General features: G+C 71.4%; 48 protein-coding genes and 1 tRNA gene (2 of these 49 running past the window's edge). 14 read left to right on the forward strand and 35 right to left on the reverse strand.

From position 1 onward, the window contains the following. Positions 1–1,929, forward strand: partial view of an RNase A-like domain-containing protein gene (locus AC4BDD_RS09635; RefSeq protein ID WP_490690570.1) — the 3' portion only. It extends 111 nt beyond the left edge of the window; 1,929 of the gene's 2,040 nt are visible here — the last part of the coding sequence; its start codon lies off the left edge, out of view; the stop codon is at positions 1,927–1,929. 146 nt (positions 1,930–2,075) lie between these two features. Beyond that, positions 2,076–2,309 carry a hypothetical protein gene (locus tag AC4BDD_RS09640; RefSeq protein WP_490690571.1) on the forward strand — a complete coding sequence of 78 codons (234 nt, stop codon included), beginning with the start codon at positions 2,076–2,078 and terminating at the stop codon, positions 2,307–2,309. A gap of 41 nt (positions 2,310–2,350) precedes the next feature. Here AC4BDD_RS09640 and AC4BDD_RS09645 read toward each other — a convergent pair whose 3' ends face one another. The 11 genes from AC4BDD_RS09645 to AC4BDD_RS09695 all read right to left on the reverse strand — a co-directional run bounded on the left by AC4BDD_RS09645 (position 2,351) and on the right by AC4BDD_RS09695 (position 14,461). Beyond that, a complete protein-coding gene (locus tag AC4BDD_RS09645; RefSeq protein ID WP_490690572.1) occupies positions 2,351–2,815 on the reverse strand; it encodes a cupin domain-containing protein in 465 nt (154 codons plus the stop codon). 117 nt (positions 2,816–2,932) lie between these two features. Continuing rightward, positions 2,933–3,670 (reverse strand): hypothetical protein, encoded by a 738-nt coding sequence (locus tag AC4BDD_RS09650; protein WP_490690573.1) that lies wholly within the window; start codon positions 3,668–3,670, stop codon positions 2,933–2,935. A 181-nt stretch (positions 3,671–3,851) separates the two neighbouring features. Continuing rightward, entirely contained in the window at positions 3,852–4,997 is a 1,146-nt protein-coding gene (locus tag AC4BDD_RS09655; RefSeq protein ID WP_490690574.1) for an ABC transporter ATP-binding protein, read from the reverse strand. Continuing rightward, positions 4,990–6,048, reverse strand: a complete 1,059-nt coding sequence (locus AC4BDD_RS09660; RefSeq protein ID WP_490690575.1) for an ABC transporter ATP-binding protein — start codon at positions 6,046–6,048, stop codon at positions 4,990–4,992. The genes AC4BDD_RS09655 and AC4BDD_RS09660 overlap by 8 nt, the downstream gene beginning before the upstream one ends. Positions 6,049–6,059: 11 nt before the next feature. Next, positions 6,060–7,001: an ABC transporter permease gene (locus tag AC4BDD_RS09665; RefSeq protein WP_490690576.1), complete on the reverse strand. Its 942-nt coding sequence runs from the start codon at positions 6,999–7,001 to the stop codon at positions 6,060–6,062. Further along, complete coding sequence (locus AC4BDD_RS09670) at positions 6,994–7,923, reverse strand: ABC transporter permease (protein ID WP_490690577.1); 930 nt, start codon at positions 7,921–7,923, stop codon at positions 6,994–6,996. Before AC4BDD_RS09670 ends, AC4BDD_RS09665 begins: the two co-directional genes overlap by 8 nt. Positions 7,924–8,044: 121 nt before the next feature. Continuing rightward, positions 8,045–9,694: a peptide ABC transporter substrate-binding protein gene (locus AC4BDD_RS09675; RefSeq protein WP_490690578.1), complete on the reverse strand. Its 1,650-nt coding sequence runs from the start codon at positions 9,692–9,694 to the stop codon at positions 8,045–8,047. A gap of 606 nt (positions 9,695–10,300) precedes the next feature. Next, the gene (typA, locus tag AC4BDD_RS09680) at positions 10,301–12,208 is read right to left on the reverse strand and encodes a translational GTPase TypA (protein WP_490690579.1); all 1,908 of its coding nucleotides are present in this window, start codon (positions 12,206–12,208) and stop codon (positions 10,301–10,303) included. 274 nt (positions 12,209–12,482) lie between these two features. Continuing rightward, positions 12,483–13,445, reverse strand: a complete 963-nt coding sequence (locus tag AC4BDD_RS09685; RefSeq protein WP_490690580.1) for a diacylglycerol/lipid kinase family protein — start codon at positions 13,443–13,445, stop codon at positions 12,483–12,485. Positions 13,446–13,489: 44 nt separating this feature from the next. Then, positions 13,490–13,579, reverse strand: a tRNA-OTHER gene (locus AC4BDD_RS09690). Positions 13,580–13,828: 249 nt separating this feature from the next. Further along, entirely contained in the window at positions 13,829–14,461 is a 633-nt protein-coding gene (locus tag AC4BDD_RS09695; protein WP_490690581.1) for a TetR/AcrR family transcriptional regulator, read from the reverse strand. A 144-nt stretch (positions 14,462–14,605) separates the two neighbouring features. Here AC4BDD_RS09695 and AC4BDD_RS09700 point away from each other — a divergent pair, with 144 nt between their 5' ends. From AC4BDD_RS09700 to AC4BDD_RS09710, 3 genes are read left to right on the forward strand one after another with little or no spacing between them, the layout of a single operon-like run. Then, positions 14,606–16,186, forward strand: a complete 1,581-nt coding sequence (locus tag AC4BDD_RS09700) for an MFS transporter (RefSeq protein ID WP_490690582.1) — start codon at positions 14,606–14,608, stop codon at positions 16,184–16,186. Continuing rightward, entirely contained in the window at positions 16,183–18,231 is a 2,049-nt protein-coding gene (locus AC4BDD_RS09705; RefSeq protein WP_490690583.1) for an MmgE/PrpD family protein, read from the forward strand. The genes AC4BDD_RS09700 and AC4BDD_RS09705 overlap by 4 nt, the downstream gene beginning before the upstream one ends. Before the next feature lie 26 nt (positions 18,232–18,257). After that, entirely contained in the window at positions 18,258–18,968 is a 711-nt protein-coding gene (locus tag AC4BDD_RS09710; protein ID WP_490690584.1) for a GDSL-type esterase/lipase family protein, read from the forward strand. Positions 18,969–19,164: 196 nt separating this feature from the next. Here the strand turns inward: AC4BDD_RS09710 and AC4BDD_RS09715 are convergent, their stop codons facing one another. The 12 genes from AC4BDD_RS09715 to AC4BDD_RS09770 form a co-directional block, all read right to left on the reverse strand. After that, positions 19,165–19,653, reverse strand: coding sequence for an SRPBCC family protein (locus AC4BDD_RS09715; RefSeq protein WP_490690585.1), 489 nt, complete (start codon positions 19,651–19,653; stop codon positions 19,165–19,167). Between the two features lie 26 nt (positions 19,654–19,679). Beyond that, positions 19,680–20,918: a beta-ketoacyl-[acyl-carrier-protein] synthase family protein gene (locus AC4BDD_RS09720; protein ID WP_490690586.1), complete on the reverse strand. Its 1,239-nt coding sequence runs from the start codon at positions 20,916–20,918 to the stop codon at positions 19,680–19,682. After that, positions 20,918–21,175, reverse strand: a complete 258-nt coding sequence (locus AC4BDD_RS09725) for an acyl carrier protein (protein ID WP_490690587.1) — start codon at positions 21,173–21,175, stop codon at positions 20,918–20,920. The genes AC4BDD_RS09720 and AC4BDD_RS09725 overlap by 1 nt, the downstream gene beginning before the upstream one ends. A gap of 76 nt (positions 21,176–21,251) precedes the next feature. Continuing rightward, the gene (locus tag AC4BDD_RS09730) at positions 21,252–22,250 is read right to left on the reverse strand and encodes a beta-ketoacyl-ACP synthase III (RefSeq protein WP_490690588.1); all 999 of its coding nucleotides are present in this window, start codon (positions 22,248–22,250) and stop codon (positions 21,252–21,254) included. Then, entirely contained in the window at positions 22,247–23,344 is a 1,098-nt protein-coding gene (locus tag AC4BDD_RS09735; protein WP_490690589.1) for a fatty acid desaturase family protein, read from the reverse strand. Before AC4BDD_RS09735 ends, AC4BDD_RS09730 begins: the two co-directional genes overlap by 4 nt. Next, entirely contained in the window at positions 23,341–24,300 is a 960-nt protein-coding gene (locus tag AC4BDD_RS09740; RefSeq protein WP_490690590.1) for a VlmB-like protein, read from the reverse strand. The genes AC4BDD_RS09735 and AC4BDD_RS09740 overlap by 4 nt, the downstream gene beginning before the upstream one ends. A 3-nt stretch (positions 24,301–24,303) precedes the next feature. Further along, positions 24,304–24,858, reverse strand: coding sequence for a flavin reductase family protein (locus AC4BDD_RS09745; protein WP_490690591.1), 555 nt, complete (start codon positions 24,856–24,858; stop codon positions 24,304–24,306). Beyond that, positions 24,855–25,349, reverse strand: coding sequence for a hypothetical protein (locus AC4BDD_RS09750; RefSeq protein ID WP_490690592.1), 495 nt, complete (start codon positions 25,347–25,349; stop codon positions 24,855–24,857). Before AC4BDD_RS09750 ends, AC4BDD_RS09745 begins: the two co-directional genes overlap by 4 nt. After that, entirely contained in the window at positions 25,349–25,861 is a 513-nt protein-coding gene (locus tag AC4BDD_RS09755) for a type II toxin-antitoxin system RatA family toxin (protein ID WP_490690593.1), read from the reverse strand. Before AC4BDD_RS09755 ends, AC4BDD_RS09750 begins: the two co-directional genes overlap by 1 nt. A gap of 3 nt (positions 25,862–25,864) precedes the next feature. Further along, on the reverse strand, positions 25,865–27,181 hold the full coding sequence (locus tag AC4BDD_RS09760) for an aspartate aminotransferase family protein (RefSeq protein ID WP_490690594.1): 1,317 nt from the start codon (positions 27,179–27,181) through the stop codon (positions 25,865–25,867). A 10-nt stretch (positions 27,182–27,191) separates the two neighbouring features. Beyond that, complete coding sequence (locus tag AC4BDD_RS09765) at positions 27,192–28,328, reverse strand: acyl-CoA dehydrogenase family protein (RefSeq protein ID WP_490690595.1); 1,137 nt, start codon at positions 28,326–28,328, stop codon at positions 27,192–27,194. Positions 28,329–28,414: 86 nt separating this feature from the next. Next, positions 28,415–30,076 (reverse strand): aldehyde dehydrogenase family protein, encoded by a 1,662-nt coding sequence (locus AC4BDD_RS09770; RefSeq protein WP_490690596.1) that lies wholly within the window; start codon positions 30,074–30,076, stop codon positions 28,415–28,417. A gap of 258 nt (positions 30,077–30,334) precedes the next feature. Here AC4BDD_RS09770 and AC4BDD_RS09775 point away from each other — a divergent pair, with 258 nt between their 5' ends. After that, positions 30,335–31,333, forward strand: coding sequence for a bifunctional lysylphosphatidylglycerol flippase/synthetase MprF (locus AC4BDD_RS09775; protein WP_490690597.1), 999 nt, complete (start codon positions 30,335–30,337; stop codon positions 31,331–31,333). A 35-nt stretch (positions 31,334–31,368) separates the two neighbouring features. Here AC4BDD_RS09775 and AC4BDD_RS09780 read toward each other — a convergent pair whose 3' ends face one another. Further along, on the reverse strand, positions 31,369–32,130 hold the full coding sequence (locus AC4BDD_RS09780; protein ID WP_490690598.1) for an AfsR/SARP family transcriptional regulator: 762 nt from the start codon (positions 32,128–32,130) through the stop codon (positions 31,369–31,371). 372 nt (positions 32,131–32,502) lie between these two features. After that, on the reverse strand, positions 32,503–34,620 hold the full coding sequence (locus tag AC4BDD_RS09785) for an ABC transporter family substrate-binding protein (RefSeq protein ID WP_490690599.1): 2,118 nt from the start codon (positions 34,618–34,620) through the stop codon (positions 32,503–32,505). A gap of 341 nt (positions 34,621–34,961) precedes the next feature. On the opposite strand from AC4BDD_RS09785, the gene AC4BDD_RS09790 reads away from it, so the two are divergent. Genes AC4BDD_RS09790 through AC4BDD_RS09805 form a run of 4 tightly spaced genes read left to right on the forward strand, consistent with a single transcriptional unit; the run spans position 34,962 to position 38,882 of the window. After that, positions 34,962–35,243 carry an Rv0250c family protein gene (locus AC4BDD_RS09790; protein WP_490690600.1) on the forward strand — a complete coding sequence of 94 codons (282 nt, stop codon included), beginning with the start codon at positions 34,962–34,964 and terminating at the stop codon, positions 35,241–35,243. 55 nt (positions 35,244–35,298) lie between these two features. Continuing rightward, the gene (gene sdhC, locus AC4BDD_RS09795; protein WP_490690601.1) at positions 35,299–36,123 is read left to right on the forward strand and encodes a succinate dehydrogenase subunit SdhC; all 825 of its coding nucleotides are present in this window, start codon (positions 35,299–35,301) and stop codon (positions 36,121–36,123) included. Positions 36,124–36,138: 15 nt separating this feature from the next. Continuing rightward, entirely contained in the window at positions 36,139–38,112 is a 1,974-nt protein-coding gene (locus AC4BDD_RS09800) for a fumarate reductase/succinate dehydrogenase flavoprotein subunit (RefSeq protein WP_490690602.1), read from the forward strand. Continuing rightward, entirely contained in the window at positions 38,109–38,882 is a 774-nt protein-coding gene (locus AC4BDD_RS09805; RefSeq protein WP_490690603.1) for a succinate dehydrogenase/fumarate reductase iron-sulfur subunit, read from the forward strand. The genes AC4BDD_RS09800 and AC4BDD_RS09805 overlap by 4 nt, the downstream gene beginning before the upstream one ends. 146 nt (positions 38,883–39,028) lie before the next feature. Here the strand turns inward: AC4BDD_RS09805 and AC4BDD_RS09810 are convergent, their stop codons facing one another. From AC4BDD_RS09810 to AC4BDD_RS09835, 6 genes are all read right to left on the reverse strand, one after another. After that, the gene (locus AC4BDD_RS09810) at positions 39,029–41,692 is read right to left on the reverse strand and encodes a SpoIIE family protein phosphatase (protein ID WP_490690604.1); all 2,664 of its coding nucleotides are present in this window, start codon (positions 41,690–41,692) and stop codon (positions 39,029–39,031) included. Positions 41,693–41,889: 197 nt separating this feature from the next. Next, positions 41,890–42,318 (reverse strand): ATP-binding protein, encoded by a 429-nt coding sequence (locus AC4BDD_RS09815; protein WP_490690605.1) that lies wholly within the window; start codon positions 42,316–42,318, stop codon positions 41,890–41,892. Between the two features lie 74 nt (positions 42,319–42,392). Continuing rightward, positions 42,393–42,902, reverse strand: a complete 510-nt coding sequence (locus AC4BDD_RS09820) for a (deoxy)nucleoside triphosphate pyrophosphohydrolase (protein ID WP_490690606.1) — start codon at positions 42,900–42,902, stop codon at positions 42,393–42,395. A 140-nt stretch (positions 42,903–43,042) separates the two neighbouring features. Further along, complete coding sequence (locus AC4BDD_RS09825; protein WP_490690607.1) at positions 43,043–43,228, reverse strand: SPOR domain-containing protein; 186 nt, start codon at positions 43,226–43,228, stop codon at positions 43,043–43,045. 169 nt (positions 43,229–43,397) lie between these two features. Next, a complete protein-coding gene (locus AC4BDD_RS09830; protein ID WP_490690608.1) occupies positions 43,398–45,047 on the reverse strand; it encodes an APC family permease in 1,650 nt (549 codons plus the stop codon). 320 nt (positions 45,048–45,367) lie between these two features. After that, positions 45,368–46,120, reverse strand: a complete 753-nt coding sequence (locus AC4BDD_RS09835) for a GntR family transcriptional regulator (protein WP_490690609.1) — start codon at positions 46,118–46,120, stop codon at positions 45,368–45,370. Positions 46,121–46,381: 261 nt separating this feature from the next. Here AC4BDD_RS09835 and AC4BDD_RS09840 point away from each other — a divergent pair, with 261 nt between their 5' ends. Beyond that, positions 46,382–47,797 carry a M1 family metallopeptidase gene (locus AC4BDD_RS09840; RefSeq protein WP_490690610.1) on the forward strand — a complete coding sequence of 472 codons (1,416 nt, stop codon included), beginning with the start codon at positions 46,382–46,384 and terminating at the stop codon, positions 47,795–47,797. 39 nt (positions 47,798–47,836) lie between these two features. On the opposite strand, the gene AC4BDD_RS09845 is transcribed toward AC4BDD_RS09840, so the two are convergent. Beyond that, positions 47,837–50,641 carry a SpoIIE family protein phosphatase gene (locus AC4BDD_RS09845; RefSeq protein ID WP_490690611.1) on the reverse strand — a complete coding sequence of 935 codons (2,805 nt, stop codon included), beginning with the start codon at positions 50,639–50,641 and terminating at the stop codon, positions 47,837–47,839. Between the two features lie 227 nt (positions 50,642–50,868). On the opposite strand from AC4BDD_RS09845, the gene AC4BDD_RS09850 reads away from it, so the two are divergent. After that, positions 50,869–51,153, forward strand: a complete 285-nt coding sequence (locus AC4BDD_RS09850) for a hypothetical protein (protein ID WP_490690612.1) — start codon at positions 50,869–50,871, stop codon at positions 51,151–51,153. A gap of 79 nt (positions 51,154–51,232) precedes the next feature. On the opposite strand, the gene ychF is transcribed toward AC4BDD_RS09850, so the two are convergent. Beyond that, complete coding sequence (gene ychF / locus AC4BDD_RS09855; RefSeq protein WP_490690613.1) at positions 51,233–52,321, reverse strand: redox-regulated ATPase YchF; 1,089 nt, start codon at positions 52,319–52,321, stop codon at positions 51,233–51,235. 294 nt (positions 52,322–52,615) lie between these two features. On the opposite strand from ychF, the gene AC4BDD_RS09860 reads away from it, so the two are divergent. Next, entirely contained in the window at positions 52,616–53,353 is a 738-nt protein-coding gene (locus tag AC4BDD_RS09860) for a DUF6542 domain-containing protein (protein ID WP_490690614.1), read from the forward strand. Here the strand turns inward: AC4BDD_RS09860 and ppgK are convergent. Beyond that, positions 53,247–54,014, reverse strand: coding sequence for a polyphosphate--glucose phosphotransferase (gene ppgK, locus AC4BDD_RS09865; protein ID WP_490690615.1), 768 nt, complete (start codon positions 54,012–54,014; stop codon positions 53,247–53,249). The genes AC4BDD_RS09860 and ppgK overlap by 107 nt on opposite strands. Before the next feature lie 469 nt (positions 54,015–54,483). Then, on the reverse strand, positions 54,484–55,497 hold the full coding sequence (locus AC4BDD_RS09870; RefSeq protein ID WP_490690616.1) for a 4-hydroxy-3-methylbut-2-enyl diphosphate reductase: 1,014 nt from the start codon (positions 55,495–55,497) through the stop codon (positions 54,484–54,486). 94 nt (positions 55,498–55,591) lie between these two features. Between AC4BDD_RS09870 and AC4BDD_RS09875 the strand changes: the two genes are divergently transcribed. After that, positions 55,592–56,824 carry the 5' portion of an APC family permease gene (locus AC4BDD_RS09875; RefSeq protein WP_490690617.1) on the forward strand. It continues 297 nt past the right edge of the window, so the window shows 1,233 of its 1,530 coding nt (coding positions 1–1,233); its start codon is at positions 55,592–55,594; the stop codon falls past the right edge of the window.

Here is a 56,824-nt window from a genome sequence, read left to right on the forward strand (position 1 = left end):
GGCGTCTACGGGTGCGGCATCGCCGCCGCGCTGCTGGAGTACGCCTACACGCGCTCGGTCGCCGACCAGCCCAGCGGCGGGGCGCTGCTCAACGCCGTGCGGACGGCGAGTTACACCGCCGACCCGGTCATCGAGGAGCTCGTCAAGATCACCCCGCTGCTGCTGGCGGCGTGGAACGTCAAGATCCGCCGCCAGTGGGGGCTCACCGACTACGTGGTGACCGGCGGGGCGATCGGCGCGGGCTTCGGGCTGCTGGAGGCGGTCGCCCGCTACGGGCTGGACGCGGACCGGGCCATGGCACACCGCTCCGGCGGCTGGATCATCCCCGACAGCCTCTACCCGCCCTATGTCCCCGGCCCCGACCAGGTCTTCTCCGCCTGGTTCCCCGCTCCGGTGAGCACCCTGGAGCTGGGCGGAGCCCACCCGGCCGCGGCCACCAGCCCCCACCTCGTCTACACCGCCGCCGCGGCGCTGGGCGTCGGCATCCTCTTCCGTACCCGCGGCTGGCTACGCGCCCTGGGCCTGCTGCCCATCGCCGCCGCCTGCACCCACCACATCCTCGCCAACTACGCCGTCCTGCACCCCAGGGACCGGGAGACGAAATCGCTGGTCGAGGACGTCGACGGCATCCTGTGGGCGGTACCGCTGGTGTGCCTGGCCGTCGCGATCACCGCCGACCTGTGGCAGCTGCGCCGGGCCAAACGCACCATCCCCGGTGTCCTGCTCTCCGCCGAGCGGGCCGGACACACCGGGCTCGCCGCGCTCGCGGGCTACGCGCTGTGGCGGCTGCCGTGGTCCACCCTGATCGCCCTCCGCTTCGCCCGGATGCGTCGCGCTCTCCTCTACGCCGCGGCCCGCCCCCACCACCCCGGCGTCGAGACGCTCCACCGCACCGTCGCCTGGACCGTCACCCAGATCGACGCCTCCGACCACCAGCACGCCTGGCGAGGGATCGGCCTGCGGACCGTGCGGCAAGCCGCCCGCGCGATGCGGGATCCGCGCCGGGCGTGGTTCGTCCTGGTCTCCCTGACGCTGTCACTCCCCGCCCTGGTCTTCCTCGGCGCCGGCTCCTTCCCCGCCGCCGCGGAGATCCGGGACCGCTTCACCACCGGCGACGGCCCGGCCGTCCTCATGGGCTTCGGCGTCGCCGGACTGGCCTGGATCGCCTGGCAGCTCACGACGCTGCTGCGCACCTGGCAGGCGACCAGCACGCTGGCCTTCGCCGACCTGCACGCCATCATCCGCTTCCGGATATGGACCGCCATCGGCGGACTGGCCACGGGTGTGGTGCTGCTGCTGCGCATGCAGCAGCAGGGGCTGGGGCCCAGCGACAAGCTGTTCCGCAACTTCCACCTGCTGGACGCGCTCAACAACTTCCTGGCGTATCTCGGCTTCGCCCTCATCCTGCTCTCCCTGCTCGCTCTCTTCCCACCCGGCGGCGCCCTCGCCCTCGCCGGCACCGGCGCGGCGGCAGGCACCATCACCGCCGAAGCGGCCCTCCACGCCGCGGCCCTCGGCACGCTCGGCGTCGTGCTGATGACCGCAGGCGGCAATGCAGGCTCAGGCGACGCCTCGTCTCGCGAGGGGAAGGAACAATCTTCGGACTCCCCGGGGGAGGAAAAGCCGGAGCTCAAGTTCGAACCGTCGCCCAAGCACGGTCAGACACAAAGAGGAAATGCCGCCCCCGAACCGGCAAATCCACAGAGCACTCTGGATGATTCGATCCCATTCAATCCCAATACCACGCGCCGAGTCGGAGTGGACTACGAGGCGGGAGAGTTCGCTGTATTCGACGAAACACACAACGGCACGGGCATATATCATGGACACGTGCGAAAATGGGACGAGTTGAGCCAACAGATGCAGAGCGCACTACGAAAATCAGGTCTTGTGACCTCCAAAGGAAAGATCAAGCCCCCGAGCCGGTGAGCCGACACCTGTCATCCTGTTGATCTGATAGCGAGGTCCCACCCATGCAATACCAATCTCCTCGACCGCTCTCTGTGGCAGAGGCTGAAGACGCCTTTCGTTCCGGGCAAGAAGAAAGAATTACGGAGTCCCTGATATCGGCTGCCTTGTACATCACCGACAGGCACTGGGTGGAGCACTGGCTCATCTACTTCGCTTCCCACCCGGCGCCTGACGTGAGACGTGCGGCCGCCCTATCGCTGGGTCACCTTGCCCGGCTGCATCGCGAAGTCAACCCGCAGGCGGTAGCTGCTGTGAGGAACCTGCTGGAGGACAGGCTGCTCTCCGGTGCCGCAGCTGACGCGCTCGAGGATGTCGAAATATTCACCGGCAGGACCTGACTCGCCTGCGCCCCCAGGGGGCGGCAGTGTTCCACGCTCAGCTATCCCTCGTACGAGGTGGTGTGGAAGCGACCGCGGAACTCGGCCAGCAGCTCGTCGGTGACTTCCGCTCCGGCCGCGACGGCCGCGTGCACCTCGCGGAAGTAGCCCTCGTATCCGGCAGGGGTGTAGAGGCACAGCGCGCGGACGGGCTCGGTGCCCGCGTTGCGGAATCCGTGCGGCGTTCCGCGCACCGCCGCCAGCAGGTCCCCCGGCCCCGCCACGACCTCGCCGTCCCCGTTGTGCAGGGTCAGCTCGCCCTCCAGGACGTAGAAGTACTCGTCGTGCTGATGGTGCACGTGCGGCCGGGCGCCGATGATGCCCGGTTCCAGGGTGAACTCCTCGAAGGCGAAGCGGCCTTCGGTGTGCTCGGCGGTCAGCCGGAAGAAGTGGGCGACTCCGGCGACGTCTATCAACTCACCGTCCTCGGAGCGGCGCAGCACGGCGCGGGGCGGTTGCTCACTCATTTTTGGGTCCCTTTCAGAGCAGCGGATACAGGATGCGGCTGCGGCGACGAAGCCCGGCTCCGCCGTATCCGGCTTCCTCGGCGCGGGGCTCTTCGCCGAACCGGCGTCGGCGGGGCGTCAGGAGCCGATGACTTCCTTGCGGAACTCGTCCATCGGCATGGTGTCGGTCGGCACCTTGACGGTGACCTTCTTGCCGAAGGAGTCGTAGGTGGTGGTGCTGGTGCGGCCGTCGCGGGTGGATCGCTGCTGGAGGAGGTGTGGCGCGCCGTTCTCGATGAGGTAGAGGTCCTCCGCGCCGGCCTCCGACACCGACAGGGCCGTGGTGTCCTTGCCGGCCACCTTGCGCGGCTCCTCGGTGGTCGCCAGCTTGGCCGTCTCCGCTATCTGGTAGAACACGTCGCAGCCCTGGCCGGTATCGCTGGTCACCCAGACATCGGCCAGTCGGTCCGGCACGGTGATCACGATGCCGCCCTGCTGGTTGACGGTGTCGGCCACCATCGCGGCGCTCATGTAGCTCGTGCCGTTCTTGCAGTAGATGTCGCCGGAGGACTTCTTGCCGGTCATCTTGATGCGCATGCCGTGCTTGGGGTCCGACCACATCTCCTGCTTGCCGCCACCCAGGGCGGTGGTCGTTCCGGAGGCGTGGAACGAGGTGCTCGCCATGGCCTTGTTGACGGCCTTGATCCGCTGGGTCAGCGGGCTGTCCGTCTCCTCGGGGGTGGATGGGGTGTGGGAGGAGGTCGCCTCGGGGTTCGGGTCGTCAGCGGAGTCGGAATCGTTTCCGCAGGCGGTCGCGGAGACCGCGAGGACCGAGGTGAGCAGGAGCGAGGAGAGAGTAAGTCCCTTACGGCGCATGGGACCACGTTAATGATCCACCGCTGACACGCGCCGCGTCTCGGGCGATCTTGTTCCCGTCTTGGCACAGACGTTCCCCTGTTGATGCGGAAGTGGCCGGTGGTACGGCGACGGCGCCCGGGATCGTGGAAATACCCACGGTCCCGGGCGCCGTCGCCGGGTCAACCCTCAGCGGGAGCGACTACGCGTGGACGACGTCCTTCTCCTCCGCGAAGTGGCACGCCGACTCGTGCGCGGCCGGGGTGTCCTTGCCCTTGAAGCGCTCGGGCACCGCCAGCAGCGGGATCTCCTTGGCGCACTTCTCCTCCGCCTTCCAGCAGCGGGTGCGGAAGCGGCAGCCGGAGGGCGGGTTGGCCGGGGAGGGCACGTCACCGGTGAGGATGATGCGCTCGCGACCCTCGCGCGACTCCGGGTCCGGGACCGGGACGGCCGACAGCAGCGCCTGGGTGTAGGGGTGCGTCGGGTGGTCGTAGATCTCGGTGTCGGTACCGATCTCGGCCATCTTGCCCAGGTACATCACGCCGACCCGGTCGGAGATGTGCCGGACGATGGACAGGTCGTGGGCGATGAAGAGGTAGGAGAGGTTGAACTCGTCCTGGAGCTTCTCCATCAGGTTGATGACCTGCGCCTGGACGGAGACGTCCAGGGCCGAGACCGGCTCGTCGCAGATGATGATCTCCGGGTTGAGCGCCAGGCCGCGGGCGATGCCGATGCGCTGCCGCTGACCGCCGGAGAACTGGTGCGGGTACCGGTTGATGTACTCGGGGTTGAGGCCGACCACGTCCAGCAGTTCCTGGACGCGGCGGACCCGGTCGCCCTTCGGCGCCACCTCGGGGTGGATGTCGAAGGGCTCCCCGATGATGTCGCCGACCGTCATGCGGGGGTTGAGCGAGGTGTAGGGGTCCTGGAACACCATCTGGATGTTCCGGCGGACCGCCTTCAGCGCGCGCCCGGACAGCTTGGTGATGTCCTGGCCCTTGTAGAAGACCTCACCGGCGGTGGCCTTCTCCAGGGTCATCAGCAGCTTGGCGACGGTGGACTTGCCACAGCCGGACTCGCCGACGATGCCCAGGGTCTCGCCCTGGTAGAGGTCGAAGGAGACTCCGTCGACCGCCTTGACCGCGCCGACCTGCTTCTTGAACAGGATGCCCTGGGTCAGCGGGAAGTGCTTGACCAGGTTGCGGACCTGGAGGATCGGCTCGCCCCGCTCGACCGGCGCCTCGATGGCGGCGACCGCCTCCTCGACGGTGGCGGCGTCCACCTCCTCGACCTCGGTCGTGTTCGGGGTGGCGTCCACGGCCTCTTCGTTCTTCTTGAGCTCAGCCATGGATCGTCTCCTTCCAGAAGTGGCACGCGCTGCCGCGTCCATCCAGCTCAGTGCCGTCCTGCTCGGTGACCGAGTGCAGGACCGGGATCTCCTCGCGGCAGAGGTCCGTCGCCTTGGGGCAGCGCGGGTTGAAGGCGCAGCCCGTCGGGATCCTGAGCAGGTTGGGCGGCAGGCCCTTGATCGCGAACAGCTCCTGGCCCTTCTGGTCCAGGCGCGGGATGGAGTCGAGCAGGCCGCGGGTGTAGGGGTGCGCGGGCCGCTTGTACAGCTCGTGCACCGGCGCGGTCTCCACGATCCGGCCCGCGTACATGACCGCGATCTTGTCCGCAACGTCGGCGACCACGCCGAGGTCGTGGGTGATCAGGATCAGGCCCATGTTGAACTCGCGCTGGAGCTCCGCGAGCAGGTCCATGACCTGGGCCTGGACGGTCACATCCAGCGCGGTGGTCGGCTCGTCCGCGATGATCAGGTCCGGCTCCAGCGCCAGCGCCATGGCGATCATGATGCGCTGACGCATACCGCCGGAGAACTGGTGCGGGTAGTCGTTGACCCGCTCCCTGGCGGCCGGGATGCGCACCCGGTCCATCAGCTCGATGGCCTTGAGCTTGGCTTCCTTGCGGGAAAGGCCCTGGTGGACGCGGAACATCTCGCCGAGCTGGTAGCCGACGGTGAGCACCGGGTTCAGCGAGGAGAGCGCGTCCTGGAAGATCATGGCGATCCTCCGGCCGCGGATCTTCCGCCGCTCCTCCTTGCTCATCTTGAGCATGTCCTGGCCGCGGAAGAAGATCTCGCCCTGCGGGATCTTGCCGGGCGGCATGTCGAGGATGCCCATGATGGCCTGCGCGGTCACCGACTTGCCGGACCCGGACTCGCCGAGGACGGCGAGCGTCTCGCCCGCGTTGACGGTGTAGTTCACGCCGTTGACGGCCTTGGCCACGCCGTCCCGGGTGTGGAACTCCACGTGCAGGTCGCGGACTTCCAGCAGCGGGGCGCCGTTGTCCTCGCCGTCGCGCGGCGCCGGGACCTTGGCAGTCTTCTCGATGGTGGTCACGTACGCCTCCCTCAGCGCAGCTTGGGGTCGAGGGCGTCGCGCACCGCGTCGCCGAGCATGATGAAGGACAGCACCGTGAGGCTCAGCGCACCGGCCGGCCACATCAGCATGTGCGGGGCGTTGCGGTACTGCCGGGCGGCGTCGGAGATGTCCTGGCCCCAGGAGACCGTCGGCGGCTTGAGGCCGACGCCCAGGTAGGACAGGGTCGCCTCGATGGAGATGTAGGTGCCGAGCGCGATGGTGCACACGACGATCACCGGGGCGACGGCGTTGGGCAGGATGTGCCGGAGCAGGATGCGGCCGGTGCCGGCGCCCAGGGCGCGGGCGGCCTGCACGTAGTCCTGTTCCTTGACGGTGATCACCGAGCCGCGCGCGATACGGGCGATCTGCGGCCAGCTGAGGGTGATCATGAAGCCGACGACGGTCCAGATGTTGCCGCCCTTGATGACGGACAGGCAGACCAGGCCGCCGAGCAGCAGCGGGATGCCGAAGAAGATGTCGGTGAGCCGGGAGAGGATCGAGTCCCACCAGCCGCCGAAGTAGCCGGCCAGGCCGCCCAGGATGCCGCCGAGCAGCGCCACACCCAGGGTCACACAGATGCCGACGGTGATGGAGGCGCGGGCGCCGTAGATGGTGCGGGCGTAGACATCGCAGCCCTGCGTGTCGAAGCCGAAGGGGTGCCCGGAGGTGCTGCCCTCACGCGCGTGGGTGAGCTCGCACACCCGCGGGTCGGTGGAGGTGAACAGCCCAGGCCACAGCGAGACCGTGACCAGCAGCAGGATGAGCAGCGAGGAGATGATGAAGACCGGGTTGCGGCGCAGCTCGCGCCAGGCGTCGCCCCACAGGCTGCGCGGCTTGTCGCGCTTGTCGGCCGTGGCCGCCGCCTGGGTCTTGCTCACGGAGCCGGTGGGCTCCACCGTCGCTGTGGACGTCTTCTCGATCTGGTCAGGCATAGCGGATCCTCGGGTCGAGCACGGCGTAGAGGAGGTCGACGAGCAGGTTCACCAGCAGGAAGACCAGCACCAGGATGGTGACGAAGCCGACGACGGTCGGCGAGTTCTTCCGCACGACACCCTGGAGCAGCTGGAAGCCGACGCCGTGGATGTTGAAGATGCCCTCCGTGACGATGGCGCCACCCATCAGGGCGCCGACGTCGGTCCCGATGAAGGTCACCACGGGGATCAGCGAGTTGCGCAGCAGATGGATGCCGACGACCCGGCGGCGCGGCAGGCCCTTGGCGATCGCGGTGCGCACGTAGTCCGCGCGCAGGTTCTCGGCGATCGAGGTCCGGGTGAGCCGCGTGACGTAGGCGAGCGAGAGGCCGGCCAGCACGAAGCCGGGCAAGAGCATCTCTTCCCAGGCCGGGTCGAGCGCGTTGGTGACCGAGGGGTTGACCCAGCCCCACTTCACGGCGATGAAGTACTGCCCGACGTAGCCGATGACGAAGACCGGGATCGAGATGACGAGCAGGGTGAAGACCAGCACCAGCGAGTCGATGATGCCGCCGCGGCGCAGGCCGGAGAGCAGTCCGAGGCCGATGCCGAGGACGATCTCGATGACGATGGCGACGGTGGTGAGCTGGAGGGTGACCGGGAACGCGTCGCCCATCATCTCGGTGACTTCCTGACCGGTGAACGCCTGGCCGAAGTCGCCCTGGAAGATGTCGCTCATGTAGATCCAGTACTGCTCGACCAGCGGCTTGTCGAGGTTCAGTTCCGAGCGGATGCGTGCCAGGGTCGCCGGGTCCGGCGTTCTGTCGCCGAACATCTGGGCAACGGGGTCGCCCAGCGCGTAGACCATCGCGAAGATGATAAAGGTCGTCCCGAGGAAGACCGGGATCATCTGGAGCAGTCGTCGGATGACGTAGCGCCCCATGGAAACTCCTTCAAGATTCCGAAGCACAGCAGCCGGGGTCGTTTTGTGGCTCCCCCGGCTGCTGCCTCCTGCTGGGCATGACGACGGGCCTTCCCAAGTGTCAGGAAGGCCCGCCCGTCACTTACTTGACCGTGATGTCCTTGTAGACCGGGACGCTGAAGGCGTCCAGGGCCACGTTGTCAACACGGGTGGAGTAGGCGCCGCTGCCGTTCTGGTACCACAGCGGGATGCCCGGGGCGTCCTTGACGAGCTGCTTCTCGGCGTCCTGGTAGAGCTTGATCGCCTTGTCGGTGTCCGGCTCGGCGTTCGCCTGGTCGATCAGGTCGTCGAACTTCTTGTTGCTGTACTCACCGTCGTTGGAGCTGGCGCCGGTCTTGAACAGCGGGGTCAGGAAGTTGTCGATGAGCGGGTAGTCCATCTGCCAGCCGGCGCGGAACGGACCCTTCATCTCACGCTTGGTGATCTGGTTACGGAAGTCGCCGAAGGTGCCGACCGGGTTGATGCGGCAGGCGTCCTTGTCACCCAGCACCTTGTTGATGCTGTTGCAGACGGCCGTGATCCAGTCCTTGTGCGAACCGGTGTCGACGTTGGAGGAGAGGACCATCGTGCCGCCGGGGATGCCGCCGGCCTCCTCGATGAGCTTCTTGGCCTTCTCCGGGTTGTACTCGCACAGCTCTCCGCAGACGTCCTTGGAGTAGCCGCCCGGGGCGCCGAGCACCGGGGAGGTGTAGTCGGCGGCGGGGGTGCGGGTCTTGTTGAAGATCTTCTCGGTGATCTCCTGGCGGTTGATCGCCATGGAGATGCCCTGACGGAGCTTGGCCCCGTCCTTGCCGTCCCAGCCCTTGGCGTAGAGCGGGAAGGTGATGGTCTGGATGATGCCGGCCGGCTGGTTGATGTAGCGGTCCGGGAAGTCCGCCTCGACGTTGGCGAGCTGACCGGCCGGAACGTCGTCGATCACGTCCAGGGTGTTGGACATGACGTCGTTGTAGGCGGTCGTGTAGTCCGTGTAGACCTTGAGGTAGACGCCCTTGTTCTTCGGCTTCTCATCCCCGGCGTACGACTCGTTCACCGAGAGGTTCATCCCGGTGCCCTTCTTGTACGAGTCGATCTTGTACGGGCCGTTGCCGATCGGCTTCTTCAGCCACTCGTCGTGGTTCTTGAAGAAGGACTCCGGCAGCGGCGAGTAGGCCTTGTAGCCCAGGCGCTTGGGCCAGGTGGAGAACTTCTCCTTCAGCTTCACGGTGAAGGTGTGCTCGTCCACGACCTTGAGACCGGACATGGTCTTGGCCTTGGCCTTGGCGCCTTCCTTCTCCGGGTGGACCTCGTCGTAGCCCTCGATGTCGGAGAAGAAGTAGGAGTTCAGCTGCGCGTTGTCGATGAGCGCGCCGTAGTTCCAGGCGTCGACGAACGACTTGGCGGTGACGGGGGTGCCGTCGCTGAACTTCCAGCCCTTCTTGAGCTTGAAGGTGAAGGTCTGCTGGTCCTTGGTGTCGATCGACTCGGCCATGGCCTGCTTGGCCTCACCGGTCTTCGGGTCGTACTCCATCAGACCGCGGAAGATCATGTCGAGGACCTTGCCGCCCTGCACCTCATTGGTGTTGGACGGCTCCAGCGGGTTCTGCGGGTCGGCCCAGGAAGCGCTGATCACGCCTTCGCCGGAGCCGCCGTCCTTCCCGCTGCTGTCCTTGTCATCATCGCCGCCGCAGGCGGTCGCGGCCATCGCCACGACCGCGGCCATCGCGACCCACTTGGCGCTCTTGGCACCGCGCATGGGTTTGCCTCCTCAGGAGTCACTGTCACTACGAGAGAGGGCACCGGAAGCACGCTGACACCCCTGACAGCGACGAGACCTGGCACCCCCACGTGCGCTCGTAGGCCAGCGCTCCCCACAGCGCGTGACCCATTGACCCGAGCTCAATGGACCCCATGATTGAGCACCCCAGCCGCGTAAACCACACTTAAAGGGTCTCGCTTTGGTCACATCATCTACGCGCGGAGCGCCGAAATCCGGACAAAGCTGCCACAGACAGACACACGCGAAACGGACTGTTAACGCATCATCCGGATCTTCGTTACCGATATCCGGACGGCCGTTGGTGGTAAACGCGTTGACTGACAGGTTTATGTCATGGCAGGAGCCGGGGCGATCGAGCGGATCCCAGAGCTCCGCCAACTCCCCCTGTGGTAGCCGTCCGTGAGCAATCTACTCGACCGGCGGTCAAGGAAGGGAAAAGCGGGGGAAAGCGGAGAGAGGGAGAAAAGAAAACGGCACGGCGCCCCACCGATCGGTGGGGCGCCGTGCCGTGAATGCCGGGCTGTGAATGCCGTGCCGTGAATCCGCTCAGGGCCGGCCGTCAGCCGTGGCGTCGGCTCCGCGTCAGCCGTGCTTGGCGCGGGAGGCGGTGCGGCCGCGCTCCTTCTGGTCCAGGACGACCTTGCGGATGCGGATCGCCTCCGGGGTCACCTCGACGCACTCGTCGTCGCGGCAGAACTCAAGGGACTGCTCCAGCGACAGCTTGCGCGGCGGGACGATCGCCTCGAAGGAGTCGGCGGAGGAGGAGCGCATGTTGGTGAGCTTCTTCTCCTTGGTGATGTTCACGTCCATGTCGTCGGCGCGCGAGTTCTCGCCGACGATCATGCCCTCGTACACCTCGGTGCCGGGGTCGGTGAACAGCACGCCGCGCTCCTGGAGGTTGGTCATCGCGAAGGCGGTGACGGCACCGGCTCGGTCGGCGACCAGCGAGCCGTTGTTACGGGTCTGCAGCGTGCCGAACCACGGCTCGTGGCCCTCGTGGATGGAGTGGCCGATACCCGTACCGCGGGTCTGGGTCAGGAACTCCGTACGGAAGCCGATGAGGCCACGCGACGGCACCACGAACTCCATGCGCACCCAGCCGGAGCCGTGGTTGGACATGTTGTCCATACGGCCCTTGCGGACACCCATGAGCTGCGTGACCGCGCCCATGTGCTCCTCGGGGACGTCGATGGTCATGCGCTCGACCGGCTCGTAGACCTTGCCGTCGACGTTCTTGGTGACGACCTGCGGCTTGCCGATGGTCAGCTCGAAGCCCTCGCGGCGCATCTGCTCGACCAGGATGGCCAGCGCCAGCTCACCGCGGCCCTGCACCTCCCAGGCGTCGGGGCGCTCGGTGTCCAGGACGCGGAGCGAGACGTTGCCGATCAGCTCGCGGTCCAGACGGTCCTTGACCTGGCGGGCGGTGACCTTGCGGTCCTTGACCGCGGCCTTGGCGGAGGCGCCCTTGCCGGTACCGCCGCGGCCGACCAGCGGGGAGGTGTTGGTGCCGATGACCATGGAGATCGCGGGCTCGTCGACCGTGATCAGCGGCAGCGCGACCGGGTTCTCCGGGTCGGCCAGGGTCTCGCCGATCATGATGTCCGGGATACCGGCGACCGCGCAGATGTCACCGGGGCCGGCCACCTCGGCCGGCTTGCGGGTGAGCGCCTCGGTCATCATCAGCTCGGTGATGCGGACGTTGGAGATCGAGCCGTCACGCTTGATCCAGGCCACGGTCTGGCCCTTGCGCAGCTCGCCCTGCTCGACACGGAGCAGCGCGATACGGCCGAGGAAGTTGTCCGCGTCGAGGTTGGTGACGTGGGCCTGGAGCGGCGCGTCCTCCTCGTACGACGGGGCCGGGACGTGCTCCAGGATGGTGGAGAAGAACGGCTCCAGGCTGGTGGAGTCGGCCGGGACGGTGCCGTCCTCCGGCTTGGTCAGCGAGGCGATGCCGTCACGGCCGCAGGCGTAGACGATCGGGAACTCGATCTGGTCCTCGTCGGCGTCCAGGTCCAGGAAGAGGTCGTACGTCTCGTTGACGACCTCGTCGATGCGGGAGTCCGGGCGGTCGGTCTTGTTGATGCACAGGATGACCGGCATCCGGGCCTGCAGGGCCTTGCGGAGCACGAAGCGGGTCTGCGGCAGCGGGCCCTCGGAGGCATCGACGAGCAGGACGACCGCGTCCACCATCGACAGACCGCGCTCGACCTCGCCGCCGAAGTCGGCGTGGCCGGGGGTGTCGATGATGTTGATCGTGATCGGGGCCCCGCCGTCCTTGGGGTGATACTTCACCGCCGTGTTCTTGGCGAGGATCGTGATGCCCTTCTCACGCTCCAGGTCGTTCGAGTCCATGACGCGGTCGTCGACGGAGTCGAGCTGGTGCGCGGCGAAGGCACCCGCCTGCTTGAGCATGGCGTCGACGATGGTCGTCTTGCCGTGGTCGACGTGGGCGACGATGGCGACATTGCGGATGTCGTGGCGCGTGGGCATACGTGCGGCGCTTCTCCCGGAATCGTGGATGGCGGCGCGCCCGGTCCGGTACGCGCGCCTGCCGGGCAGATCACGCCACGGCCTCACCCCATGGTACGTGTCCGCCGCACGAGTGGCCGAACCGATGGCTGTGAGGTGCCTGACCTACCGCTGCCTCGCGAGCCGGGAATAGTGGGCGGAACGTCGCCGGTCGGTCGCGGTGGGTGACCGGTGGCCCGGGGTGTCCGGTGGGCTGCGCGACGCCGCGCGGACCCCTCGGGCACCCTTCCGCCGGTCAGGCCGGGGTGAGCACGCGCAGGGAGCGCGGGACGACGTCCAGGGTGAACCGGTCGCGGCCGGTGCCGCGCACGTCGCCGTCGTACTCGAAGACCAGCGGCAGGCCGTCGGTGCGTTCGATCACCACCTGGCGGCCGCGGGCGTCCACCACCCCCTCGCGGCCCAGGTGCTCACCGTCGCGGGCGAGGCCGGGCAGCTCCCGCAGCGAGAGAGCGGTGCCGACGGCGCAGACGTCGAGCAGTCCGTCGTCCAGGACCGAGTTCGGCAGCAGCTTGAACCGCCCGCCCCGGTGCCGGCCGCCGCCGACGGTCACGAAGACGGTGTCGCCGGTGTGGACGGTCCGGCCGTCCACGACGACCCGGCCGGGGTAAGGGCGGAAGGTGCGCAGGGTCTCGGCGACCGCGATGTCGTAGCGGTCGCGGCCGGACTCGGTGACCTGGCGGGCGGTGATGAGCGCTTGGGCCACCAGGCCGGAGGAGGCGCCCAGCAGGACCAGGTCGCCGGTCTCGGCCACCCGGGCCAGGTCGATGGAGCGGGTCCGGGGCGCGGTGGCGGCCGCCTCCAGCGCGGACTGCCAGGGGCGGTCGGACCAGATCTCCCGGTAGAAGGAGTTGCCGGTGCCGGACGGCAGGACGAGCAGCGCGGGCAGCCGGTCGGGCGCCTCGGCCCGTCCCGGGCTGAGCGCGCTTCCGGTCGCGCCCCGGGGCAGCTGGCCGAGCAGGCCGGTCATGACCTCGTGGGCGGTGCCGTCGCCGCCGATGGAGACCACGGTGCCGGGGCCGCCGGGCGCGGCCGCCTTGGCGGCGAGCTCGCGGGCGTGCCCGGGCCCTTCGGTCAGCGCGGGCTCCACGGTGGCGCCCGCCGCGGACATCCGCCGCACGACGGTGTCCACCATGGCCCGGGAGAACGTCCCCGAGGCCGGGTTGGCGACCACCAGGACCGCGTCCGCGACGGCACTCATACGCAAAAGCCCCCCGGCTCGGTTCACTACGGCGGTGACGGTGGTGGCGGAGAGGGCAGGATTCGAACCTGCGAGGGCTTGCACCCGATCCGGGTCACCCCGGAACCCCGTTGGGCCGCTTCGGGTACCTCTCCCGTGCACGCGCGGCGGCCCTTGAAGCGATGTCCCCGCCGCCGGCGTGCAACCAAGATGCTTCCGGACCGGCCTGACATCCCGCTGAGACGGGCGTTTCAGCCGGCTGACAGGTGCCCGCCGCACGTTGGGGGATGTCCGACGGGTCTCCGCGGCGCCCCATCGGACACCCCTGGCTGCCGCGGGCCGCAGGGGCGGATGAGCGGCGAAGGGGGTCGGGGTTCGTGGGTGGTGCGGCGAGCGGGGCGGGGCTACTGGGTGTCGGGGTCGCCCAGGGCGCGGTGCGCCAGCTCCAGGACGGCCGCGGTGACCGCTTCCCGGTCGATGTGCGTGTTCCGGCTGATCAGGTCGTCCAGCAGACCGTCCGCCGCGTGGAAGACCATGCGGCAGGCGAGCGTGGTGTCCGCTGCCCGGAAGGCGCCGACCAGGGTGCCACGGGCGACGAAGTCGCACATCAGGTCCACCACGCGCCGGTTGGAGTCGCGGCACAGCTCCAGCGCCTTGGCGTTCGCCGACTGGTAGACGACGCGGTGGAGGGCGGCGTTGTCCACCGCGTGCTCGATCAGGGTGCGGATGAGCCGGTCCAGCGTCGGCCACCAGGCGCCGCCCTCGTCGAGCACGGTCCGGGTGCGCTCCAGGAACCGCTCGACGTACTCCTCCCACATGGCCCCGAGCAGATGGTCCTTGGAGTCGAAGTAGAGGTAGAAGGTGCCCTTGGCCACGTCGGCGGCCTCGGCCAGCTCCGCGACGGTGGCGGCGGCGAACCCCTTCTCCCGGAAGACCTCGGCGGCGCCGGCGATCAGCGCGGCGCGGCGGTCCTCGGGGCTGAGGGTCACGCGCTTGCGGCGTGGTCGCCGCTGGGCAGGGGGTGATGTGGTCGCCATCGGCTCGCCTCCGCTCGGTGTGTCCTGTCCCAATCTACCCCGACGCTGACTGACCGTCGGTCATTGACTGACTGACCGTCGGTCATTAGTGTCCGAGGCGCGCGCCCCAACGGAGTTGACGACCCTTCATGTGAGGAATCCGCGATGACCGAGACGACCGGGCCCGGCACCAGGAAGGGGCTGCTGCTCGCCTTCCTCTGCTTCGGCGTGTTCATGGTCTACCTCGACGCCACGATCGTGAACGTGGCGCTGCCGGAGATACAGGACGACCTGTCCGCGGACATCACCCAGCTCCAGTGGATCATCGACGCGTACACCCTGGCCTTCGCCTGCCTGCTGCTGACCTCCGGCACGGCCGGGGACATCCTGGGCCGCAAGCGGCTCTTCCTCGGCGGGCTGATCGGATTCACCGCCTCCTCGGTGATCTGCGCGCTCTCCGACTCCATCGGGCTGCTGCTGGCCGGCCGGATCCTCCAGGGCGTCAGCGGCTCGATCATGATCCCGGTGTCGCTGGCACTGGTCTCCGCCGCCTACACCGAGCCCGCCGCGCGCGCCAAGGCGATCGGCGTCTGGGCGGGCATCGGCGGGCTCGCGCTGTCCAGCGGACCGGTGGTGGGCGGCCTGCTGGTCGAGCACATCGGCTGGCAGTCCATCTTCTGGGTCAACGTGCCCATCGGGGTCCTGGCCGCCGCCGTGCTGGCCCGCCTGCTGACCGAGAACCGCGCCCCGCGCGCCCGGCGGCTGGACCCGGTCGGCCAGCTGCTGTTCATCGTCACCGTCGCCGCCCTGGCGTACGGGCTGATCGAGGGCAACACCGAGGGCTGGACCTCCGCGCTCATCCTCGGCTCGTTCGCCGCCTCCGCGGTGACCCTGCTGCTCTTCGTCGTCTGGGAGCTGCGGCAGCCGGACCCGATGCTGCCGCTGAAGCTGTTCCGCAGCCCGATCGTCGTGGTCGCGGGGACGGTCAACTTCCTCAGCCTCTTCGGCCTGTTCGCGGCGATCTTCCAGCTGACGCTGTACCTGCAGAGCATCAACCAGCTGAGCAGCGTGGAGACCGGCGTGCGGTTCCTGGCGCTGACCGTGCCGATCATGATCGCCTCGTTCGCCGCCAGCGTCGTGGCCGAGAAGTACGGGGCCCGGGTGCCGATCGTCATCGGCTCGCTGCTCTCCGCGGGCGGACTCTTCGGGCTCACCGCGCTGGAGGTCGGCACCGGCTTCGGCGGCTACTGGTGGTCGCTGGCCCTGCTCGGCGCCGGGGTCTCCTTCACCGGCGCCCCCGCGACCGTGGCGCTGCTGGAATCGGTGCCGGCCGAGCAGGCGGGCACGGCGTCCGGGATCTCCAACACCTTCCGCCAGGTCGGCGCGGTCTTCGGGGTCGCCCTCGCCGGCGCGCTGCTCCTGCGCCACCTGCGCGGCAACCTCTCCGGCGCGCTGGCCGAACTGCCGCGGCAGACAGCGCTCCCGGAGCAGACCCTCGACCGGCTCCACGACGGCGACTTCTCCGCGATCGGGGCGCTGCCACCGGACCTGCGGCGGCAGGTCATGGACGCGGCCGGGCCGGTCTACGTGGACGGCATGGGGCTGGTGATGGAGGTCGCCGCCGTCGGCACCCTCATCGGCGGCCTGTGCGCCCTGCTCTTCCTCACCGGGCGGCGGCCCGCGCCCGCACCGACCACGGCGAGCGGGGAACCCGCGCCGGTCGCGGCGGGGCGGCGGTCCCGGTGAGCGGCACAGCGGCGGGCGGCGACGGCACCACCCCGCCGGGGACGGGCGGCACCCTCATCGGGCGGCTCGCCGCCTGGGGCAGCCGGCTGGAGCTGAAGGACGCCCCCGGGCGGGTGGTCGGCCACCTCAAGAGCCAGATCCTCAGCCAGCTCGGGGCCGCCCGCGCCGGGTACGCGCACCCGCTCGGCGCCAAGATCCTCCAGGCGTACGGCGGCCCGCTCCAGGACGATCCGCAGCGCGCCGCCCACTCCCTGGCCATGGCCACCATCTGCCTGGACTTCGACGACACCGCCTACGCCGGGCACCTCTCCCACTCCTGCGTCAACGTCCCCCTCGTCCACTCCCGGCCGCTCGGCCTCGACGGCAGGCGGCTGCTCACCTCGGTGCTGGCCGCCAACGAGTGCGCGGCCCGGATCACCGCCGCCGCCACCCTGGGCCCGTTCCGCGGCCAGACCGCCGGGCACACCCACCTGGCCGGGGCGGTCGCGGCACGGCTGCGCGCCGAGCGCGCCCCGGCGAGGACCTGGGCAGACGCGCTGGGCCTGGCCTTCTCGGTACCCACCTGGACGCTGTCCCGCGGCTTCTTCTCCACCGACGCCAAGCTGCTGGCCGCCGCCGTCCCGGTGCGGATCGCGCTCGGGGCCTGCGACGGCGCCCGCGCCGGGCTGGCCGGGCCGGAGGACGTGCTGGAGCATCCGCACGGCTTCCTCCAGCGGTTCGCCGACCTCCCCCTGCCCGAGGAGGCGGTCAGCGGGCTCGGCAGTCTCTGGCACACCGAGACCTTCTCGTACAAGGTCCACCCGGGCAGCGCCTACACCAGCGCCGCCGTCGACTGCGCGGTCGACCTCCACCACCGGCTCGCCGGTGTGGCGGCCGCGGACATCACCGAGGTCGTGGTGGAGGGCTCCCTGTTCACCAGCGGCCTGGACCGCATCGCCCGGCGGCAGCACATCGGCCCCGGATCGAGCGTGGCGGCACTGAACTTCTCCGTCCCGTACAACGTGGCCACCGCGCTGCTCACCGGGACCCTGGTGCCGGCCGACCTGGCACCCCCGGCGGTCGGCCGGCCGGAGCGCTGGGACCTGGCCGCCAGGGTCCGCACCGAACACGACCCGGCGTTCAGCCGGGACGCCCTGCTGGCCACCGCCCCGCTGGGGCAGGCGCTGCGCCGGGCGGGGCCACGGGCCCAGGCGTGGGTCGCCGCCGCGGACGAGGCGGCCGCCCAGGCGCTGCCGCCGTCCTGGTCCGCGCCGGAGACGGACTTCCGCCGGGCGACGAAGAACCTCGGGGCCCGGGTGACCGTACGGCTCCGGGACGGCCGGGTGCTGCGCGCCGAGCGCCGTCACGCGGTCGGCGCGGCAAGCGCGGCGGACGGCGCCGATCACGCGACCCTGGCACGGCGCAAGTTCCTGCGCTGCGGCGGGGATCCGGAGGCGGCCGACATGGTCGCCGAGCTGGAGCACCTGCGGCCCGGCGAGGTCGAGCGGCTGGTGTCCCTGGCGCTGGCCGGCACCGACGAGCGCGCGGGCGGCGCGCGCCCCCAACCGACCCGGAAAGGCTCGTTCATGGACCCAGCCGCACTGGAGAAGGCGTACGCCGACCTGGACACCGCAGCCACCGCCGCGATCGGCGCCGAGGGGCGGGAGCCGGCGGCCTCCGATGAGCCCGGGGTGGACTGGATACTGGCTCATATCGCGCTCAGCGACCGGCTGCTGGCCGACACCGCCCGCCAGGTGATCGCCGACGCCGAGCCGTCCCTGGACAACTCCCCCGCCATGGCACCGGCCGCGATCGAGGAGCTGACCGGGTCGGCCGACCGGGCCCTCCTCGTCGAGCTGGTCCGCCGCAATGCCGCGGAGCTGGTCGGGCTGGTGGCGCAGACCCCCGGCGAGAGCGGGGCGACCCGGGTCGCGGTGCGGCTGGTGGACGGCCAGGGCCAGGAGGTGTTCGCCGGCCCGGTCCCGTGGGGAGAGATCCTGCGGCTCCGCGCCGAGGAGCAACTCCCCGGCCATGCCGGAAGACTGAGACGCCTGACGCAGGGGTGAGGACAGCGGAAGCCGGGGGGCGGCAGATGGCACAGCGGCGGACGGCGGACGGCACCGACGAGGGAAGCGATCCACGCTGCCTGCGGCCGGGCGAGGCGGCCAGGCTGCTGGCCGGTGCCCCCTGGCGCCGGATCGTGCTGCTCGGGGACAGCGGGGCCAAGCCCGCCCCGACAGCAGTGGTCCCCGGCTACGGCCCGGCTCCGTGGACGGACCGGGTCGCCGCCGCCCTGCGCGAGGCCCGGCCGGATGTCGCCTGCCTTAGCCTGCGCGGCCGGCGGGACCTGCTGATCTCCCAGGTGCGCTCCCAGCAGCTGGCGTCCGCCCTGGCCTTCCAGGGTGACCTGGCGCTCGTCGCCTGCGGCGGTCCCGACCTGCGGTCCCGGTCCTTCGACGCGGACGCCACCGAGCTCGAACTCAGCCGCGTCCTGGCCTCACTGCGGGCCGGCACCTACCGCCACGCGGCGGTGATCAGCCCCTTCGACCTGTCCGCACCGGGCCAGCTGCCCGTGGACCGGCTGGCCTCGATCCGTACCGACCAGCGGCTGCTGGGCGAGCGGGTGCAGTCGGTGGCACTGCGCCACGGCTGCCTCCACATCGACCTGGCGGAGGAGGGCCGGGGCGCGTCCGGACTGTGGGGGCCGCAGCCCGGCCGACTGAGCAGCCGCGGACACGCGGTCGCCGCGGCCGCGACCGTTCGTGCCCTGGGCGCCCACTGGGGCCGGGGCGCCGGGCGGTGAGGTCGCTTGGTGAGGTCGCTTGGTGAGGTCGCTTGGGCGGGCGGCCGTCGGGGGGTCGGTGCCACCGGGGCGTCTCCTCGCGCGGTGAAGACCACTGGTCGATCGTTGGGTGCGGCTTCGATTACTTCACCGCGCTGGGGGAGCGCCCCGGTGTCCCCTTCCGCCGGTTCTTCCCCTCACCACCGTGGCGGTGAGGTCAGCCCTCCACGGCCTGCTTGAGCCGGAACAGCGTCGCCCGCATCCCCGCCCGATTGGCCCGGTGCCGGACCGCCGGGGCCGTGCCCGTGAACAGCCGGCCGAGCGCATCGACGACCTTGCCGGTGCGGCCGGTGCGCAGGTCCTCCCAGTACTCCACCACCCGCGTGGCGCCGTCCTCCTCGGCGAACCGGTAGCCCCACAGGGCCACCGGCATCCCGAAGGTGGTGACGCGGAAGGCGAAGTCCCGGCCGGGCTCGGCGCGCAGCACCCGGCACTCGGTGAACCACACCCAGGGGCCCTTGCGGTTGAAGCCGATGAACCGGGTGCCGCGGGTCACCTGCCCGCGCCTGCCCAGCACCCGCACCGCCCGGCACTCCGGGCTCCACCGGCCCATCCGGCGTACGTCGCTGATGGTCCGGTAGACCCGCTCCGGGGAGGCGTGGACGACGATGCTCTCCTCGACCTGCCACTCACGTGCGACCGACACTTGGCTGGCTCCTGACGGCTGGGTGCTCACGCTCTGCTGAACACGAGGACGGCGTTCTGGCCGCCGAACCCGAAGGAGTTGCTGACGGCGACCTCCACGGGCGCGTCCCGGCCCCGCTTGGCGACCACGTCCAGCTCGACCTCCGGATCGAGGCTGTCCAGGTTCGCCGTCGGCGGGATGAACCCGTGCTCCACGGTGAGCACGGTGGCCACGGCCTCGATCGCCCCCGCGGCGCCGAGCGCGTGCCCCACCACACCCTTGATGGAGGTTACCGCGGGTCGGTCCCCGATGACCCGGCGGATCATCCGGGCTTCGGCGACGTCGTTGAGCGGCGTGGAGGTGCCGTGCGCGTTGACGTGGTCGACCGCGTCCGGGCCGATCCCGGCGTCCTTCAGGGCGGCGCGGACGGCCAGTTCGGCGCCCTCGCCGCGCGGGTCGGGCGCGGTGGCATGGTGCGCGTCCGCCGACGCCCCGTACCCGCTGACGACGGCCCGCACCCGCGCGCCGCGCGCACGGGCGTCCGCGACCCGCTCCAGCACCAGGGCCGCCGCACCCTCGGCGGGCACGAAGCCGTCGCGGTCGGCGTCGAACGGCCGGGACGCGGCCGCCATCTCACCGCGCCGCCCGGACAGGGCGCCCATCTGGCTGAAGCCGGAGACGATCGACGGCACCAGGCACGCCTCGGTGCCGCCGGTGACGACCACGTCGCACAGCCCGGCGCGCAGCAGCTCCCGGGCCGTGCCGATGGCGGTGGTGCCCGACGCGCAGGCGGTGGCGGTAACCAGGTTGGGGCCGCGGGCCCCGCACTCCATGGCGACGTAGCCGGCCGACATGTTGATCGACAGCATCGGGATGAGGAGTGGCGAGACCTTCAACGGGCCGTCGTCGAGCAGGGTGTTGTGCTGCTTCTCCCAGGTGGCCGCGCCGCCGATGCCGTTGCCGAGGACGACGCCGACCCGGGCCCCGTCCCAGGAGGCCGGATCCAGGCCGCAGTCCTCGATCGCCTCGGCGGCGGCCGCCATCGCGAACTGGCTGCTGCGGTCCAGCCGCCACGCCTTGCGGCGGCCCACGGCGCGGACGGGGTCGAAGCCGGGCACCGCGCAGCCGAAGTCGGCGGGTGTGCCGGCCAGGGCGGGCACGGCGGCCGCGGCCGTGCCCGCTCCGGCGCGGATGCGCTCCCAGGCCGCCGCCACCCCGATCCCGGCGGAGGTCACCAGGCCGATGCCGGTGACGGCGGCGTCGAAGCGGGAGCCGTCCGCCGGCATCAGACGCCCGCTCCCTTGCCCGCTTCCTCGACCTTGCCCTCGATGACCGTGGCGGCCTGGCCGATGGTGTCGTGCGCGCCGAGGTCGTCGTCGGTGACGGGGACGCCGAACTCCTCCTGGGCGGCCAGTGACAGCTCGACCAGGGCCAGGGAGTCGAGTTCGAGGTCGTCGAAGGTCCGCTCGGGGGTGATCTCGTCCTCCTGGAGGCCGAATCCGCTCTCCAGCAGTTTGACCAGACGGTGGTAGATGTCGCTCATCGAAGACTCCCCTTGCTCTCGTGTGGTTCTGGTGTGGTGGGTGGGTGGGGCGGTGAGGGGCAGGGCCGCCCTGTGCTCACGCGGCCTGGATGTCGGGCCAGCGCAGGGCGCAGGCGCCCCAGGTCAGCCCGCCGCCGAAGGCGGTCAGCAGCACCCGGTCGCCGCGGCGCAGGGTGCCGGCCGCGGCCGCGTCGCCGAGCGCGAGCGGCAGGGAGGCGGCCGCGGTGTTGCCGACGCGGTCGATGTTGACCACGCAGCGCTCCCGTTCGATGGAGAGCCGGTCCGCGACCGCGTGCAGGATCCGCAGGTTCGCCTGGTGTGCGACGAGCAGGTCAGGGCGGCCGCGTGGCCAGCCGGTGCGGGCCAGCACCCCGCGCGCCGAGGCGGACATCCGCTCCACGGCGTTACGGAACACGGCCTTCCCATCCATCCGGAAGTACGGGTCGGCGTGCGGGCCCGCGGTCGGGTGGGGCGCGCGGGAGCCGCCGGTGGGCACGGTGATCAGGTCGCTGCCGGTGCCGTCGCTGCCCAGCTCGAACGGTCCCAGCGCGCCCTCCTCCGCGAGGTCCCCGGCCCGTAGCACCACCGCTCCGGCGCCGTCGCCGAAGATGGCCCGGCCGGACCGGTCGCGCGGATCGAGGATCCGGGAGAAGGTGTCGGCGCCGATCACCAGCACCCGCTCGGCCGTGCCGGCCGCGATCAGCCCGGCGCCGGCGGCCAGTCCGTAGAGGAATCCGGTGCACACCGCGGCCACGTCGAAGGCGGCGACGGTGCCCAGGCCCAGCCGGGAGGCGACCAGCGGCGCGGTGGCCGGGCAGGGCCGGTCCGGGGTGGTGGTGGCCACGATCACCGCGTCCACCGCCGGGGAGCCGGCCGACTTGCACGCCCGCTCGCCGGCCTCGACCGCCAGGTCGGAGGTGGCGACCGAGGGATCGGCGATGTGCCGTCGGGTGATGCCGGTACGGCTGCGGATCCACTCGTCCGAGGTGTCCAGGGTGGCGGCCAGCTCGGCGTTGGTCAGCGCGTACGGGGGGACCCAGGTGCCCAGGCCGCACAGCACCGCGGCCCGGTTCATGACGGCGCGCCCTCCAGCCGGCGCACCTCGCCGCTGACCTCGTCGAGGTGGTCCGCGACCTGCCGGTAGGACTCGATCAGCGACACCTCGACATACGGCAGGCCGCTGCGCAGGCAGAACTCCTTCACCAGCGGCTGGGCCTTGCGCAGGTTGGTGCGCGGCATGGACGGGAAGAGGTGGTGCTCGATCTGGTAGTTGAGGCCGCCGTAGAAGAAGTCGCTGAAGCGGCTGGGCTTGAGGTTGCGCGAGGTGACGACCTGCCGGGTCAGCCAGTCCAGCTCCTCCTTCTCGCCGTCGCGCACCGGCAGCCCCTTGTGGTTGGGGGCGAACATCAGGCCCATGTAGAAGCCGAAGAGCGCCTGGTGGACCAGGAGGAAGACGATCGCCTTGCCGGGCGACAGCACCAGGAAGAGGGCCGCCAGGTATGCCACCAGGTGCAGCGTCAGCACGGTCAGCTCGGCCTTCTTGTACTTCCGCAGGGCGCCCCGGCGGGCGGCGACGAAGCCGGAGATGTGCAGCCGTACGCCCTCCATCATGATCAGCACGAAGAACATCCACGACTGGTGGCGGATCACGAAGCGGGAGAAGGCGCTGGTGCGCTTGGTGCGCTGGGCGGGGTCGAAGATGACCTGGCGGCGCAGGATGTCCGGGTCCATCGACAGGTGGTTGGGGTAGTTGTGGTGCGCGGTGTGGTGGCCCACCCACCAGCCGAAGCTGACTCCGGTGAGCAGATTGCCGTGCAGGTAGCCGATGAGGTTGCTGCCGCGCCGGGTGCGGACGATCTGGCGGTGCCCGGCGTCGTGCCCGATCAGGTCGGTCTGGCCGAAGCACAGGGCGAGGAAGACGGCCACGGCCAGCTGCCACCAGGAGTCGCCGAGCAGCGCGAAGACCGTCCAGCCCGCCGCCAGCAGCACCGCGTTGATGGTGATCTTGTAGGCGTAGTAGCCGGGGCGGGTGTCCATCAGCCCGGCGTCCCTGACGATCCGGGTGATCTCCTCCAGCGTGCCGGTTCCGGCCCCGGGACGAGCGCCGCCGGGCGGCCCGGCCGGGCGGCCCGGCGGGCCGGCCGCTCCGGTGTGGTCCAGGGAGGTCATATCGCCTCCTCCAGCCCCATGTAGGCGAGCCGCTGGCGCTGCATGGTCTCGGCCCACTCGTGCGCGGTGCCCACCCGCTCCTCGACGGTGGTGTCCACCAGGCGCCGGCCGGGCCAGATCTCGTAGTCGCCGGCCAACTCGGCGTGCTCCTCAAGGCCCTGCTGGAAGAGGGTTTCGCGGCGCAGCACCACGTCGGTGGCGGGCAGGTCGGTCCACAGCCGCCGCCCCTTCGTGATCAGCTCCAGGATGCGCGGCTTGTCCTCGGGGTGCTTGAGCAGGTGTTCCCGGGCGATCGAGCTGCCGACCGTCAGGTGCCGGATCTCGTCGATGCCGGCGCCCCGCTCGATGTCGGCGGCGGCCGGGTCGAAGATCCGCCACTTGCGCTCGCTGAGCTCGGCGGCCGGGGCGAGCACCCCCTCGACCAGGATCGTCAGCACCACGACGCCGCCGATGAAGTCGCGCTCGTCGCGCAGCACCTTCAGGCCGAGATCCTCCAGCGGTACCAGGACCGCGGCGCGGTCGGCGCCCGCCAGCCGCTCGATGGCGGGGAACAGCGCGTGCTCCTCGATACCGAGGGCGAGCAGATGGCTCCGGAAGACCATGGCGTGCCGGGCCTCGTCCATCAGCTGGGTGGCGTAGAACTCCATGGTGTCGTTGTCCGGGGCCAGCGCCACCAGGTACGAGATGGCGCGGGTGGCCTTCTCCTCGGCCATGGAGCGGAACGCCAGCTCCTGGGTGAGGGCGTCGTTGAGCGGGCCGGGCCGGCTGGTGACCTCCAGCGGAGTCACGGCCTCGTCGTGGCCGAGCACCCGGCCGCGCAGGGTGCCCTGCGGCACGGCGCGGAACCAGTACTGGAGGTTGCAGGCGGCGGCGGTCAGCTCCAGCTGGGAGGCGCCGGCCACCAGGGAGGGGGCCCGCTCCCAGTCGGCCTCGGCCGGGATGGCGGTGTCGGTCATGGGTCAACTCCTCGTCTCGTCGATGGGCGCGTCGGCGGCCCGGTGCAGGGCTCCGGCGAAGTTGAGCAGTGGGGTGCCGGTGCCCAGGAGCGCGTTGAGCACCCGGGCCAGGACGAGTTCGTGGTCGCCGGCCGGCACCGTCCGCTCGACCCGGCACTCCAGCCAGCCGATGGCGTCGCGTAGCAGCGGCACCCCGTCGGCGGTGCGGCCGTCCCACACATGAGCGCCGGGCCGGTCCAGGCCCTCGCCCCGGTCCGGGGCGGCGAAGTGCCGGGCCAGCGGCTCCTGCCGGTCCGACAGCCCGTTGACCACGAACGATCCGCAGTCCAGCAGGGCGGCCAGGCCCCGGCTGCCGCGGCGCAGCGCCACCGAGACCATCGGCGGCCGCATCGAGGCCAGCGACAGGGTGCTCACCGTCACCCCGTGCACCGTCGCGGCCTCCCCGCAGGTCAGCACCGACACTCCGGTGGCGAACTGCCGGGTCGTGGCGCGGGCGGAGGCGGCGCGGCTCCCGCTCGGCCGGATCACCGGCAGCGGCCGGGTCCCGACCGCCGTCATGTCGTCCTCGCGTCGAGCTGCCGGGCGATCCGGCCCTGGTCGGTGGTCTCGGCCTCGAACTCGCTGCGGAAGCGCTGGTAGGCCGGGTGCGTGACCGGTTCGAAGGCCACGCCGAACGGCTTGAGGAAGTTGCCGAACAGCGCCCGGTCGCCGAACAGGTGGATCGGCAGCGCCAGCAGCGCCCACTCGGCCCCGAACAGCCAGATCCAGGCCAGCGCCACCACGGTCTGGGTGGCCAGGCTGTGCATGGTGTTGTAGAGCACGTAGTAGGTGCGGTGAACCCGCTGGTCGGGCTTGCGGCGGTGGTGGGCGATGGCGCCGGGGATGTAGCCGATCAGGTCGATGTAGAGGAAGAGTCCGACGGCGGGCAGCCACCGCACCTCGTCGAGGTGGGCGAAGAAGAAGGCCACCGCGACCACCAGGCCGAGCCCGTACTCCAGGCGGAGCAGGCGGTAGGTGACCGGGGTCTCGAAGTGGTTCCTGGCGTCCATCAGCTCGCCCTCGCCGTCACCGGGCCGGGGCGGCCGGCGGCGGTGCGCACCGCCCGGGCCAGCGGCTCGTCGCCCACCACGTCCGCGTCTGTGAAGAGGCTGGTGACGACCAGGGCGATGGTCTCCTTGAGCACCCGCTCGGCGACCGGGTCGAGGATGCCGGCCAGGCTCGGGATGCCGAAGTCGAACTCGGCGGCGAACCCGATCAGGCAGCCGGCGCCGTCGGCGGTGATCGCCCAGGTCCCGGAGAAGTCCGCGAAGTCGCCGTCGAGCTGGCGGAAGGCGATGGCCAGGCCGGTGTGGTCGAAGGTGTCGGCCTCGGTCCAGCGCAGGATGCCGTTGCGGAAGTACACCTCCCAGTCGCTCTCCTCCTCCGTCCCACAGATCGCGCGGACGGTCACCGAGCGGACCACCGGCGACAGTTCGGGGTAGCGGGCGAAGTCCTTGATCCGCTGGTATGCCTCGCCGGGCTCGGTCCCGGCGACGCGGATGGTCACAGTCACGCTTCGCATCTGTCAGCCACCTTCTGAGATCGGTGCGTACCGGGCGGCCTGCGCCCGGCAGGCCCGGTCCATCGCCTCGTAGAGGAAGTCCAGGTCGCCGCGGGCGAGCACGGCGGGCGGGGTCAGGCGCAGGACCAGGTGCGAGTTGAGGGAGTGGTTGGCGATGACACCGTGCTGGATCAGCTCGATCAGCAGGTCGCCGGCCGGGCCGGGCTCGGCGAACTCGATGCCCAACATCAGCCCGCGGCCGCGGACCTCGCGGACCGCGTCGCCGAAGTGGCCGCACACGATGCGGCGCAGCACGGTGAGGATCTCCTCGCCCAGCACCCGGGCGCGGGTCACCAGTTCCTCCTCCTTGATGGCCTCGATCGCGCCGCGTGCGGCGGCCATCGCCAGCGGGGCCCCGGAGAAGGTGGAGGTGTGCAGATACGGGTCCTGGTCGAAGGCGGAGAACGCCTGCGGGGTGGCGAGAACGGCGGAGACCGGGACGACGCCGCCGCTGAGGCCCTTGCCGACCAGCAGGATGTCCGGCACCACGCCCTCGGCATCCGCGCCCCACCAGCTGCCCAGCCGGCCCAGGCCGGTCTGGATCTCGTCCAGGACCAGCAGCGCGCCGAACTCGCGGCAGGCGGCGGCGACGTCGGTGAGGTAGCCGGGCGGCGGGATCACCACGCCGGCCTCGCCCTGCACCGGCTCGACGAAGACGCAGGCCCTCCCGGGCACCGCCTCCAGCGCCGCGCGCAGCGCGCCGGCGTCGCCGTAGGGCACATGGGTGGTGCCCGGGAGCAGCGGCCGGAAGGGGTCCTGGAAGACGCTCTTGCCGGTGAGGGTCAGGGCGCCCATGGTCTTGCCGTGGTAGCCGCCCGCGGTGGCGATCAGGTGCGTTCTGCCCTGGGTGCGGGCGAGTTTGATCGCGGTCTCCACGGCCTCGGCGCCCGAGCCCGCGAAGTGCGCCCGGCTCAGCCCCCGGGGGGCCACGGACACCAGTGCGTCGGCGGCGAGCGCGGCCTGCGGCTCCAGGAAGATCCGGGTGGCGACGGGGTGGGAGTGCAGCTGGTCGGTGACCCGGCGGATCACGGTGGGGTGCCGGGCGCCGGTGAGGAAGACGCCGTAGCCGCCGCAGTTGAGGAAGGTACGGCCCTCGCTGGTGGTGACCCAGGCGCCGCTGGAGGCCACCTCGATGTGGCCGCCGAACATCTCGCCCAGGGTGGCGCGGCCCTTGCTCAGCCGCTCGCGGTACAGCCGCCCGAGCGCTTCGCGGCCCGGCTGTCCCTGGGGCGGCCCGTCGGACGCCCCGGCGGACGGGGAGACGGTGGGTGTGACGGTCATCGGCCCCTCCTCAGGCCAGCCGCAGCGGGCTGCCGGCGACGTGCTCCAGGAACGGGGCGGTGAAGGCGGCGCGGGCGGGCGGGTGGAAGGACAGGCCGTGCGAGCAGGCGGCGAGGTAGGCGACGTCGGAGGAGCCGATGAAGGCCATTCCGCCGAGCATCTCCACGGCCCGCTGGACGGTCTCGCCGAGCGCGTCCTGTGCCGCGTAGCGGGCGACCAGCGTCTTGGCGAGCGCGGGGTTGTCCACCTCGCCGTCCATGACCATGCGGGCCACGCCCTCCAGCAGCAGGCCGGCGGTCTCCAGCTTGGCGATCAGGTGGGAGCGGTCGGAGTCGCTGCCCCGGCCCGCGGCGTGCACCCGCTCCACCAGGGCGCTGACCATGCCCAGGTACGAGGCGGAGATGAGCAGTTCGAACCAGATGAAGCCGACCGTCTGGAGCTGGTCCAGCTCGCCGGAGTCCCCCAGCTCGGTGCGCATGATCAGCTGTTCGTCGACGAAGACGTCGGTCAGCCGGACCTCGTCGCTCTCCGCGCCGGCCAGCGCGAGGCTGTTCCAGAACGGGTGGACGGTGATGCCCTCGGTCGCCCGGGGCACCAGCAGCACCGCCATCTGGGAGTCGCCGTCCTCGGTGGGCAGCGCCACGCTCGCGGTCAGCAGGTCCATCGAGCGGGACAGGCTGCACGGCTTCTTCGCGCCGTTGATGGTGAATCCGCCCTCGGCCGGGGTGGCCGTCATGGTGGGGCTCAGGATGCCCTGGGTGGGCCTGCCCTCGGAGAAGCCGGAGGCCACCAGCAGCCGTTGCTCGGCGATGCCCTCCAGCAGCGCCCACTCCATGCCGCTGCTCTTGATGGAGTCGGCGAGGGTGAACAGGGTGGCCACGGAGAAGTGGTGCATGGTCGTGGCGACGGCCAGCGACGGTGAGCGGGCGGCCAGGGCGCGGACCACGGCCAGCGCCTGCAACGGGTCGGCGCCGCCGCCCTGGTACTCCTTGGGGATCACCAGGCCGGGGCCCTTGCAGGCCCGGAAGTGGTCCAGTCCGGGGCTGCCGGGGGCCTCCAGGTCGGTGAGCGGGATGTCGTCGAGATGCTTGAGCAGGCCGGGGAGGAACGCTTCGCAGGTCTCCCGGGCGGCTTCCAGTGAACGCATGGGCTTCCTTGAGGTTCTGGGTCCTGGGTGTGCGGTGCGGGTCGGGCGGTTTCGGCCCGGCGGCCGGAGCCTTGCCGGGCTCCGGCTCAGCGGCCGGAGCCGAAGACGGCGTCGCGCGGGCGCACCCCGGGCGCCGCCACGCTGACCCCCTGGATGTGCGAGGTGCGCAGCGCCGGGTAGTTGGCCTCGCCGAAGACGCCGCCGGTCAGGCCGGTCCCGCCGTGCGTGGGCAGGTAGGGCAGGAATCCGATGTGGGAGTCGTTGACCTTGAGCAGGCCGCCCTTGGTGACCCGGGCGACGAACCGGTCGATCACCGCGCGGTCGCCGGCCCACAGGGAGTTGCGCAGTCCGTAGTCGTTGGTGTTGACCCAGTCGATGAACCGTTCCAGCAGCACCTCGTCGTCGGCCGGTTCGGCGGCGACCACGGGCAGCAGCGGGAAGAAGGTCTCGTGCCGCACGGCCCGCACCTGCCGGGCCTCCTCCAGTCCGCGCACCAGGACCACGGTGGGCTCCAGGAAGATGCCGGTGGAGTCCCGCGTGCCGTCGACCTGCATGGCATGGCCGCCGCAGACCAGTTCGGCCCCGGCCGCCAAGGCGTCGTCCAGGCAGGCGAAGAACTTCTCGTTGCGCAGCACCGGGGTGAGCAGCACCCCCTCGGCGCCGGCGTGCCCGGGCCGGATACGCCCGGCCTGCCGGGCCAGTTCGGCCACCAGCGCGTCGGCGGCCTCGGGGTGGACGAGCACCTGGTTGGGGATCATGCACAGCTGGCCGGAGCCGTAGAAGCTCTCGGTGAGCGCCTCGGCGGCCGCCTCGACATCGGCGTCCTTCCAGACGACCACGACGTCGTTGCCGGCGAGTTCCAGGATCGGCTTCTTGCCCGCGGCGACGCACCGCTGCTGGAAGCGCAGGCCCATCTCGCTGCTGCCGAAGTACATGATGTCGTCGACGTGCGGGCTCTCCAGCCAGCTGCCCAGCATGGGCGCCGGGTCGCCGCAGACCACGCCGAGGGTGCCGGGCGGGGCCCCGACCTCGTCCAGTACCGGGGCCACCACCTCGTGCAGCACGTACATCACGCCGAGCGGGGCGCTGCGCGGGGCGCGGACGACCAGCGCGTTGCCCGCGAAGATGGCGGTGACGCCGAGCAGGGCGCTGGAGAGCGGGGCGTTCTGCGGCGGGTTGAGGCACACCACGCCGTCGGCCTGCCGGCGTACGGAGATCTCCCGGACACCGTGCCGGAACCGCTGGAGCAGCTGGGAGCGGTAGAAGCCGAGCGACTCGGGGCCGAAGCACTCCAGCATCCCGGAGACCTGCCAGCGGGCCAGCGCCAGCGGGTGGCCCTCCCGCACCAGGATCTCGGTGATCTCCTCGGCCCGGTCGGCGAGCCGTTCCGCCAGCAGCGCCCCGAACTGGTCGAGCCGGATGTCCAGGTCGGTCGCGGACCACTCGGCGGTGGCGCGGGCGGCGGCCTCCAGCGCCTGCTCCACGGTCTCCCGGTCCGCCTTGGCGACCCGGCCGACGATGGTGGGCGGCAGTGGTCCGGCGGGCAGCCGGCCCTGCTCCAGCTTCCGCTTGAGGGTGAGGTTGGCGAAGGCGTCGTCCAGCAGGGCGGCCGCGTCGACGACGTAGACCCATTCCGCGCCGGGGATGCTCTTCCCGTCGACGTAGGAGAGGTACGTCCGCGCGCCCGGTGCGAGCTGGACGTCCTCCACAGGGTGCGCGGGCGCTGCCGCCCACTGGGTTCCGGTCACGCGTTCCCCCCACATCACATTCTGCTGCGCGTCGTCCGGCCGGGCGGATTTCCCCCGGACCGGTGTGAAGCAATCTGGCAGGAGGGTCTGAGAAGGGCCTGAGACGGCGCTGATACGGGCTCGTCAGCGATATGGAAGCGCGGCGGCCCACCCTGCGGGGGACGGCGGCGCGTGCCCTTCGCATGGACCGCGCCGAGTGAATGCCGAAGTGAATGCCGAAGTGAATCAAGTGACATGCCGTGACGACAGGGGAGCGCGATGTCCACAGCCGAGGAAACGGTCGCTTTCGACTCCGTACTGCGCGACTTGCGTGCGCACGCCGAGAATCCGAGCGCTTTCCTCGCGCTGAACTCCGGGAACGAGTACTTCACCGCGCCCGGTGTGGAAGGGCTTGCGGCCTACCGGCGGGCGGGTCGGTATCTGATCCAGTTCGGCGGGGTGTTCGGGCCCGAAGGCGATCAGGAGAAGCTGCTGGGCGCGTTCGTGGAATTCGCGCGCGAGCGGCGCTGCCGGGTGGCGGCGATCCAGCTCCAGCGCGCCGACGCCGACCTTTACGCGCGGTGCGGTTTCACGGTCAACCAGGTGGGCTCCTCCTATGCGGTGCACCTTCCCGATTTCACCCTCAAGGGCTCGAAGTTCATGAAGCTGCGCAACAAGATCTCCCGGGCGAAGCGCAGCGGCCTGGACGTCGCGGAGGTGGCCTTGGCGGACGTCGCCGGCGAGGTCGAGGCCATCGACGGGCGGTGGCTGCGGAGCAAGGGGCGGCACGTCAAGGAGATCGAGTTCCTGGTCGGCCAGTGCGGCGGCCCGGCGCAGCCGCAGCGGCGGCTGTTCGTGGGGCGGCTGGACGGCACGGTGGCCGCCTACATCTCCTACTCCCCCGCCTTCGGCTCACGCTCCGGCTGGCTGCACGACCTCAGCCGCCGGGCGCCGGAGGTGTCCCCGGGCGTGATGGAGGCGATCAACCTGCGGGCCATGGAGACGTTCCGGGCGGAGGGCGCGCAGTGGCTGCACTTCGGTTTCACGCCGTTCACCGGCCTGTCGCCGGAGTGCGAGGTGGCCGCGGCCAGCCCGGTGACGGGCCGGTTCATGCGCTTCCTCGCGGACCACGGCGAGAAGGTGTACCCGTCGGCGAGCCAGCTGGCCTACAAGGAGAAGTGGGGCCCGCAGCTGGTGCTCCCCGAGTACCTGGCCTTCCACGGCCGCGCGCGCTTCGGCGCGATCTGGCAGATCCTGCGGGTGACCAAGTCGGTGTGATCGGGGCCGGGCCGACGCGCGGCCCGGCCCCGCCGTCAGTGCGGCACCGGGTCCTGGCGCAGGATCTCGTGGAACCTGGCGCGCAGCGCCTGCCCGGGTTCCAGGCCCAGCCCCTGGGAGAGCCGCTGCCGGGTGCGGTGGTAGGCGTCGAGCGCCTCGGCCTGCCGCCCGGAGCGGTACAAGGCGGTGATCAGCTGCTCGCAGAACCGTTCCCGCAGCGGGTACTGGGCGTGCAGCTGCTCCAGCTCGGTGACGACCTGGCGGTGCAGGCCCAGCCGGAGCCGGGCGTCGAAGAGGTGCTCGTACGCCGTGAGCCGGGTCTCGGTGAGCCGCGCGTACGCCATGCGGCACAGCATGCCCTGGCCGGTGTCGAGCAGCGCGGGCCCGCGCCACAGGCCCAGGGCCTGGTTGAGCAGCCGGACCGCGCCCGCCGGGTCGGTCTCGTGGACCGCCGAGGCCAGCCGGGTCAGATCGCAGAAGTGCGAGGCGTCGATCTCGCTTTCCGGCAGGACCAGCAGATACCCGAAGCTGGAGGTGCGGATCAGGTCGCGCAGGCAGTCCTTCCCGGTGCTGGCCGCGAGGATACGGCGGAGCCGGGCGATGTGCCCGTGCAGGGAGTTCTCGGCGTTACGAGGTGGCTCCTCCCCCCAGAGTTCGTCGATCAGGTCATTCCGTGAGACGGGTTGATTGGGTGTCAGGGCGAGTACGGCGACTATCGCGCGCAGCTTCTCGCCGGGGATCTTCACCGAGATGTGGTCGTCCGTCATCTCAAGAGATCCGAGCAGATGGATTTTCATTTCTTCCGCTCCCTGGAATCAATGCAAGGAGGCGCGTTCGCGCGGCAGTCAGACGACGTGCCCCCCAGGCCACCGCCAGAACGCGTGCAAGGAATTCGGCGTGTGATGAGTCACGCCCGACAACAGAGCCGGATGCGCGGCTGAAGACCAACCGGGGTCAGGTGCCGGCGAACCGAAGCGAAAGAAGAGAGATACGGCATCGGCCGGGTCGGGCGACTGGATGAGATCGCCCGACTGTTTCGCCGAGATCCATTTCGGACCGCTGCGTACAGCGGTCGGATACCCCCGTGATATGCATGGATGCAGGCTAATTCCCCCTCTTGTCCGGGTCAACGACCCTGCGGTGGCCGGTTTCCGATGGCCGGTTACCGGTTACTTCAGGAAGCCGATGTCCTGATAGCGGGGAGTGGAGAATCCGAACGCGCCAGCATTGGCCACATCCTTACGGACCGCGACCAGCTCCGGGCGCTGGAAGAGCGGAATCGAGCCCGCGACCGCCCAGATCCGGGCATCGGCCCGGCTGACCAGCCTGCGCGCCGCGGACTCGTCGAGCTCGGCCGCCGCCTGGTCGAAGAGCTGGTCGATCTGGTCCGTGCCGACCCGGGTGTAGTTCTGCTCCACGGTCAGCGAACCGTCCGCCGCCGGCTGCGGCTTGGCGAAGACCGGCCGGGCATCGGTGGCCGGGAAGGCGGTGGCGGGCCAGGAGTAGAGGGCGAGGTCGAAGTCGCCGGCGGCGATGTGGCCGGAGAAGTAGTCGGCGTCCTTCACCTTGGTGATCTCGGTGCCGACACCGATCCGCTCCAGCATCGCGGCGATCCGCTCGCCGACGGTGCGCAGCGGCGCGGAGCCCGGTCCGGAGGGCAGCACGAACCGCAGGGTCAGGCTCTTGCCCTTCCTGGTGCGGGGCGGGACTCCGCCGCGGGCGCCCGGCCGGCCCTCCGGTTCCTGCCCGGCCGCGGGCTTGCGCCCGGCGCCGGGCCCGGCCTTGGCCTCCGTCTTGTCCGCCGTCTTGGCCGCCTTCTCGGCCCCGGGCCCGGCCTCGGTCTTGGCCTCGGTTCCGCCCTGGCTCTTGGCCTCGGGCTTGCCCTCGGCGTGCTCCTCGGTCTTGCCGTCCACCGTCCTGGGGTGGCCGTGACCGGCCGCTTCCTGCCAGCCGGCGTCGGCCAGCAGCGCCTGCGCGGCCCGGAGGTCGGAGCTGCCCAGGGCACCGCTGTGGTCCTCGTAACCGCGCTGGCCGGACATGAGCAGATGGCTGCCGAGCGGCCTGGCGGGGAGCCCGAGGGGACGCAGTACGCTCTCCGCCAGCTCCCGCCGGTCGATGGCCCGGGCCACCGCGTGGCGCACCCGCTCGTCGGCCAGTGGGCCGTCGGTGCCGTTCAGGGCCAGCTGGGTGTAGGCCGGTTCCAGCGCCTTGCGCACGGCCAGCTTGGAGAAGACTCTGTCCTCGGCCCGCTTCCCGGCGGCCCCGGCCGGGGCGCCGTGCTGCCCGCCCTGGGCACCCTCACCACCCCGCCCGGCGGCGGGCGACGCGGCGGGCGAGGCGACAGGCGACGCGGCAGGCGAGGCGGTCCGCGCGGCACCAGAGGCCGGGGCGGACGGCGAGCGCGCGTCCCGCTTGTTCTTCGCCTCGGTGGCGTCCATGATCCGGGCGGCGTCGGCCGGGCCGACCTCCGCCAGGTCGATCTTCCCGGCGGTCAGCGCGGCACTACGCCGGTGGAGCGGTACGGCGGTGAAGACCAGCTTGTCCAGGCGGGCGGGCTCGCCCCACCAGCGGGGGTCGCGGGCGAGGGTGACGGAGTGGCCGGAGGTGGCGTGGATGGAGAAGGGGCCGGCGGTGGCCGGCAGGTCGGTGCGCGACCTGTCGTTGAAGGCGTCCGGATTGGCCATCACGGCCCGCGGGTACAGCGGTGTGAACAGCGCGCGCCAGTCGGCGTACGGCTTGGCGAAGGTGACCTTGACCTCGCCCTTGTCCCGACCCTTCTCGATCTTCACGATGCGGTCGTAGCCCGCGTTGCGCGCGGCTCCGAAGGCGCTCCTGCCGCCGCGCAGGGCCTTCCACTGGGCGACGAAGTCGGTGATCCCGATCGGCCGGCCGTCGTTCCAGACCGCCTTGGGGTTGAGGCGGTAGACGACGACCTGCCGGGGCTCGCTCGCCACGATGTGCGCCGAGCGCAGATAGTCGGAGTTGAGGTGCGGACGGCCGCGGGCGTCGAGCGTGAACAGCGCGGGCAGCACCGCGCCCGCGATCCGCTCGGTGCCCTCGTCGGCATCGGTCTGGAAGGCGTTGAGGGTGACGGGCCGGGCATCCAGCGCCCAGCGCAGAGTGCCGCCGTCGCGCAGCCGGCCGCGGTCCGCCGGGGCCAGGTCCCGGGCCGCGGCGGCCGTCGGCCGTGGGGCGCGGTGATCCGAGCTGCAGCCGGTCAGCACGGGCAGCGGCAGGATCACCCCCGCGGTGAGCAGCGCGGCGCAGCGTCGCGTGTCGAGGGACATGGCTCGTACCTCCGGGAAGTGACCGCTTCTGCTTTTGTCAGCTTTTGCGGCTCATCGGATATACCGCTCACCCACTGAAGGCGATGGGTCGGCCGACAGCGCGACGACACGGCGACGGCGCGGCCAAGGCCACCTGGACGGCCCAACGCCGGCCCGACGGCCGCGCCGCGCGCTCCGGGCGCACGTCGGCGCATTCACGCCGGTCGCTCTCCGCAATCACGGCATGTCTCTTCCCAATCCCGACATCGAGGCGCCACACTCGCTGTCGCTGAAGCGTCGCCACCCACTCCCTCCTCAGTCCTCTTGACCGGGGAGGGCCCCCGCGGAGGTGAGGACAAGTCATGACCAGACAAGAGGACTTGACAGCAGCTCAGCGCTGCCTGGACGACTTCGACCGTGCCGTCACGCGCCTGGAGCAGCAGGTGGGCAGCGGTCTGGAGATCAGGCGGGTCCGTACCGACAGCAGTCACCTGCGCGAGAGCCTCACCCTGTTGCGCGAGTCCACGCCCGGCGAGCCACCGCGACCGGAGATCGTCACCATCCCGGACGCGCCCTACGACGCCACCCTGTGGACCGACGCGGACGACGAAGGGCTCGGCGTGCGGGACCGGCACGCCCCCTGACTCCGGGCCGACCGGCAGCCCCCGACCCCACACCACTCCACAGCGGAGTCAAGACTTGGCCACTACCGAACACCCCGCCCCTCAGCCGACACACGGCGTACACGATCCATCACGGGCGGCGATCCCCGACCGCCACCTGCGGACGGACCGCTGGTGGCTGCTGCCGGCGGGCACCGTCGCCGGACTGCTCGCCTTCATCGTCTACTCCACCTGGCGCGCCTTCGCCGATGCCGACTACTACGACGCGCCCTACGTCTCGCCGTTCTACTCGCCCTGTCTGGCGGACCGCTGCCAGACCATGCGCTCGGGTCCCAACTGGGACCTGTTCGGCAGCTGGTGGGGGCTCTCCCCCGCGCTGCTGATCCTGATCTTCCCGCTCGGCTTCCGGCTGACCTGCTACTACTACCGCAAGGCGTACTACCGGGGCTTCTGGTCCTCGCCGCCGGCCTGCGCGGTCGCCGAGCCGCGCGCCCGCTACACCGGTGAGACCCGCTTCCCGCTGATCTGGCAGAACTCCCACCGCTACTTCTTCTACGCCGCGGTGCTGGTCGCCGGGATCCTCACGTACGACACCGTGCTCGCCTTCCGGGACGAGACCTACGAGTGGGGCCACATGGGTCTGGGCACCCTGGTCTTCCTCGTCAACATCGTGCTCATCTGGGCCTACACCCTCTCCTGCCACTCCTGCCGGCACGTCATCGGCGGACGGCTCAAGCACTTCTCCCGGCACCCGGTGCGCTACCGGCTGTGGGGCTGGGTGGGCCGGCTCAACGGCCACCACGCCAAGCTCGCCTGGGCCTCGCTGATCAGCGTCGCCCTCGCCGACTTCTACGTCTATCTGCTGGCCTCGGGCGCCTTCGACGATCCGCGTTTCTTCTAGGAGGGGTAGCGTCCAATGACGCGCATCGAACGACAGGCGTGGGACGTGGTGGTGGTCGGCGCCGGCGGCGCCGGACTGCGGGCCGCGATCGAGGCCCGCGAGCAGGGCATGCGCTGCGCGGTGATCTGCAAGTCGCTGTTCGGCAAGGCCCACACCGTGATGGCCGAGGGCGGCATCGCGGCCAGCATGGGCAACGTCAACGCGGGCGACAACTGGCAGGTGCACTTCCGCGACACCATGCGCGGCGGCAAGTTCCTCAACAACTGGCGGATGGCCGAGCTGCACGCCCAGGAGGCGCCCGAGCGGGTGTGGGAGCTGGAGACCTGGGGCGCGCTCTTCGACCGCACCGCGGACGGCAGGATCTCGCAGCGCAACTTCGGCGGCCACGAGTATCCGCGGCTGGCGCACGTCGGGGACCGCACCGGCCTGGAGCTGATCCGCACCCTCCAGCAGAAGATCGTCTCCCTCCAGCAGACCGACCGCGACCGGCTCGGCGACTACGAGGCCGGGCTGAAGGTCTTCCAGGAGTGCACCGTCACCCGCGTCCTGAAGTCCGAGGACGGCCGGGTCGCCGGGGTCTTCGGCTACGAGCGGGAGTCCGGCCGCTTCTTCGTGCTGGAGGCCCCGGCCGTGGTGCTGGCCACCGGCGGCATCGGCAAGTCCTTCAAGGTGACCTCCAACTCCTGGGAGTACACCGGGGACGGGCACGCGCTGGCGCTGCTCGCCGGCGCGCCGCTGATCAACATGGAGTTCGTGCAGTTCCACCCCACCGGGATGGTCTGGCCGCCGTCGGTGAAGGGCATCCTGGTCACCGAGTCGGTGCGCGGCGACGGCGGGGTGCTGCGCAACAGCGACGGCAAGCGCTTCATGTTCGACTACATCCCCGAGGTCTTCAAGGAGAAGTACGCCCAGACCGAGGAGGAGGGCGACCGCTGGTACGAGGACCCCGACCACAACCGCCGCCCGCCCGAGCTGCTGCCCCGCGACGAGGTGGCCCGGGCCATCAACTCCGAGGTCAAGGCAGGTCGTGGCTCGCCGCACGGCGGAGTCTTCCTGGACGTCTCCACCCGGATGCCGGCCGAGACCATCAAGCGGCGGCTGCCGTCCATGCACCACCAGTTCAAGGAGCTGGCGGACGTCGACATCACCGCTGAGCCGATGGAGGTCGGCCCGACCTGCCACTACGTGATGGGCGGGGTCGCCGTCGAACCGGACACCGCGGCCGCCGTCGGCGTGCCCGGCCTCTTCGCGGCCGGTGAGGTCGCCGGCGGCATGCACGGCTCCAACCGGCTGGGCGGCAACTCCCTCTCCGACCTGCTGGTCTTCGGCCGCCGGGCCGGCCTGCACGCGGCCCGGTACGCCTCCGAGGCCACCGCGGCGGACGCCGGCATGCCGGTGCCGAGGGAGGCGGAGGTGGACGCGGCGGCGGCGGAGGCGCTGCGCCCGTTCAGCGCCGAGGGCCCGGCCGGCGCCACCGCTGATGCTGCCGGTGGTTCCGCCGCCGGGCCGGCCGAGAACCCGTACACCCTCCACCAGGAGCTCCAGCAGTCCATGAACGACCTGGTCGGCATCATCCGGCGGGCCGAGGAGATGGAGGAGGCGCTGCGCCGGCTGGCCGCGCTGCGGGTCCGCGCCCGCCGGGCCGGGGTCGAGGGCCACCGGCAGTTCAACCCCGGCTGGCACCTGGCGATCGACCTGCGGAACATGCTGCTGGTCAGCGAGTGCGTCGCCCGGGCCGCGCTGGAACGCACCGAAAGCCGCGGCGGGCACACCCGGGACGACTGCCCGGGCATGCAGCGCGAATGGCGCCGCGTCAACCTGGAGTGCCGACTGGCCGACCCCTCGGGCGACCTCACCGCGGCCGACCCCGAGCGCGGGCAGATCCGGCTGCGGCGCGCCGAGACCCCGCCCATCCGGCGCGATCTGCTGGAGCTGTTCGAGAAGGACGAGCTGGTGAAGTACCTGACCGACGAGGAGCTGAGCCAGTGACGGCGTACGAGGCGCACTTCAGGGTGTGGCGCGGGGACAGCGACGGGGGCGAGCTCGGCGACTTCCGCGTCGAGGTGCACGACGGCGAGGTCGTGCTGGACATCGTCCACCGGCTGCAGGCCACCCAGGCCCCGGACCTTGCTGTCCGGTGGAACTGCAAGGCGGGCAAATGCGGTTCGTGCAGCGCGGAGATCAACGGCCGGCCGCGGCTGTTGTGCATGACCCGGATGTCGGTGTTCGACCGGGCGGAGACGATCACCATCACTCCGCTGCGCGCCTTCCCCGTCGTCCGCGACCTGGTCACGGACGTGTCCTTCAACTACCTCAAGGCGCGCGAGGTGCCGGCCTTCGTCCCGCCCGCCGACCTGGGCCCGGGCGAGTACCGGATGGCGCAGGAGGACGTGGGCCGCTCCCAGGAGTTCCGCAAGTGCATCGAGTGCTTCCTGTGCCAGGACACCTGCCATGTGGTGCGGGACTTCGAGGAGAACAAGAAGTCCTTCGCCGGCCCGCGCTTCCTGATGCGGGTGGCCGAGCTGGACATGCACCCGCTGGACGCCGCGGCCGACTCCGGCCTGGACCGCAAGCGCACCGCGCAGGAGGAGCACGGGCTGGGCTACTGCAACATCACCAAGTGCTGCACCGAGGTCTGCCCGGAGGGCATCAAGATCACTGACAATGCGCTGATCCCGCTCAAGGAGCGGGCGGTGGACCGCAAGTACGACCCCCTGGTGTGGCTGGGCAACAAGATCCGCCGCCGCGACCCCTCATAACCGGTCCTCAACCGCCGACGGGCTGAGAAGACCGAGCACAGGCCGGCACATTCAGCCCGTCCGGCGATTGAGGACCGGGGGTCCCCCCGGACGAAGTCTGGGGGAGGGTCTGGGGCGGAGCCCCAGCTCTAAGACGACTCGCACCGTCAGAACAGGCTGAGCAGCGCCTCGACCGAGTCCGGGCCCGCCGACCCCCCATCCGGCAGCGCCAGCTCGAACCACACCGTCTTCCCGCGCGGCGTCCTCCGGCTGCCCCAGCCCATGCTGAGCAGGCCGACCAGCTGGAGGCCGCGGCCGCCCTCGTCGGTGTCCCGGGCGCGGCGGCGGCGGGGCTGGACCAGCCCGCCGTCCCACACCTCGCAGACCAGCGTGCGGTCCAGCAGCAGCCGCAGCCGGATCTCGCCGCCCTGCTTGGCCGGTGGCAGGCCCACCTCGCCGTACCGCAGGGCATTGGTCACCAGCTCGCTGACCAGCAGTTCGGTGGTGTCGGCCAGGTCTTCAAGGCCCCAGTCCTGAAGCTGGCGGCGGGCCAGTTCGCGGGCCCGGCCGACCGACCGGGGTTCGCTGGGCAGCCGCCAGTCGCCGACCCGGTCCTCCGGCAGGCCCCGGACGCGGGCCATCAGCAGGGCGATGTCGTCCTCGCCGTGGTGGGTGTCGAGGGCGTCCAGCACGTGGTCGCAGACGTCCTCCAGCGAGCCCTCCGGTCGGCCGACGGCGGCCTCGGCCGGGGCGGAGGTGGTCAGCGCGGTGCGGAATGCCTGGAGGCCCTCGTCCAGGGCGTGGTCACGGGACTCGACCAGGCCGTCGGTGTAGAGGGCGAGCAGGGCCCCGTCGGGGAGTTCGACCTCCAGCTCCTCGAAGGGTTCGCCGCCGACCCCCAGCGGCATGCCGGGCGGTACGTCCATCAACACGGCGGACTTCCCCGGCTCGACCAGCACCGGCGGCAGATGGCCGGCGTTGGCGAAGGTGCAGCGCCTGGTCACCGGGTCGTAGACGGCGTAGACGCAGGTCGCCAGGTACACCTCGGAGAGGTCGGCCGGGCCCTCGGTGCCGGCCGGGCCGGGGCGCTGGGCCCGGCCGGCGGAGCGGCCGCCGGTCCGCGCGCTGCCAGGGGTGCCCAGTCCGCGGGCGATCTCGTCCAGCGCGGAGAGCACCTCCGCGGGCTCCAGGTCGAGCAGGGCGAGGGTGCGTACCGCGGTGCGCAGTTCGCCCATGGCGACGGCGGCCCGCAGGCCGCGGCCCATCACGTCGCCGACCACCAGGGCGGTGCGGTGGCCGGGCAGTTCGATCACGTCGAACCAGTCGCCGCCGACCTCGGTGGCCTCGTTGCCCGGCTGGTAGCGGCAGGCGATGTCCAGGCCGGCCGCCTCGGGGTCGCCCGGGGGCAGCAGGCTGCGCTGGAGGATCAGCGCGCGCTCGTGCTCCCGGCGGTAGAGGCGGGCGTTGTCGATGGAGACGGCGGCGCGGGCGGCCAGCTCCACGGCGAGCGCGGTGTCCCGCTCGCCGAACGGCTCGCTGCCCTTGGCGCGGGAGAACTGCGCCAGCCCGACGACGGTGTCCCGGGCGACCATCGGCACCACCAGGGTGGACTGCAGGACGGCGCCCAGCTCGGGCCCCTCGCCGCCTTCCCGCCCCGCGACGACCCGGGCCTGGGCGGTGCGCAGCGCCCCGGCGCAGGGTGAGTTGAAGGGGTAGCGGTGGACCTCGCCGACCTGGACGGGCTTTGCCGCGGCCGCCTCGCCGGCCTCGCCCGCTCGGGGACAGTGGTCGAAGATGGCGACCGGCCCGTCGGAGACGGCGCTGGCGAAGGCGACCCGGCGCAACTCGGCGCTGCCGTCGGCGAGTCCGGGCGGCGCCTCGTCCCCGGCGAGCAGGCCCTGGTAGAGGTCGACCGAGGCCAGGTCGCAGAATTGCGGCACGGCGACGGCCAGGAGTTCGCGGGCGGTGGTCTCCAGGTCGAGGGAGGTGCCTATTCGGGCGCCGGCGTCGTTGAGCAGGGCCAGGTTGCGGCGTACGCCGGCGGCCTCCAGCTCGGCGCGGCGGCGGCCGGTGACGTCGGTGCCGAATCCGGCGACGCCGATCGGGCGGCCGGAGCCGCCGTGCAGCCGGTAGAGGGAGATCGTCCAGCGGCGCCGCTCGGGGCTGGTGGGGACGTTGCCGAACACCGGCATGTCCGTCACCGACTGGCCGGTGTCCAGGACTTGGCGGATGGCGGCGCTCAGCCGGTCGGCCTCGGTGCGCGGCAGTACGTCCTCGGGGAGCTGCCCGCGGAAGCTGTCGGCGGGGCGGCCGAAGACCGTCGCGAAACGCTCGTTGACCCGGAGCATCCGCAGGTCTGTACCACAGAAGAAGAACGCTTGCGGAGATTGACCGAAAACGGCCTGCGAAGCGGCGAGGTCGGTTTCCAGTCGGCGCAGTGAACGCACGTCCACCACGAGGCAGAGCGCGGCCCGTTCCCCCTCGTCCGTCTCGGACGGCATCACGAAGATCTCCGCCAGTCCGGTCGGGCCGGAGTCCGGGTCCTGGTCCGCGTGGCGGTAGGGCACCAGGCCGGTCCACTCCCGGCCGTCGAGGATCTCGGTGACCTTGCGGTGGCCGGTGGCGCGCAGCTCGGCCGGGACGAACGCCTCGACCGGGTCCTTCCCGATGGCCTGGCGCGCCGTCAGTCCCAGGAGTTCCGCGGCGCGTTGGCTCCAGCCGGTGATCCTGCCGTCCGGTCCGAGGGAGAAGGACGCCACGCGGATGTAGTCGTATATCGACCCGGGCGGGCTGGACTGCCATATCGGTGAAGAACTGGTGTCGTCGGGCATTTGCGCCCCCGCTGACCTCTCGCTCACGCGCCCGTCCCCTCCGGCTCAGGTCTCGGACCGGCCTCAGACAGCCGAGTATCCAGCACCTCGGCTATCCGGAGCACGCCCTTCACGATCACAGCACGGTCTCATCCCACACTCCGGTTCCCGTGTTCTGCAATCGCTTCCCCCTAATAAGCGCAACGTTCGACAATCTCCTAACCCGGGACGGCCAGCTCGAACCACACCGTTTTCCCGGTCTTGCCGCGCCGTGTCCCCCAGCGGCGGGAGGCGCAGGCCACCAGCTGGATGCCGCGGCCGCCCTCGTCGTCGGCGGTGACGTCGCGCCTGCGCGGCGGGTCCTCCAGCGGGTCGGAGACCTCGACCAGCAGCACCGCGCCCTCGGGGGTGCGGCGGTGGCGCAGCCGGACCCCGATCGGGGCGCTGGCGTACCGCAGGGAGTTGGTGACCAGTTCGCTGACGAGCAGCACGGTCATGTCGCTGACCGAGCGCAGGCCCCATTCGAGCAGGGTGGCGCGGACGAGCTCCCGGGCCGTCCGTACGGTGCCGGGCTCGGCGGGGAAGGTCCATTCGGCGAAGCCGGGGGTGGACGTCACCGCGTTGGCACCGTCACTCACGCCGACCACTTCCGTCACCACGCACGCCGGCCCCGCCGGACTCCGTCGTCTTGCGCTCGGCCTTCCGGCTTCGGGGAGGATATTCAGGACATACCCGATATTTGGGGTCTACTACCGTCCTGATGCCGCTCCGGTTGCCCTGATGACGCGTTCGGCGTACCCGCCGCTTTGCGCGACGCGGGATCCGCCGGTCGCGCACCCCCGCCCGCCAGGCGGCGCATCACCTCGGCCACCGCGGGCCGGTCCGCCTCCAGCCAGTCGACCTCGTCGGCCGCCTCCGGGGCGAGCCAGCGCAGCCGGTCGTGGTCCTGCAGCGGGGCGGGCACCCCGGAGCGCAGCACCGCCGTCCACACCTGGAGCACATACCCCGGCTTCACCGGCCACTGGCCCGGCAGCGCCTCCACTGGCTCGACCTCGACGCCCAGCTCCTCACGCAGCTCTCTCACCAGCGCCTGCGGGGCCGTCTCGCCCGGCTCGCACTTGCCCCCGGGCAGCTCCCAGCGGCCGGCCAGCTCGGCCGGCGCGCTGCGCCGGGCGGCCAGCAGCCGCCCCTGGTCGATCACCGCTCCGCCCACCACCACACGCACCGTCATGCGCCGACCCTACGGCAGGCCGCCCGGCGCGCGGGCGGCACGACCGAGGGGTGCCCGGTGGTCTCGCCGTGAAACCGACGAGACCCCCGGACACCCCTCACAAAGCCGCGCACCCCGGCGCGCGGGCCTCACAAGGAGGCTCACGCACCGGGGTGCGGGGCGGCGGTCCGTTCGACGACGTACAGCTGCTGGTGACCGCTGGCGTGGAGCCGGTCGGCGACCTCTTCGGCCTCGCCCCGGGTCGCATAGCGCCCCACGCGGTACCGGTTGCCGTTGTCGTCCTGACGGATGACGAGCCATGGCAGGACGGCGCCGCTGTCACTCATCGCAGTGTCCCCTCCGCTGTGTTCGCGCGCGCTCCGGCGTACGCCCCCGGGTCTCCGGTTGGAAACCCCGTTCCGCATATGCCCGAGCGTACGCCCAACCTTTACGCAGCGGATACGACTTTTCACAAAGAGGTACGCATCCGGCCACCGGAGGGTGCGTCAGCTGGTTCTAGGCCGGGACGGAGGCCTTCTCGGCGTCGTCCCCGGACTTCTCCTCCGCCGCGGCGGACTGCTCCAGCTCGCGCTCCACCTCGACCAGCGAGGGGTTGCGCCAGGCGCTGCGCACGCCCCAGAAGTAGAACAGCAGGCCGATCCCGGAGACCACGAGGATGTCCCACGGCTCGGCGATGTGGCCCCGGCCGCCGTAGTCCTTGGCACCGGCCCAGGAGACGCCCGCCATCACCAGCAGGTAGGCGACCATCCAGACGCCCGCCATCAGGTGCGGCTTCAGCACGGCCCACGGCTTGCGCAGCTCGTACCAGGCCCAGATCGGCAGGCCGATGGCCATGATCAGGATGACCTTGCCGGTGAGCGGCCAGCGGGCCCAGTACATGACCAGCGAACCGAAGACCATCGCCAGCGGGGCGATCATCGGCATGGCCTTCAGCCGCACCGGGCGCGGCAGGTCCGGAGCGAGGCGGCGCATGGCCATCACGGCCACCGGTCCGGTGATGTAGGAGATCACCGTGGCGACACCGACGATCTCGGCCAGGGAGCCCCAGCCGCGGAAGACCGCGAGGAAGGCGAAGGCGACGACCAGGTTGAGCAGCAGCGCCGGGCGCGGCACACCGGTCTTCGGGTCGACCTTGCCGAAGACGCCGGGCAGGTGGCCGTTCTCCTGGACGCCGTGGATCATGCGCGAGGTGGTCGCGGCGTAGATCATGCCGGTGCCGGACGGCGAGATGAAGGCGTCCGCGTACAGCAGCATGGCCAGCCAGTTCAGGCCCCAGGCCATGGCCAGGTCGGCCAGCGGCGAGTTGAACTGCAGCGCGTTCCAGCCGTCGCCCATGTCCTCGGCCGGGACGGCCATCAGGAAGGCGACCTGCAGGGCGATGTAGATCACCAGCGCGATGAGGATCGAGCTGATGACGGCCTTGGGCAGCGACTTGCCGGGGTTGCGGGCCTCGGCGGCCATGTTCAGCGGCGACTGGAAGCCGTTGAACGCCCAGACGATGCCGGAGACCGCGACGGCGCTGAAGACCGCGCTCCAGCCGTTCGGGGTGAAGCCGCCACCGTGGTCGATGTTGCCCGTGTCGAAGTGGGCCAGCATCAGCGCGCCCGCCGTCAGCACCGGCACGACCACCTTGAAGACGGTGATCGCGGTGTTGGTCTTGGCGAACAGCGTGATGGCGAACCAGTTCAGGAAGAAGTAGAAGAGCAGCAGCACGGAGGCGAGCGCCACACCGGTGCCGGACAGCTCCTTACCGTCGTAGAGGTCCTTGCACCACTGCCACTTCCAGCTGCTCATGTACTGGATCGAGGCGGTGGCCTCACCCGGGATCACCGAGACGATGGCGATCCAGTTGGCCCAGGCGGCGAGGTAGCCGGCCAGCGAGCCATGCGAGTACTGGCCGTACCGGACCATGCCGCCGGCCTTGGGGAACATCGAGCCCAGCTCGGTGTAGGTCAGGGCGATGGTCAGCGCGACCACGGCGCCGATGACCCAGGACAGGATCGCGGCGGGGCCGGCCAGCGCGGCGGCACGCGCGGCGCCGAAGAGCCAGCCGGATCCGATGATCGACCCGAGGCCCACGGCTGTGAGGGCCACCGTGCCGAGTGACCGTCGGTAATTCGAGTGGGAACCCTGCTCGGTGCTCAAGTCCCTACACTCCCTTCGCCTTACGCCCCCCGCGACTGGACACAAACCGCGCCATCGTACGAGCGAATGGAGAGTGCGAGTTCCGATTATCGGTCCTGAACTGGGGTTCTGTGAGGTTTCCAACACTTCTCGGCCGCTGTCCGGTGCCGATATCCGGACAGCGGCCGCGAAGACCCCACAGGCGCCTCAGGTGGTCGATCAGCCCCCACGATAGGAGCGGTACATGACAAAGACTGCGGCGACCCATTGCCGCGTCATTACGGGACCCGGGGCCGCGTTAACCCAAGGTCACCGGAGCACTCGCCGGACCGGCAGGCGGTTCACCTGACCGGCAGCCGGTAGGAGACGCGGTAGCGGTCGGCGAGCGTGACCACGTCCGCGGTCTCGACCGGGCGGCCGCCCGCGTAGAAGGTGCGCGAGACCACCAGCACGTAGTGCCCCGGCACCCCGCCGAGCGCCAGCGTCTCCTCGGCCAGCCCCGGCCGGGCGCCGACCTCCTCGGCGACGTTGTCCACGACCAGGCCGATGGCCGCCATCCGCTCCACCACGCCGCGGCCGGCCAGCGGCCCCTCCTCGGGCAGCAGCACCGGCGTCCGCCCGGTGACGGCGAGCGGCTCCCAGGAGGTGGACAGCCAGGTCACCTCGCCGGCCGCCCGGAAGACGTACCGGGTCCGCATGACCTCCTCGCCCGGCCTGATTCCCAGCCGCTCGGCGATCGGCGCCTCGGCCGGCTGCCGCTCGCTGCTCGATTCCCAGCCGCCGCGTACCTGTTCGTCGGCCTGCTCCTGGCGGAAGGGGGTGGAGCCCCCGGGGCCGCGGAAGCCGCTGCGCACCAGGACGCGCACGTCGGGCTGCTCGCGCACGTAGGTACCGGAGCCGGACCGGCCCTCGACCAGCCCCTCGGCCATCAGCACCTTGCGGGCCTCCAGCGCGACCGTGTCGGAGACGCCGTACACCTCGCGGATCCGGGCCTGGGAGGGAAGGCGGGTGTGCGGCGGCAGCTCGCCCGTCACGATCTTCTTCCGGAGGTCGTCGGCGACGCGTAGATATGCCGGCTGGTCACCGAAGGCCACATCTGCTCCCAGTGGTTGACAGTCGGCAACAGCTTGGCAACCGTGGGTTGTCGATCGCAACCAAGGGCCAAAGCTTCACCAGATGTGGTGAAGCACAGCTCACAGAGGTTTATTTCGGATGAGACGCGGATGAGATGTGAAACTTGCGTATGGCATTCGACAACGGCGGTCCGTCCCAGTTGAATTGATGTCCGGCGATCACCTGTCCGATTCGAATCCCAGGCCGGCCTGAGCCTGACCCTTACCTAGGAGCGTCCGCCCGTGCCCCGTCGTTCCCCTTTGCGGGCCCTGTGCGGCGCCCTGCTCATCGTCGCCTGTGCGGCCTGTTCCGGCGGTGACGGGTCCTCCGACGGGACGAAGGCCGGCAGACCGGGCGCGGCAGGGGTCGGCGATCCGCTCTTCCCCAAACTGGGCAACGGCGGGTACGACGTCACCCACTACGGCCTCACCCTCGACTACAAGCCCGACGACGGCCGTCTCAAGGCGACCGCCGAGATCACCGCCCGCGCCACCGGCGCGCTCAGCTCCTTCAACCTCGACCTCGACGGACTCCACGTCCGCGAGGCCACCGTGGACGGCTTGGAGGCCAAGGTCTCCCGGCACGGCACCGAGCTGACCATCACCCCCAAGTCGCCGCTGACCAAGGGCCGGATCTTCAAGACCGCCATCCGCTACGACGGCAAGCCGAAGACCATCCACGACCCCGACGGGTCGATAGAAGGCTGGATCCAGACCGACGACGGGGCCGTCGGCCTCGGCGAGCCCACCGGATCGATGGCCTGGTTCCCCGGCAACCACCACCCCTCCGACAAGGCCGCCTACGACATCAGCATCACGCTGCCCGACGACGGCAAGACCGCGGTGGCCAACGGCGAGCTGGAGAGCCAGGAGGACTCCGGCGACCGCAAGACCTTCAAGTGGCGCACGACCGAGCCGATGGCCAGCTATCTGGCGACCGTCGCCATCGGCGACTTCCAGGTCACCGACACCACCACGGACGGCGGGATCCCCGAGTACGACGCCGTCGACTACGACGAGCTGGACGACAGCGCCGATGTGACGGCCCAGGTCAGCGACATCGTCGGCTGGGAGAGCAAGGTCTTCGGGGCGTACCCCTTCGCGTCCACCGGGGTCATCGTCGACCACAAGCCGAGCCTGGGCTACGCCCTGGAGACCCAGACCCGGCCCTACTTCGACTCGGCGCCCGACGAAGAGTTCCTGGTGCACGAGTTCGCCCACCAGTGGTTCGGCAACTCCCTCACCCCGCGCTCCTGGAAGGACGTCTGGCTCAACGAGGGCTTCGCCACCTACGCCGAGTGGATGTGGGAGGAGCACAAGGGCGGGCGCACCGCCGACGAGACCTTCCACGACCTCTACACCGGCAAGGACGAGGACGACGAGGGGATCTGGGAGTTCGCGCCCGGCGACCCGCCCAGCGCCGAACAGGTGCTGGACGCGCCGGTCTACGGGCGCGGGGCCATGGTGCTGCACAAGATCCGCAAGGCGGTCGGCGACGACACCTTCTTCGACATCGTGCGCACCTGGGTCAAGACCCACCGGCACGGCACCGTGGACACCAAGCAGTTCATCGAGCTGTGCGAGCGCAAGGCCGACAAGGACCTCGGCCCGCTCTTCGACACCTGGCTGTACGGCAAGGAGAAGCCGGCCAAGCCGTGACGGCCGTGCCCGCCGACGGCCGCCGAAGGGTTGCGGCCGTCACACCCCCTCGTAGGCGGTGAGCAGCAGGGCCACGTCGTCCGGCCGGTCCAGGGTGCGCCGCGCCACCTGGAGGACGGTGTCCGCCATGCCCTCCAGCGAATCGGGCGGCGTGCGGGCCAGGCAGTCGCACAGCGCGCGCACCCCCGTCTCGATGTCCTGGCCCGGCTGCTCGACCAGGCCGTCGGTGTACAGCGCCAGCACGCCGCCGCGCGGCAGCTCCACCGGCGTCACCGGGTAGTCGCTCTCCGGTTCGACGCCCAGGATCAGGCCGCCGGCCAGCTCCAGCGTCTCGGTCCGCCCGTCGGGGTGGCGGAGTACCGGCGGGAGGTGTCCGGCCCGCACGCCCAGGCCCCGGCCCGTGCTCGGGTCGAGCTCCAGGTAACAGCAGGTCGCGTAGACGCCGGCGTCCAGGAAGGTGAGCAGCCGGTTGGTGCGGCTGACCACCTCCTCGGGGCCGGAGGCCTTGGGGGCGAGGGCGTTCACCGCGCTGCGCAGCTGGCCCATCACCGCGGCCGCAGCCACGCTGTGGCCCTCCACATCGCCGATGACCAGGGCGATACCTCCGGAGGTCTCGATGACGTCGTACCAGTCGCCGCCGATGTCCATCCCCTGCGTGCCGGGCAGATAGCGCCCGGCGGTGCGCAGCCCCGGCACCGGGGGCAGCCGGCGCGGCAGCAGCGCGTCCTGGAGCCCTCGGGCGAGGGTGAACTTCGCGTCGTACAGCCGGGCCCGCTCCAGTGCCTGGGCCACCAGCCCGCCGAGCGCGGTCAGCGCGGCCCGCTCGTCGGTGGTGAAGTCGTGGGGGGCGTCGTAGCCGAGGATGCAGGAGCCGATGGGGTGGCCGGAGGCGATGAGCGGCAGGAAGGCCCAGGACCGCATCCGGTCCATGGCGATCCCCGGGTAGGCGGCGGCCAGGTGGTCGGGCGACTCGAAGAAGATCGGCACGCCTGAGGTGAGCGCCTCGACGCCGGGCAGGTGCGCGTTGAGGCCGACACCCTCGAAGCGGTCCAGGAAGCCCTCTGGGTAGCCGGACTCCCAGGCCAGGTGCATCCGCTGCTCGTCGACGAGGTACAGGGCGAGCTCCTGGCCGCCGAAGAGCGGCAGCAGCTGGTCGGCGACGGCCCGGCAGACCTCCTGCACCGAGACCGCCTCGGTGAGCACGCTCGCCATGTGCACCACGCGGTACAGCGCCCCCGGCCGGGTCGCCGCCACCGGCGCCGCCACCTGGGCGACGGGGCTCGGCTGGACCGCCGCCGAGCCGTTCCAGGCCCCGTCCCGCGGCGGCGGCTCGCTGGGGAAGACCCGGCCGGTCAGCCCGTGCACGTCGGGGTGGAGCACGAAGCCCAGCCACTGGCCGACGGGATGGCGCACCACGAAGGAGGTGGCCTGCTGGGACAGCATCGCCGCCCGGTACCGGTCCTCGTACGCCGGGTCGGAGAGCCACGTCATCACCTGCCACGGGTAGCGGCCCAGCAGGTCCTCCCGAGCGCAGCGCAGCAGTTGCTCGCAGCGGCGGTTGGCGTAGGTGACCCGGCCGTCCGGGTCGAGCGAGAAGAGCCCGTCGGGCAGCCGCTCGGCCGCCTCGGCGGCGGTGGTTCCGGACACCGCGTCCACCACGACCCCGACCAGCCGCCGCTCGGCGGTCCCGGTGGACGACCCGTCCGGGGCCTGCTGTACGGACCGGGCCCACAGCTCGACCGGCCGGTACCGCACGTCCTCCTCCGCCATCCCTGGCCACCCGAGCCCCGCAGCCGCCGCGTGAGCCGCCCCCGCCACCGCCATCCCGGCCCCGGGCCCGTCTTCTCCGTCCACCGGTCCCGCGCCGGCCGGCCCGGTATCCACCGAGCCCGCCCCGGCCGCCACCCGACCCTCATCCACCGAACCCGCACCCACCGACCCCCCGGGTTCCGGCCGCTGCGCCCGCGCCCAACCCGGGGCCTGCCCCTTCGACCGCCAACCCGGGGCCGTGCCTTCCCTCCCCCGCGCCGCCGCGAGCGGCCCGGTGTCCGCGACCCGGAACATCCGGCCGCGGACCCACCCCTCCTCCTCCGCGTCATGCTCGCCCGCTCGCAGCTCGTGCAGATCCTCCGGGGCGACCCGTGCCTCCAGGTCCGCGATGGTGCCGCCGAAGGTCTCCGGGTCCGTGCCGAGCACCGCGCACGCCTCGTCGTCCGCGATGAACTCACCGGTGTCGAGGTGCCAGTCGATCAGCCCCACCCGCACCCCGGGCACCTCGCCGGGCAGCCGGACGCTGACCGGCTCGCCGTCGTACTCCACCGGCTGCTCCGGCGCGAACGACCGCCCCAGTGACCTGCCCAGCTCCGCCGCGGCGGCCCGGGTACCCACGGCGCCGTCGCCCGCCGCGGCCTCCACCGCCGTCGACCAGAGCACGATGAGCACGCCCACGACCTCGCCGTCGAGCAGGACCGGCTGGTAATCGGAGGCGAAGCGGTACGGCAGCCCGGCCGCCAGCTGCGGATAGCGGCGCATGGTCTCGCCCTCGTCCGCCAGGTGGATCGGGGTACCGGTCCGGTACACCTCCGCGGCGGGCAGCGCGCCGCTGACCGGGATCCGCCACCACATCCTGACCACCGAGCGCGGCACCCCGGTGACCATGGCCAGTACCAGCGAGCGGCGGTCCCGCGACCGCAGATAGACCGCGCCGCCGTAGCCGCCCGACCTCTGCACCGCCTCGATCAGATGCGGCGCCAGGACGTCGTCGAGCCCGGCCGGGCGCCGGCCACCGGGGTCCTCGCCCCCGGCCCACGGCACCCCGCTGGGCCCCGGTGCTGACTCACGCATCTCGCGCCCTCCCGGTACGGACGCATACGGATCCCCGTAACCAGGATGTGCCAACCCCGATTGATCGGCGCGCCGGAGCACCCCGCTACCGGGCCCGCGGCAACCCTCGCGCCGACCCGAGGACCGTCCTCCGCACGCCACACCGACAGGCGGTCGACCGCCCCGGGACGTAGCGTGATGCGAAGGGGAAGGGGACGAGGGAAGGGGAACGGACGAGGAGGTTTTCGATGGCCGTGCTGAGGGAGACCGAGTACGCCGGCGTGACCGCCCACCAGTACGACATCCTCAACCAGCGCGTGGGCACCCATGCGGGCCGGACCATCCCCGGCCTGATCAGCCATTTCGCCCTGATCACGGACGACGGGCTGCGGGTGTTGGACCTCTGGGAGTCCGAGCAGGCGATGGAGGCGTTCCTGCCCACCCTGCGCCCGGCCTTCGAATCCGCCGGCTTCCCCGCCCCCGCCTCCCCGCCTCGCCTCACCCCGGTGCACAACGTCTTCCTGCGGCCCTGACCGGATCACCATCCGGGGCTGCGCACACACGAGGGGCCGGGCTCGATCGAGCCCGGCCCCTTCGCGGATGTCGCGTGCGTCAGACGTTGAAGCGGAACTCCACCACATCGCCGTCCTGCATCACGTACTCCTTGCCCTCCATGCGGGCCTTGCCTGCGGCGCGGGCGTCGGCTACGGAGCCGGTCTCGACCAGGTCGTCGAAGGAGATGACCTCGGCCTTGATGAAGCCCTTCTGGAAGTCGGTGTGGATCACACCGGCGGCCTCGGGGGCGGTGGCGCCCTTCTTGATGGTCCAGGCGCGGGATTCCTTCGGGCCTGCGGTGAGGTAGGTCTGCAGGCCCAGGGTGTCGAAGCCGACGCGGGCGAGGGTGGCCAGGCCGGGCTCGTCCTGGCCGACGGACTGGAGGAGCTCCAGGGCCTCCTCGTCGTCCAGCTCGGCGAGGTCGGCCTCCAGCTTGGCGTTGAGGAAGATCGCCTCGGCCGGGGCGACCAGGGCCCGCTGCTCGTCCTTGAAGGCGTCGTCGGTCAGCTCGTCCTCGTCGACGTTGAAGACGTAGAGGAAGGGCTTGGTGGTGAGCAGGTGGAGGTCGTGCAGGATGGCGGCCTGCTCGGTGCCCTGGACGATGCCGGCGGAGAAGAGGGTGCGGCCCTCCTCCAGGATGGCCTTGACCTCCTCGACGGCCTTGACCTTCGGCGCCACGTCCTTCTTGATGCGCGCTTCCTTGGACAGGCGCGGCAGGACCTTCTCGATGGTCTGCAGGTCGGCGAGGATCAGCTCGGTGTTGATCGTCTCGATGTCGTCCTTGGGCGACACCTTGCCGTCGACGTGGACGACGTTCTCATCCTTGAAGGCCCGGATGACCTGGCAGATCGCGTCGGACTCGCGGATGTTCGCCAGGAACTTGTTGCCCAGGCCCTCGCCCTCGCTCGCGCCGCGCACGATGCCCGCGATGTCGACGAAGTCGACGGTGGCCGGCAGCTTGCGCTGCGAGCCGAAGATCTCGGCGAGCTTGTCCAGGCGCGCGTCGGGGACACCGACGACGCCGACGTTGGGCTCGATGGTGGCGAACGGGTAGTTGGCCGCCAGCACGTCGTTCTTGGTCAGGGCGTTGAACAGGGTCGACTTGCCGACATTCGGCAGGCCGACGATTCCGATCGTGAGCGACACGTGGCGACTTCCCGTAGCGAGAACTGGAATGACTGGAATGAGAGGACCGGCCCGCATGGGGCCGGTCCCCCAGTCTACGGGGCGGGTGCGGCCGGGCGACGCGACGGCGACGGGGGCCGGTTCTCCGGGGCCCGTGGGGTCCGGTTCTCCGGGGCCCGGAGAGCGGCCACCGGCGCGTTCCGCGGCAGTGGCGCGCGTGCGCCCGTCCGACGATCCTTCGAACTCACTGCCAAGGTGGCTCAAACAGCGTGTCCATCACCCGAATAGTCATCCCGCGCCACCTACGTTGGTGGGGTGGAGCAGCATCACAGCACGCACAGCCCCCACCGCGCCCCGGCTCCGGCCCGTGCCGCGGCCCCGTCGCCGCGCCCCGCGACGGACGACGCCCGGCCCCGGGGCGGTGCCGGAGGCGGGCGGGCGGCGGACTACCGGGCGCGGGCCCAGGCACGCGTCCAGGCGGGCGTCCGGGCGCGCGTCCGGGCGGGCGGCGAGGCACGCGGCCAAGCGCGGGCGGGGGCTCAGCGGCAGGGGCCTGGTGCCGCCGCGCCGCTGGTGACCGCGGTGCGGCGGCTGCCCAGTCCGCGGCTGACGGGCTTCGGAGCGGGACTGCTCGCCTCGCTCGCCATGGTCACGGTGGGCTGCCTGGACGCGCTGCTGCTCTCCGGCTCCCCCGGGGTGTACGGCGTGCTGTACGTGCTGACCTGCGCGGCCTGCGGGGTGTGGGTGCGGCCCGCGGAGCTGGCGATGGCCCCGGTGGGGACGCCGATCGCCTTCCTGCTGGGCCTCATGCCGATCAACGACGGCGGGGGCGGCCTCGGCGGCCAGGCGGTGGGCGTGTTCACCTCGCTCTCGCTGCACGCGGGCTGGCTCTACGCCGGGACGCTGGTGACCGGGCTGATCGTGCTGGTGCGCCGGGCCGCGCTGGTCAACCGGCGACGGCAGCGTCTCGGCCGTGAGCAGCCGCGGCAGCCATCGCGGCCCCCACGATCCCCGCGTTGTTCTGCAGCTCAGCCGGGACGATCTCGGCCCTGACGCCCTCGATCAGCGGCAGGAACTTCGCCGCCTTGCGGCTCACCCCGCCGCCGATGACGAACAGCTCCGGTGAGAAGAGCATCTCCACGTGCGCGAGATACTTCCCCACCCGGTGCGCCCACTGCGGCCAGCTGAGGTCATGGTCGTCCCGGGCCTTGCTGGAGGCGCGCTTCTCCGCCTCGTGGCCGTCCAGCTCCAGATGGCCCAGCTCGGTGTTGGGCACCAGCTGGCCGCCGTGGAAGACGGCGCTGCCGATCCCGGTGCCGAGGGTGAGCAGGATGACGGTGCCGGTGCGGCCGCGCCCCGCGCCGAAGGTCATCTCGGCGATGCCGGCCGCGTCGGCGTCGTTGAGCACGGTGACCGGTGAGCCGAGGCGTTCGCCGAGCAGCCCGGCGGCGTCCACACCGATCCAGCCCTTGTCGACGTTGGCCGCGGTACGGGTGGTGCCGTCGGTGACCACGCCGGGGAAGGTGACGCCGACGGGACGGCCCGGTCGGCCGAAGTGGTCGATGACCTCGCGCACCCGGTCCGCGACGGCGTCCGGGGTGGCCGGGTGCGGGGTGAGGATCTTGTGGCGCTCCTCGGCCGGCCGGCCCGTCCGCAGGTCCACCGGGGCGCCCTTGATGCCCGAGCCGCCGATGTCCACGCCGAGTACGTCCATAGGGGACAGGCTAGAGGCGGACGCGGCCGCGCACCCTTCGTTCACGGCACCCGGCCGGGTCTGGGGGCGCGGCAACCGGCCGCGCCAGGTCGCGGTCCGGCCTGCGAGGGGGGCACCCGGCCAGCCCGGGGCGGCCGCGCCGGGTCGCGGCCCGGCCTGCGAGGGAGGCACCCGGCCAGCCCGGGTGCGGCAGCAAGCCGCCCGAGTGCGGCATGCGGCCCGCCCCGGTCACGGCAGTGGGCCGATCCGGGAGCCCGGCGGCAGGCCGACCCGGGCTCAGCGGCAAGCCGGCGCCGGGCGCGGCACCCGGCCAGGCCGGGCACGGCAGTGGGTCGATCCGGCGCCCGGCGGCAGGCCGACCCAGGGCTCAGCGGCGAGCCGGCCCGGGCCCGGCGGGACGCCGGCTCGATCGGGGCCAGGGCAGGACCCTGATGGCGGCAAGGGCAGGCCCGATGGCGGCAGGCGGCGGTCAGTCCTCCAGGGCGGCCCGGGCCTCCGCGCGCAGGTCGCGGCGGAGTTCCTTCGGCAGCGAGAAGGTGATGCTCTCCTTGGCGGCCGTGACGACCTCGACGTCCTCGAAGCCGCGCTGGGCCAGCCACTCCAGGACGCCCTCGACCAGGACCTCGGGGACCGACGCGCCCGAGGTGACGCCGACCGTCGACACGCCGTCCAGCCAGTTCTCGTCGATCTCCTCGGCGAAGTCCACGAGGTACGCGGCCCGCGCGCCGGCGAGCTTGGCCACCTCGACCAGGCGCTTGGAGTTGGAGGAGTTCCGCGAGCCGACGACGATGACGAGGTCCGCCTCGGCGCCCATCTGCTTGACGGCCAGCTGGCGGTTCTGGGTGGCGTAGCAGATGTCGTCGCTGGGCGGCGAGACGAGCAGCGGGAACTTCTCCTTCAGCGCGTCGACCGTCTCCATCGTCTCGTCCACCGAGAGCGTGGTCTGGGAGAGCCAGACGACCTTCGACGGATCGCGGACCTCGACCTTCTGCACGTCTCCGGGGCCGTCGACCAGCTGGATGTGGTCCGGCGCCTCGCCCGAGGTGCCGATGACCTCCTCGTGGCCCTCGTGGCCGATCAGGAGGATGTCGAAGTCATCGTTGGCGTACCGGATGGCTTCCTTGTGGACCTTGGTGACCAGCGGGCAGGTCGCGTCGATGGTGGCGAGCTTGCCCGCCGCGGCCTCCTCGTGGACGACCGGCGCGACACCGTGCGCGGAGAACATCACGATCGACCCCTCGGGGACCTCCGCGGTCTGCTCGACGAAGATCGCGCCCTTCTTCTCCAGGGTCTGCACGACGTACTTGTTGTGGACGATCTCATGCCGGACGTAGATCGGCGCACCGTACTGCTCCAGCGCCTTCTCCACCGCGATCACGGCACGGTCCACACCCGCGCAGTAGCCGCGGGGGGCGGCGAGCAGGACCCTGCGGCGGTCCGTGTGCGGGGCGTTTCCGGACGACGGGCTGGGCGTAGCAGTCATGGAGTCATCGTAAGGCCGGGGTTGAGCCGTGGCGCAGGCGGCAAAGCTCGGACAGGTGTCCCAGACTGGGACGGATCGCCCGTGAGGAGGCACGATGTCCGGTCCGTACGGCGACGGGGACGGTGCGGGCGGCGAGGGTGCGGGCCGGGGCGGGCACGGCACCGGCGGGGACGGCAAGGGAAGCGACGGAGCGGGCCGCGGTGGCGACGGCGGGGGCCGCGGTGGCCACCGCACGGGCGGCACCGGCGCGGGCCGCGGTGGGTACGGCACCGGCGGCGACGGCGTGCTGCGGCGCACCCTCACCTTCCGCGACCTGGTCGTCTACGGACTCCTCTTCATCGCCCCGATGGCACCGGTCGGTGTGTTCGGCACCCTGGACGCGAAGTCGCGCGGCGCGGTCGCCCTGGTCTACGTGGTGGCGACCGCCGCGATGGCCTTCACCGCCTTCTCGTACGCGCAGATGGTGCGGGTGGCCCCGCGGGCCGGGTCGGTGTTCACCTACGCCCGGCTGGGGCTCGGCGAGACCGCGGGCTTCGTCGCGGGCTGGATGGCGATGCTCGACTATCTGCTGATCCCGGCGGTGGCGTACCTCTTCTCCGGGATCGCGATGGAGGCCCTGGTGCCGGACGTCGACCGGTGGGTGTGGACCTCGATCGCCGTGGTGGTGACCACCGGGCTCAATCTGTGTGGGGTGCGGGCCGCGGCGCTGGTCGGCTTCCTGGTGCTGGTGATGGAGATCGCGGTGCTGGTGGTCTTCGTCTCGGCGGCGATGGTCGAGCTGGCGGCGAGCGGGGCCCGGCGCGACTGGTGGTCGCCGTTCAGCGCGCAGGGCGACTTCTCCACGGCGGCGGTGCTCAGCGCCGTCTCGGTCGCGGTGCTGTCCTTCCTGGGCTTCGACGCGATCGCCTCCTTCGCGGAGGAGGCGGCGGAGTCCGCCGGGATGGTGGCGCGGGCGGTGGGGACCTGCCTGGTGGTGGCGGGGGTGCTGTTCGTCGCGCAGGCGTACCTGGCCTCGGTGCTGTCGCCGAACTCGGCGGCCGAGCTGGCCGCCGACCCGTCGCGGCAGGGCTCGGCCTTCTACGACGCGGTGGACTCCGCGGTCGGCGGCTGGCTGCACGACCTGGTCGCGGTGAGCAAGGCGATCGGGGCGGCGTTCGCGGCGCTGGCCGCGCAGGCGGCGGCCGGCCGGCTGCTGTTCGCGATGGGCCGGGAACGCCGGCTGCCGCGCCTGATGGCGCGGGTGGACCGGCGCAGCGGGGTGCCGGGCCGGGCGCTGCTGCTGTCGGCGGTGGTGACGATGGCCGCGGCGGTCTGGGCGGCCCGGCGG

It is taken from the genome of Streptomyces sp. JLBT605 (assembly GCF_058215555.1).

What these genes read in the sequence shown, in the direction of transcription:
- AC4BDD_RS09800 (WP_490690602.1), top strand. Translation starts at nt 36,139, where the DNA reads ATGACGCGCATCGAACGACAGGCGTGGGACGTGGTGGTGGTCGGCGCC.
- AC4BDD_RS09765 (WP_490690595.1), bottom strand. Translation starts at nt 28,328, where the DNA reads ATGCGTTCACTGGAAGCCGCCCGGGAGACCTGCGAAGCGTTCCTCCCC.
- AC4BDD_RS09685 (WP_490690580.1), bottom strand. Translation starts at nt 13,445, where the DNA reads ATGAGTGCCGTCGCGGACGCGGTCCTGGTGGTCGCCAACCCGGCCTCG.
- AC4BDD_RS09775 (WP_490690597.1), top strand. Translation starts at nt 30,335, where the DNA reads ATGTCCACAGCCGAGGAAACGGTCGCTTTCGACTCCGTACTGCGCGAC.
- AC4BDD_RS09675 (WP_490690578.1), bottom strand. Translation starts at nt 9,694, where the DNA reads ATGCGCGGTGCCAAGAGCGCCAAGTGGGTCGCGATGGCCGCGGTCGTG.
- AC4BDD_RS09695 (WP_490690581.1), bottom strand. Translation starts at nt 14,461, where the DNA reads ATGGCGACCACATCACCCCCTGCCCAGCGGCGACCACGCCGCAAGCGC.
- AC4BDD_RS09750 (WP_490690592.1), bottom strand. Translation starts at nt 25,349, where the DNA reads ATGGACGCCAGGAACCACTTCGAGACCCCGGTCACCTACCGCCTGCTC.
- AC4BDD_RS09820 (WP_490690606.1), bottom strand. Translation starts at nt 42,902, where the DNA reads ATGACGGTGCGTGTGGTGGTGGGCGGAGCGGTGATCGACCAGGGGCGG.
- AC4BDD_RS09785 (WP_490690599.1), bottom strand. Translation starts at nt 34,620, where the DNA reads ATGTCCCTCGACACGCGACGCTGCGCCGCGCTGCTCACCGCGGGGGTG.
- AC4BDD_RS09790 (WP_490690600.1), top strand. Translation starts at nt 34,962, where the DNA reads ATGACCAGACAAGAGGACTTGACAGCAGCTCAGCGCTGCCTGGACGAC.
- AC4BDD_RS09755 (WP_490690593.1), bottom strand. Translation starts at nt 25,861, where the DNA reads ATGCGAAGCGTGACTGTGACCATCCGCGTCGCCGGGACCGAGCCCGGC.
- ppgK (WP_490690615.1), bottom strand. Translation starts at nt 54,014, where the DNA reads ATGGACGTACTCGGCGTGGACATCGGCGGCTCGGGCATCAAGGGCGCC.
- AC4BDD_RS09645 (WP_490690572.1), bottom strand. Translation starts at nt 2,815, where the DNA reads ATGAGTGAGCAACCGCCCCGCGCCGTGCTGCGCCGCTCCGAGGACGGT.
- AC4BDD_RS09700 (WP_490690582.1), top strand. Translation starts at nt 14,606, where the DNA reads ATGACCGAGACGACCGGGCCCGGCACCAGGAAGGGGCTGCTGCTCGCC.
- AC4BDD_RS09665 (WP_490690576.1), bottom strand. Translation starts at nt 7,001, where the DNA reads ATGCCTGACCAGATCGAGAAGACGTCCACAGCGACGGTGGAGCCCACC.
- AC4BDD_RS09850 (WP_490690612.1), top strand. Translation starts at nt 50,869, where the DNA reads ATGGCCGTGCTGAGGGAGACCGAGTACGCCGGCGTGACCGCCCACCAG.
- AC4BDD_RS09870 (WP_490690616.1), bottom strand. Translation starts at nt 55,497, where the DNA reads ATGACTGCTACGCCCAGCCCGTCGTCCGGAAACGCCCCGCACACGGAC.
- AC4BDD_RS09780 (WP_490690598.1), bottom strand. Translation starts at nt 32,130, where the DNA reads ATGAAAATCCATCTGCTCGGATCTCTTGAGATGACGGACGACCACATC.
- AC4BDD_RS09670 (WP_490690577.1), bottom strand. Translation starts at nt 7,923, where the DNA reads ATGGGGCGCTACGTCATCCGACGACTGCTCCAGATGATCCCGGTCTTC.
- AC4BDD_RS09735 (WP_490690589.1), bottom strand. Translation starts at nt 23,344, where the DNA reads ATGACCTCCCTGGACCACACCGGAGCGGCCGGCCCGCCGGGCCGCCCG.
- AC4BDD_RS09845 (WP_490690611.1), bottom strand. Translation starts at nt 50,641, where the DNA reads ATGCGTGAGTCAGCACCGGGGCCCAGCGGGGTGCCGTGGGCCGGGGGC.
- AC4BDD_RS09655 (WP_490690574.1), bottom strand. Translation starts at nt 4,997, where the DNA reads ATGGCTGAGCTCAAGAAGAACGAAGAGGCCGTGGACGCCACCCCGAAC.
- AC4BDD_RS09745 (WP_490690591.1), bottom strand. Translation starts at nt 24,858, where the DNA reads ATGACGGCGGTCGGGACCCGGCCGCTGCCGGTGATCCGGCCGAGCGGG.
- AC4BDD_RS09725 (WP_490690587.1), bottom strand. Translation starts at nt 21,175, where the DNA reads ATGAGCGACATCTACCACCGTCTGGTCAAACTGCTGGAGAGCGGATTC.
- AC4BDD_RS09825 (WP_490690607.1), bottom strand. Translation starts at nt 43,228, where the DNA reads ATGAGTGACAGCGGCGCCGTCCTGCCATGGCTCGTCATCCGTCAGGAC.
- AC4BDD_RS09710 (WP_490690584.1), top strand. Translation starts at nt 18,258, where the DNA reads ATGGCACAGCGGCGGACGGCGGACGGCACCGACGAGGGAAGCGATCCA.
- AC4BDD_RS09730 (WP_490690588.1), bottom strand. Translation starts at nt 22,250, where the DNA reads ATGAACCGGGCCGCGGTGCTGTGCGGCCTGGGCACCTGGGTCCCCCCG.
- AC4BDD_RS09760 (WP_490690594.1), bottom strand. Translation starts at nt 27,181, where the DNA reads ATGACCGTCACACCCACCGTCTCCCCGTCCGCCGGGGCGTCCGACGGG.
- AC4BDD_RS09740 (WP_490690590.1), bottom strand. Translation starts at nt 24,300, where the DNA reads ATGACCGACACCGCCATCCCGGCCGAGGCCGACTGGGAGCGGGCCCCC.
- typA (WP_490690579.1), bottom strand. Translation starts at nt 12,208, where the DNA reads ATGCCCACGCGCCACGACATCCGCAATGTCGCCATCGTCGCCCACGTC.
- AC4BDD_RS09720 (WP_490690586.1), bottom strand. Translation starts at nt 20,918, where the DNA reads ATGCCGGCGGACGGCTCCCGCTTCGACGCCGCCGTCACCGGCATCGGC.
- AC4BDD_RS09650 (WP_490690573.1), bottom strand. Translation starts at nt 3,670, where the DNA reads ATGCGCCGTAAGGGACTTACTCTCTCCTCGCTCCTGCTCACCTCGGTC.
- AC4BDD_RS09810 (WP_490690604.1), bottom strand. Translation starts at nt 41,692, where the DNA reads ATGCCCGACGACACCAGTTCTTCACCGATATGGCAGTCCAGCCCGCCC.